The organism is Arthrobacter sp. NicSoilB4 (assembly GCF_019977335.1).
GTDB lineage: Bacteria > Actinomycetota > Actinomycetes > Actinomycetales > Micrococcaceae > Arthrobacter.
In genome coordinates this window covers 2,700,213-2,757,883 of sequence record NZ_AP024653.1, presented here as the reverse complement: position 1 = coordinate 2,757,883, position 57,671 = coordinate 2,700,213, and the positions used below count along the sequence as shown (strand labels likewise).

At 64.1% G+C, this 57,671-nt stretch carries 45 protein-coding genes, 1 other RNA gene and 1 riboswitch (1 of these 47 only partly in view); of the genes, 26 read left to right on the top strand and 20 right to left on the bottom strand.

Translation table 11 applies throughout. From position 1 onward, the window contains the following. The first annotated feature begins 17 nt into the window (after positions 1–17). Complete coding sequence (locus LDO13_RS12475; RefSeq protein WP_224047047.1) at positions 18–4,883, top strand: NAD-glutamate dehydrogenase; 4,866 nt, start codon at positions 18–20, stop codon at positions 4,881–4,883. 30 nt (positions 4,884–4,913) lie between these two features. Next, positions 4,914–6,383 carry a PAS domain-containing sensor histidine kinase gene (locus tag LDO13_RS12470; RefSeq protein WP_224047046.1) on the top strand — a complete coding sequence of 490 codons (1,470 nt, stop codon included), beginning with the start codon at positions 4,914–4,916 and terminating at the stop codon, positions 6,381–6,383. A 158-nt stretch (positions 6,384–6,541) separates the two neighbouring features. Here the strand turns inward: LDO13_RS12470 and LDO13_RS12465 are convergent, their stop codons facing one another. Next, positions 6,542–6,790, bottom strand: coding sequence for a WhiB family transcriptional regulator (locus LDO13_RS12465; protein WP_003804966.1), 249 nt, complete (start codon positions 6,788–6,790; stop codon positions 6,542–6,544). 339 nt (positions 6,791–7,129) lie between these two features. On the opposite strand from LDO13_RS12465, the gene LDO13_RS12460 reads away from it, so the two are divergent. After that, positions 7,130–7,510 (top strand): hypothetical protein, encoded by a 381-nt coding sequence (locus LDO13_RS12460; protein ID WP_224049775.1) that lies wholly within the window; start codon positions 7,130–7,132, stop codon positions 7,508–7,510. On the opposite strand, the gene LDO13_RS12455 is transcribed toward LDO13_RS12460, so the two are convergent. Next, the gene (locus LDO13_RS12455) at positions 7,464–11,492 is read right to left on the bottom strand and encodes an FtsK/SpoIIIE domain-containing protein (protein ID WP_224047045.1); all 4,029 of its coding nucleotides are present in this window, start codon (positions 11,490–11,492) and stop codon (positions 7,464–7,466) included. The two genes, LDO13_RS12460 and LDO13_RS12455, sit on opposite strands and share 47 nt — an antisense overlap. Before the next feature lie 243 nt (positions 11,493–11,735). Here LDO13_RS12455 and glf point away from each other — a divergent pair, with 243 nt between their 5' ends. From glf to wecB, 8 genes are all read left to right on the top strand, one after another. Next, positions 11,736–12,923, top strand: a complete 1,188-nt coding sequence (gene glf / locus LDO13_RS12450; protein WP_224047044.1) for a UDP-galactopyranose mutase — start codon at positions 11,736–11,738, stop codon at positions 12,921–12,923. 80 nt (positions 12,924–13,003) lie between these two features. Beyond that, on the top strand, positions 13,004–14,917 hold the full coding sequence (locus tag LDO13_RS12445) for a glycosyltransferase (RefSeq protein ID WP_224047043.1): 1,914 nt from the start codon (positions 13,004–13,006) through the stop codon (positions 14,915–14,917). Further along, positions 14,914–15,795 (top strand): ABC transporter permease, encoded by an 882-nt coding sequence (locus tag LDO13_RS12440; RefSeq protein WP_224047042.1) that lies wholly within the window; start codon positions 14,914–14,916, stop codon positions 15,793–15,795. The genes LDO13_RS12445 and LDO13_RS12440 overlap by 4 nt, the downstream gene beginning before the upstream one ends. Continuing rightward, complete coding sequence (locus LDO13_RS12435) at positions 15,796–16,521, top strand: ABC transporter ATP-binding protein (protein WP_224047041.1); 726 nt, start codon at positions 15,796–15,798, stop codon at positions 16,519–16,521. A gap of 185 nt (positions 16,522–16,706) precedes the next feature. Then, on the top strand, positions 16,707–18,755 hold the full coding sequence (locus tag LDO13_RS12430) for an acyltransferase family protein (RefSeq protein WP_224047040.1): 2,049 nt from the start codon (positions 16,707–16,709) through the stop codon (positions 18,753–18,755). Positions 18,756–18,801: 46 nt separating this feature from the next. Further along, the gene (locus tag LDO13_RS12425) at positions 18,802–20,850 is read left to right on the top strand and encodes a DUF6541 family protein (RefSeq protein WP_346347017.1); all 2,049 of its coding nucleotides are present in this window, start codon (positions 18,802–18,804) and stop codon (positions 20,848–20,850) included. Positions 20,851–20,877: 27 nt separating this feature from the next. Continuing rightward, positions 20,878–21,969, top strand: a complete 1,092-nt coding sequence (locus LDO13_RS12420; protein ID WP_224047038.1) for a capsular biosynthesis protein — start codon at positions 20,878–20,880, stop codon at positions 21,967–21,969. Further along, positions 21,966–23,117, top strand: coding sequence for a UDP-N-acetylglucosamine 2-epimerase (non-hydrolyzing) (gene wecB, locus LDO13_RS12415; protein WP_224047037.1), 1,152 nt, complete (start codon positions 21,966–21,968; stop codon positions 23,115–23,117). Before LDO13_RS12420 ends, wecB begins: the two co-directional genes overlap by 4 nt. A gap of 269 nt (positions 23,118–23,386) precedes the next feature. On the opposite strand, the gene LDO13_RS12410 is transcribed toward wecB, so the two are convergent. The 3 genes from LDO13_RS12410 to LDO13_RS12400 all read right to left on the bottom strand — a co-directional run bounded on the left by LDO13_RS12410 (position 23,387) and on the right by LDO13_RS12400 (position 26,724). Then, complete coding sequence (locus LDO13_RS12410; RefSeq protein WP_224047036.1) at positions 23,387–25,441, bottom strand: hypothetical protein; 2,055 nt, start codon at positions 25,439–25,441, stop codon at positions 23,387–23,389. Between the two features lie 123 nt (positions 25,442–25,564). Continuing rightward, on the bottom strand, positions 25,565–25,984 hold the full coding sequence (locus LDO13_RS12405) for a DUF2304 domain-containing protein (RefSeq protein WP_224047035.1): 420 nt from the start codon (positions 25,982–25,984) through the stop codon (positions 25,565–25,567). Further along, positions 25,984–26,724, bottom strand: coding sequence for a glycosyltransferase family 2 protein (locus LDO13_RS12400; RefSeq protein ID WP_224047034.1), 741 nt, complete (start codon positions 26,722–26,724; stop codon positions 25,984–25,986). Before LDO13_RS12400 ends, LDO13_RS12405 begins: the two co-directional genes overlap by 1 nt. Before the next feature lie 153 nt (positions 26,725–26,877). On the opposite strand from LDO13_RS12400, the gene LDO13_RS12395 reads away from it, so the two are divergent. Both LDO13_RS12395 and LDO13_RS12390 read left to right on the top strand, forming a co-directional pair. Continuing rightward, a complete protein-coding gene (locus LDO13_RS12395; RefSeq protein ID WP_224047033.1) occupies positions 26,878–27,903 on the top strand; it encodes a polysaccharide biosynthesis protein in 1,026 nt (341 codons plus the stop codon). Positions 27,904–27,905: 2 nt separating this feature from the next. Further along, a complete protein-coding gene (locus LDO13_RS12390) occupies positions 27,906–29,141 on the top strand; it encodes a glycosyltransferase family 4 protein (RefSeq protein WP_224047032.1) in 1,236 nt (411 codons plus the stop codon). Positions 29,142–29,170: 29 nt separating this feature from the next. Here LDO13_RS12390 and LDO13_RS12385 read toward each other — a convergent pair whose 3' ends face one another. The 6 genes from LDO13_RS12385 to LDO13_RS12360 all read right to left on the bottom strand — a co-directional run bounded on the left by LDO13_RS12385 (position 29,171) and on the right by LDO13_RS12360 (position 40,115). Continuing rightward, complete coding sequence (locus LDO13_RS12385; RefSeq protein WP_224047031.1) at positions 29,171–30,484, bottom strand: hypothetical protein; 1,314 nt, start codon at positions 30,482–30,484, stop codon at positions 29,171–29,173. Between the two features lie 74 nt (positions 30,485–30,558). Then, positions 30,559–31,584 carry a GDP-mannose 4,6-dehydratase gene (locus LDO13_RS12380; RefSeq protein ID WP_224047030.1) on the bottom strand — a complete coding sequence of 342 codons (1,026 nt, stop codon included), beginning with the start codon at positions 31,582–31,584 and terminating at the stop codon, positions 30,559–30,561. Next, positions 31,581–32,564, bottom strand: a complete 984-nt coding sequence (locus LDO13_RS12375; RefSeq protein WP_224047029.1) for a GDP-mannose 4,6-dehydratase — start codon at positions 32,562–32,564, stop codon at positions 31,581–31,583. The genes LDO13_RS12380 and LDO13_RS12375 overlap by 4 nt, the downstream gene beginning before the upstream one ends. Positions 32,565–32,640: 76 nt before the next feature. Further along, positions 32,641–33,777 (bottom strand): glycosyltransferase family 1 protein, encoded by a 1,137-nt coding sequence (locus tag LDO13_RS12370; RefSeq protein ID WP_224047028.1) that lies wholly within the window; start codon positions 33,775–33,777, stop codon positions 32,641–32,643. 116 nt (positions 33,778–33,893) lie between these two features. Then, positions 33,894–36,758 (bottom strand): M43 family zinc metalloprotease, encoded by a 2,865-nt coding sequence (locus LDO13_RS12365; RefSeq protein ID WP_224047027.1) that lies wholly within the window; start codon positions 36,756–36,758, stop codon positions 33,894–33,896. A 663-nt stretch (positions 36,759–37,421) separates the two neighbouring features. After that, positions 37,422–40,115 (bottom strand): GH25 family lysozyme, encoded by a 2,694-nt coding sequence (locus LDO13_RS12360; RefSeq protein ID WP_224047026.1) that lies wholly within the window; start codon positions 40,113–40,115, stop codon positions 37,422–37,424. A gap of 587 nt (positions 40,116–40,702) precedes the next feature. Here LDO13_RS12360 and LDO13_RS12355 point away from each other — a divergent pair. The 13 genes from LDO13_RS12355 to ssrA all read left to right on the top strand — a co-directional run bounded on the left by LDO13_RS12355 (position 40,703) and on the right by ssrA (position 51,021). Further along, positions 40,703–41,926, top strand: a complete 1,224-nt coding sequence (locus LDO13_RS12355) for an ATPase, T2SS/T4P/T4SS family (protein WP_224047025.1) — start codon at positions 40,703–40,705, stop codon at positions 41,924–41,926. Beyond that, positions 41,926–42,783, top strand: a complete 858-nt coding sequence (locus LDO13_RS12350) for a type II secretion system F family protein (protein ID WP_224047024.1) — start codon at positions 41,926–41,928, stop codon at positions 42,781–42,783. The genes LDO13_RS12355 and LDO13_RS12350 overlap by 1 nt, the downstream gene beginning before the upstream one ends. Next, positions 42,780–43,721, top strand: coding sequence for a type II secretion system F family protein (locus tag LDO13_RS12345; protein WP_224047023.1), 942 nt, complete (start codon positions 42,780–42,782; stop codon positions 43,719–43,721). The genes LDO13_RS12350 and LDO13_RS12345 overlap by 4 nt, the downstream gene beginning before the upstream one ends. 73 nt (positions 43,722–43,794) lie before the next feature. Beyond that, positions 43,795–44,052 (top strand): hypothetical protein, encoded by a 258-nt coding sequence (locus LDO13_RS12340; RefSeq protein WP_224047022.1) that lies wholly within the window; start codon positions 43,795–43,797, stop codon positions 44,050–44,052. A gap of 3 nt (positions 44,053–44,055) precedes the next feature. Continuing rightward, entirely contained in the window at positions 44,056–44,454 is a 399-nt protein-coding gene (locus tag LDO13_RS12335) for a TadE family protein (protein WP_224047021.1), read from the top strand. Beyond that, positions 44,435–44,878 carry a hypothetical protein gene (locus LDO13_RS12330; protein WP_224047020.1) on the top strand — a complete coding sequence of 148 codons (444 nt, stop codon included), beginning with the start codon at positions 44,435–44,437 and terminating at the stop codon, positions 44,876–44,878. Before LDO13_RS12335 ends, LDO13_RS12330 begins: the two co-directional genes overlap by 20 nt. A 92-nt stretch (positions 44,879–44,970) precedes the next feature. Next, a complete protein-coding gene (locus tag LDO13_RS12325) occupies positions 44,971–45,381 on the top strand; it encodes a pilus assembly protein TadG-related protein (protein WP_224047019.1) in 411 nt (136 codons plus the stop codon). A 76-nt stretch (positions 45,382–45,457) separates the two neighbouring features. Continuing rightward, a complete protein-coding gene (gene prfB / locus LDO13_RS12320) occupies positions 45,458–46,573 on the top strand; it encodes a peptide chain release factor 2 (RefSeq protein WP_224047018.1) in 1,116 nt (371 codons plus the stop codon). Positions 46,574–46,798: 225 nt separating this feature from the next. After that, complete coding sequence (gene ftsE, locus LDO13_RS12315; RefSeq protein ID WP_224047017.1) at positions 46,799–47,602, top strand: cell division ATP-binding protein FtsE; 804 nt, start codon at positions 46,799–46,801, stop codon at positions 47,600–47,602. Beyond that, on the top strand, positions 47,599–48,513 hold the full coding sequence (gene ftsX / locus LDO13_RS12310; RefSeq protein ID WP_224047016.1) for a permease-like cell division protein FtsX: 915 nt from the start codon (positions 47,599–47,601) through the stop codon (positions 48,511–48,513). The genes ftsE and ftsX overlap by 4 nt, the downstream gene beginning before the upstream one ends. Before the next feature lie 25 nt (positions 48,514–48,538). After that, a complete protein-coding gene (locus LDO13_RS12305) occupies positions 48,539–49,942 on the top strand; it encodes a M23 family metallopeptidase (RefSeq protein WP_224047015.1) in 1,404 nt (467 codons plus the stop codon). A 124-nt stretch (positions 49,943–50,066) separates the two neighbouring features. Beyond that, positions 50,067–50,537: an SsrA-binding protein SmpB gene (gene smpB / locus LDO13_RS12300; protein WP_224047014.1), complete on the top strand. Its 471-nt coding sequence runs from the start codon at positions 50,067–50,069 to the stop codon at positions 50,535–50,537. A 115-nt stretch (positions 50,538–50,652) separates the two neighbouring features. Continuing rightward, positions 50,653–51,021: a transfer-messenger RNA gene (ssrA, locus tag LDO13_RS12295) on the top strand. Between the two features lie 141 nt (positions 51,022–51,162). Here ssrA and LDO13_RS18600 read toward each other — a convergent pair. From LDO13_RS18600 to hisN, 9 genes are all read right to left on the bottom strand, one after another. Next, positions 51,163–51,297, bottom strand: coding sequence for a hypothetical protein (locus LDO13_RS18600; protein WP_263422131.1), 135 nt, complete (start codon positions 51,295–51,297; stop codon positions 51,163–51,165). Between the two features lie 49 nt (positions 51,298–51,346). Then, entirely contained in the window at positions 51,347–51,718 is a 372-nt protein-coding gene (locus LDO13_RS12290; protein WP_224047013.1) for a hypothetical protein, read from the bottom strand. 62 nt (positions 51,719–51,780) lie between these two features. Then, positions 51,781–52,155, bottom strand: coding sequence for a CrcB family protein (locus LDO13_RS12285; protein ID WP_224047012.1), 375 nt, complete (start codon positions 52,153–52,155; stop codon positions 51,781–51,783). Then, positions 52,152–52,568 (bottom strand): CrcB family protein, encoded by a 417-nt coding sequence (locus LDO13_RS12280; RefSeq protein ID WP_224047011.1) that lies wholly within the window; start codon positions 52,566–52,568, stop codon positions 52,152–52,154. The genes LDO13_RS12285 and LDO13_RS12280 overlap by 4 nt, the downstream gene beginning before the upstream one ends. Beyond that, positions 52,569–53,282: a metal-dependent transcriptional regulator gene (locus LDO13_RS12275; RefSeq protein ID WP_224047010.1), complete on the bottom strand. Its 714-nt coding sequence runs from the start codon at positions 53,280–53,282 to the stop codon at positions 52,569–52,571. A gap of 16 nt (positions 53,283–53,298) precedes the next feature. Further along, entirely contained in the window at positions 53,299–54,510 is a 1,212-nt protein-coding gene (locus tag LDO13_RS12270; RefSeq protein WP_263422171.1) for an Nramp family divalent metal transporter, read from the bottom strand. Positions 54,511–54,741: 231 nt separating this feature from the next. Continuing rightward, the gene (locus tag LDO13_RS12265) at positions 54,742–55,500 is read right to left on the bottom strand and encodes a class I SAM-dependent methyltransferase (protein WP_224047008.1); all 759 of its coding nucleotides are present in this window, start codon (positions 55,498–55,500) and stop codon (positions 54,742–54,744) included. 90 nt (positions 55,501–55,590) lie between these two features. Beyond that, complete coding sequence (locus LDO13_RS12260) at positions 55,591–57,057, bottom strand: aminotransferase class V-fold PLP-dependent enzyme (protein ID WP_224047007.1); 1,467 nt, start codon at positions 57,055–57,057, stop codon at positions 55,591–55,593. Between the two features lie 34 nt (positions 57,058–57,091). Continuing rightward, a riboswitch (SAM riboswitch) is annotated at positions 57,092–57,205 on the bottom strand. Between the two features lie 107 nt (positions 57,206–57,312). Continuing rightward, a protein-coding gene (hisN, locus tag LDO13_RS12255) for a histidinol-phosphatase (RefSeq protein ID WP_224047006.1) crosses the window boundary here: on the bottom strand, positions 57,313–57,671 show its 3' end. 454 nt of this gene lie beyond the right edge of the window; the window shows 359 of its 813 coding nt (coding positions 455–813); its start codon lies beyond the right edge, outside the window — the gene reads right to left on this strand; it ends in the stop codon at positions 57,313–57,315.

Below are 57,671 nucleotides of genomic sequence, written 5' to 3'. Positions count from 1 at the left end.
GATGGAGGCGTTTGTCGATGTCGTCTGGGTCCAGCGTGGAGGATCAGCCCGTTTCGATCGGTACCGGAGAAGGCTACCTGAAGGACTACTACGAGCACCTTGCCGAGGAAGACGCCCGCGCGTATCCCGGGGAACTGCTGGCGGCACGGGCCGAGACGCACCGCCTCACAGCGGCGCACCGATTCCCTGGCAGCGCCAACATCACCATCGCCGACGAGCCCGACCGCAGCGTCGTCTACATCGTCACCGACGACATGCCCTTCCTCGTGGACTCGGTCAACGCCGAGCTGGTCCGGCAGAATGCCCCCATCCGCCTTGTGATGCATCCGCTGTTCGTTGTGACCCGCAACCGGGAGAGCGGTGAACTGGTCAAGGTCGCGCGCGTCCCCTCGCACCTGGGCATTTCCAGCGGCGACACGGCAGCGATGCCCAACCTTTCGCACTTGATCGCCCAGGGGGACAACGCCTCCCATATGGAATCCTGGATCGCCGTCGAAATCGACCGCGTGGACGATGCGAAGCGCGCGGCGCTGATCGAGGGCATCGGCCGCGTGCTCGCCGACGTGCGGGCCGCCGTCGAGGACTGGCCGAAGATGAGGCGCCGGGCCATCCAGATTTCAGAGGACCTCGACAAGCTGGCCAATCCCGCGCAGATCGCCGAACTCCGCCAGGCCCAGGAACTGCTCCGCTGGCTGGATGACGGGAACTTCACCTTCCTCGGCTACCGCGAGTATGACCTCAAGAACGAATCCGGCGAGGATGTGCTGGAACCCCGCGAGGAGAGCGGCCTCGGGCTGCTGCGCGGAGGAGCGGACACCCCGCACCAGATCCAGCACCTCACGGAGGCCGGCCGGAAGAAGGCCCGCGAAAAGCGCGCGCTCGTCATCACCAAGGCAAATTCCCGCTCCACCGTGCACCGCTCCGCCTACCTTGACTACATCGGCGTCAAGAGCTTCGACGCGGCCGGCAATGTCAACGGCGAGCGCCGCTTCATCGGGCTGTTCGCCACCACCGCGTACGCGGGATCTGTGCGTGACATCCCGGTAGTGCGCGAGAAGGTCGCCGCGGTCTTGAGCGACGCCGGCTTCCCGCCGGACTCCCACTCCGGCAAGGACCTGCTGGGCATCCTCGAAACCTACCCCCGCGACGAACTCTTCCAGATCGAAATCCCGGATCTGGCCGCCATAGCGACCGGCATCCAGCGGCTGCAGGAGCGACGACGGACCCGGCTGTTCCTCCGGCCGGACATCTACGGCCGCTTCATGTCGGCCCTCGTTTACCTCCCGCGTGACCGGTACACCACAAACGTGCGCCTCCGCATCGAGGAGGAGCTGCGGGAGACCTTCGATGCCGTTTCCATCGACTATGAGGCGCGGATGACGGAATCCGCGCTTGCCCGGCTCTTCTTCCGGATCAGGCTTCCGAAGAACGCCGACGTCAGCAGCATCAACACCGACGATCTCGAGAAGCGGCTCGTCCGGGCCGCCCGCTCCTGGAGCGAGGGCATCGCTGAGGTCCTGCACGCCCGTGCCGACGCCTCCGGCGCCACCGAGGACGACGGGGCGAAGGAACGTGCCGCCGTTTGGGCCGAGGCCTTCCCCGCAAGCTACCGCGTCGACTACGAGGTGGAGGATGCCCTGGAGGACATCGCCCGCTTCGAGAAGTACGGTGCGGGCGCCGGGGAAGACGGAAAAGAGCAGCCCGGCGTCCACGTCTACCTCCCCGAAGGCGCCGGAGCGACGCTGGAAGAGGACGCCCGGGTCAAGCTGTACATGCTCGAGCCGAAGAGCCTCAGCCAGATCCTGCCGTACTTCCACAACCTGGGCCTGGAAGTCCTGGACGAACGCCCATTCGAGATCGAAACGGCGGACCAGCGTGACTTCTTCCTCTACGACCTGGGCTTGAAGTACCCGGCCGGGGTGGAGCCCCTCAAGACCGGGCAGCTGCTCGCGGAATCTTTCGGCGCCGCGGTTTCCGGCGGCGTGGAATCGGACAGCTTCGACCGGCTGGTGCTGCGCGAGGGCATGCACTGGCGCCAGGTCGTCGTGCTGCGCGCCTACGCGAAGTACATGCGGCAGATGGGCAACACCAACTCCTACGGATTCCTGGCTGACACCCTGCTGGCCAACCCTGATGTGAACCGCGGACTCATTGCGTTGTTCGAGGCCCGCTTCGATCCCGCGCTCAACGAGGACGAGCGCCGGCTCAGGCAAAAGGAGGTCCTCGGCGGACTGGACGCAGCGATTGAACAGGTCGCGACCCTCGACGCAGACCGCGTGCTTCGCACGTTCAAGAACCTGATCCAGGCGACGCTGCGGACCAACTACTACCAGAACAAGCCGCACCTCAGTTTCAAGCTGAACCCGTCGGCGATTGACGGACTGCCGTTCCCTAGGCCCATGTTCGAAATCTGGGTATACTCGCCCCGGGTCGAGGGTGTTCATCTGCGCTTCGGCAAGGTGGCCCGCGGCGGACTGCGCTGGTCTGACCGCCGCGAGGACTTCCGCACGGAAATCCTCGGCCTGGTCAAGGCCCAGACCGTCAAGAACGCCGTGATCGTGCCCACCGGTGCAAAGGGCGGGTTCTACGCCAAGCAGCTCCCGGACCCGGCGGCGGACCGCAGCGCCTGGATGGCGGAGGGCGTTGAAAGCTACAAAACGTTTATCCGCGGCCTCCTGGACGTCACCGACAACCTCATCACGACGCCGGAGGGCGAGCAGCTGGTGCCGCCGGCCGACGTCGTGCGGCACGACGACGACGATTCCTACCTCGTTGTCGCGGCCGACAAGGGCACGGCCTCGTTCTCCGACATCGCCAACGGACTGGCCGCGGAATACGGTTTCTGGCTCGGCGATGCCTTCGCCTCCGGCGGCTCGGTCGGTTACGACCACAAGGCCATGGGCATCACCGCCCGCGGTGCCTGGGAGTCGGTCAAGCGCCACTTCAGCGAGCTGGACCTGGACACCCAGGCCGAGCCGTTTACGGTGGTGGGCGTCGGCGACATGTCAGGCGACGTGTTCGGCAACGGCATGCTGCTCTCGAAGCACATCCGGCTGCTCGCGGCCTTTGACCACCGGCACATCTTCCTCGATCCCACCCCGGACGAGGCCGTCTCCTTCGCCGAGCGCCAGCGGCTCTTCGAGCTGCCCCGTTCCTCGTGGGACGACTACAACAAGGCATTGATCAGCGAAGGCGGCGGCGTGTTTGCCCGCCAGGCGAAATCCATCCCGGTTTCGGAGCAGGTACGGTCCGCGCTCGGGCTGCCCGAGGGGACCACCCGGCTCAGCCCGCCCGAACTGCTGCGGGCGATCCTGCTTGCCCCGGCGGACCTGCTGTACAACGGCGGAATCGGCACCTACGTCAAGGCCAGCACGGAAACGAATGCCGAGGTCGGGGACAAGGCCAACGACTCCATCCGCGTCGACGGCCGGGAGCTGCGCGTCAAGGTGGTCGGCGAAGGCGGCAACCTGGGCATGACGCAGCGCGGCCGCATCGAGGCCGCGCTCCAGGGCGTCATCTTGAACACGGATGCGATCGATAACTCCGCCGGGGTGGACTGCTCCGACCACGAGGTCAACATCAAGATCTTCGTGGACCGGATGGTGGCCGCGGGGAAGCTGGATCCTGCGGAGCGTTCGGAGTTCCTGGCCTCGATGACCGATGAAGTCGGCAGGCTCGTGCTGGAGGACAACATCGATCAGAACATTCTGCTGCTCAACGACCGGATGCGGGTTTCCGAATGGAGTCCCAGCTACGAACGCCTGATGGACTGGCTGGAGAAGCACGCGGAGCTGAAGCGTGACCTGGAGGCGCTGCCGACGACCGAGACGCTGCGTGAGCGGCTGGAACAGGGCCAGGGCCTGACCTCGCCCGAACTGTCCGTGCTGGCCGCCTACGCCAAGATCGAACTCGCCTCGGCGCTCAGGGACAGCGACCTGGCCGACGATCCGTGGTTCAAGGACACACTCCGGGCCTACTTCCCGCAACAGCTGCGGGACAGGTTCGACGCCGATCTCGACACCCACCCGCTGCGGCGCGAGATCATCGCGACCGTCGTGGCGAACGACATGATCAACATGGGCGGCATCACCTTCGCGTTCCGCGCCATGGAGGAGACTTCGGCCACCGAGGCCGCCGTCGCCAAGTCATTCGTGGCGCTCCGTGAAGTCTACGAACTGGACATCATGGTCGCGGAGCTCAACGAACTGCCCGCGTCCTTCCCGACGGAGCACTGGAGCACCGTCCACCTGGACATCCGCCGGCTCCTGGACCGGGCCGTGCGGTGGGTCCTGAGCCAGGGCAACGCATCCCGGCCCATCGCCGAGATCGTTGGCGAGTTCAAGCCGCTGATGGATCCGATGCGGGCCCGGCTGCTGGACTACCTGCGCGGCGACGACCGTGCGCGGGTGGCCGAGTGGCTCGAGAAGGCGAGGGGGTGGGAACTGCCTGAGGACCTGGCGCACCGTTGGGCGGAACTGTTCGAGAGCTTCGTGTTGCTCGACATCGCCAAGATTGTGCACGTCAGCCCGGAACCCGTCGAGAACATCGCCCACGTCTACTACACGGTGTTCAACCGTTTCCACGCCGACTCCCTGCTCGAACGCATCACCAAACTGCCCAGGAAGGACCGCTGGCAGGCCCTGGCCCGCGCGGCCCTCCGTGACGATCTCTACTCGACCGTTTCGGACATGACGACGGCGGTGCTGGAGGCTACCGCTCCGGGGATGCCTGCGGAGGAACGGCTTGCGGCGTGGGAAAGCCAGAATGTTGAGCAGCTGGACCGGGCGAAGAGCATGTTTGACGAGGTGAACGCCCTCGAAGCCGATGACATGGCCTCGCTGTCGGTAGCATTGAGGCTCTTGAGGTCAATCGTTCGACGCTAGGCAACTGCCGGCGTCGCAAATGGAGGTGCTGTGGCAATCTTTACGGACCCTATCAGGGAGCATGCTGATTTCGGGCCGGGGGATGCCGAGTGGTTGCACCTCCTTGTCGGCGACTGGCAGATGGTCGCGGACCTGGCGTTCGCGGACCTGGCATTGTGGTTTCCGCACCCTGAGTTCGGCTACGTGGCACTGGCCCACGTCCGCCCCTCCACCACGCACACGGTGTTCCATGCCGACTTCGTGGGGGAGGGGATCAGGTCGGACCTGAAACCCCTCGTGGACAAGGCGTGGGAGAGCCGCACGATCGAGCGCTCCAACGAGACCAACTGGAGCAGCGACATGGCCCTGCGGGTCGAGGCGGTGCCGATGGTCCGCAACGGCCGGACGCTCGCCATTGTCACGACCCACATGGACCTCTCCAGCTCCCGCATGCCGTCGCGGCTGGAGCTGACCTACCGGCAGTGCGCCTACGATCTGCTGCGGATGGGCACGCTTGGGCTGTGGCCGGACTTCGCCTCGCCCACCGGCTCCCGGCGCGGCGCACCCCGCGTCGGTGACGGACTCATCAGGCTCGACGCCGAGGGCATCGTCCAGTACGCGAGCCCCAACGGGGTCTCCGCGTTCCGCCGGCTCGGCGACGGCGAGTCGCTCGAGGGCCGGAGCCTGGCCGAGGTGACTGCGGGCCTGCTGAAGGACCGCCGGCTGGTGGACGAGACCCTGCCGCTGGTTGTCACGGGACGTATGCCGTGGCGCAGTGAAATCGAATCCCGCGGGGTCAGCCTGTCGCTGCGGGCGATCCCCCTGCGTGACGAACAACAGCGCTTCGGTGCCCTGGTGCTCTGCCGCGACGTCAGCGAGCTGCGGCGGCGGGAAATGGAACTCGTCACAAAGGACGCCACGATCCGCGAGATCCACCACCGGGTGAAGAACAATCTGCAGACCGTCGCGGCGCTGCTGCGGATGCAGTCGCGGCGCATGGTCAGCGATGAGGCCAAGCAGGGACTCGAGCAGGCGATGCGAAGGGTGGCCACGATTGCCCTCGTGCATGAGACGTTGTCGCAGGGCCTGACCCAGAGTGTCGACTTCGATGAACTCATCGGCCGCCAGTTCCGGCTCTCGGCGGAGGTGGCATCCCCGTCGCAGCAGGTGAAGACGGCGCGCTCCGGACTCTTCGGCGAGCTGCCGAGTGACTTTGCCACCCCGCTGGCCCTGGTGATCAACGAGTTGGTGACGAACGCCGTCGAGCATGGCCTGGAGGGCCGGACCGGCACTGTCTGGCTGATTGCGGACCGCTCGGAAAGCGAGGACGGCGATGAACTGCTCACCGTGACGGTCGCGGATGACGGCGTCGGCATCCCTGTCACACCATATGTGGAGGGACTCGGCCTGCAGATCGTGCGCACCCTGGTGACGAGCGAATTGGGCGGGAGTATTCAGTGGCAAGCCAGGGAGGGCGGCGGAACGGCTGTCCAGATTGTCCTGAGCCTGGCTAAACGGTAACCGCTGGCTGGCGGCGGGCCGGTTCCTTGAAACCGCCCGCCGGTCCGGCAGCGGCTTAACGGGCAATGGACGCAGACGGAGGTCTGCGTCCATTGCTGTCCTGCCGCTGAGGGCGGATCGCCGGCGTCAGGAACGGGGTCTTAGGAAGTGCTCGGCCGTTAGGAGGCGCGGCGGGCGCGGGCTGCGCGGCGCTTAAGGGCGCGGCGTTCGTCTTCGCTCATACCGCCCCAGACGCCTGCATCCTGGCCGGACTCCAGCGCCCACTGGAGGCAAGTGTCAACAACAGGGCATCGACGGCAAACACTTTTGGCTTCCTCGATCTGCAGGAGGGCTGGGCCGGTGTTTCCTACGGGGAAGAAAAGCTCCGGGTCCTTGTCGAGGCACGCTGCGCGGTTACGCCAATCCATGCTGATCAGTCACTCCATTTCCTGGGCACTCGTTAAATGCCTTTGTGAAACTATTCACTAGAGGCTTCATAAGAAAGGGGCCCTCTGGGGCCCCCTCGGTCATCTGGTTTAAGCGTGTCATGTTAACGCTGCGTAAACAAGGGATAACCCGCTTCAATATGCCTCGGGATCGTGAGCGATGCATCACATTCGCTGGCGGCGCCCTCACATCTAGACGACTATGTCCGGTACTGTGCCAGTGTGTCAAGAGCCTCTGAAAACTCCTCCGAACCTGCCGGGAACGGCGACGACCTTCCCGCAGGCTCCCCCGCCTCCGGCCATCCCGCCCGGCCCTCCGGCATCCTGGTGATTGGGATCGTCGTTGCGCTTGAGGCGACTGCGCTGCTGGTGGCGGCCTTCTGGTACGGAAGCCAACTGCTGACCGGCGCCCCGGTGCTCTCCTTCTGGGGCGCGGTGTTTACGTTGGGGCTGCTGCTGGCCTTCGCCGCCTGGCTCTTTGCGGTGGCCACTTTCCTGTTCCGCGGCTACCGCTGGCCGCGTGCCGGCGCGCTGGTGGCCCAGCTCTTCACTCTTACCATCGGCTTTCCGACCATGACGGGCGGGTACCCCTTGGCGGGACTGGCCATGCTCTTGCCGGCGGTTCTCGCCATTGTGCTGCTTTTTGACAAGCGCGTCATTGCGTTCGCTTCCCGTGCAGGCGGGGCTCCGCCGGCCCTGTAGCCAGTGCCTCACGGTCCTCTGGCGCTTTGCTGCCTGCTGCAGGACCGAACGCCAACTGCACCGCCTGCGGGCGGCCGTCCGAAACCACGACCGCACGTCCCGGGGGAGGATTGTGCTCGAGGTCGAAACGGACGCCGAACAGTTCTCCGTCGAGAAGGCTCTGCGGGGCGATCAGGACGCCGCGAACCTGGCCGGTCGCGTTCTGGACCAGCGGAACCCGTTGCCGGATGCCCGGGCTGAATCCTGCAGTGAGAACCACCCGCCAGCCGAGCCTGTTCAGCAGGAGCACCCGGCTGTTGGCTTCCGGCGACTGCAGATCGAGGTCGTCCGCCAACAGAATTGCCGCCGGGTCAAGGGAGCCGGAGCACGCGGCTTCGTGGACCCCCGACCAGTACGGCTCCGGATCTGTCTCCGCCGGGGCCCGAAGCCAGCGGGCCTCCGGATTGAGGCCCGGCAGGGCAGCTAGTAGCGAAGTCTTCCCGGACGCCTGGCCGCCCAGGACGGCGAGGACGTCGCCCTGTGACAGCTGGATGCCCGCCGGGCGGAGCTCGTCGCCTCCGACGCCAAGGCACACGTAGCCGGGCAGGGGAGCAGGGCCCGGCCTGCGGGAGTGGACCTGAGCGACCGTGACCAGCCTGGGCAATGGCTCGATGCGGAACGGCCGGGCTCTCAGGGTGGCGGCCCCGTCCCGGACAGGAGGGGGGAGAGGCGCGAACAGCTGTCCCGCATGACCCGCTGGAGAGGATGCTGCGGACATCGGCCCAAAAACCACCACCCGGCCGGGACCTGCGTCAAGGACTGGCAGCCGGGGCCAGCCGAGGCGCCCCTCTTCCGTCGACCCGGCGGGCAGGAAGATCCGGTTGGGAACGGCAGCGAAGAACCGCGCCGTGACAAGCTCGCGTTCGCCCGCAATGAGCAGGGTGATTCCAGCCCGGGCGCCGTCGCGGACGAGGTTATGGACGAGGTCTTCGGCCCAGGCCAGCGGGCCGGATCGAAACGCCGACACCCAGGATCCCCAGCCGCACACTGCGAGAACTAGAGAAGGTGCACTGGCCCTGTGCGCCGTGCTTAGTCGCCGGTTCATTTCTTCCGAGAGCCGCTCCAGCACCCGCACGGCCCTGCGGAGTTCGTGCAGCCCCGCGACTGCCCCGACCCGGGGAGACATGACCGCTCCGCTGAGGGACCCGGCGGCATCCAAAAGGTAGAGATGCCATTCATCGTCGCAGCTGAGGAGCTGATGCACGACAAGTTCCAGGACGGCGTCGGCACCGCCGTTGTGGCCCGAGATCAATCCCAGATGACCGTGTGCCACCGGAAGCCAGCCGAATTCGGCGACCCGCTGCTCTTCAGGAAGGTCCAACACACCCAGCCGGATCCGGGTGCGGCTCCCGTCGGCGGGAAACGGCAAATTCCTGGGGAGGGGCTCTGCGACGGGACGGCGTGGTGGGCAACTGCCGGTTGCCTCCCACAGTGCGGCTACCGTTTCCGTCAGTTGGGTTGCTGCCAGGGCAGGTTGCGGGGCGGTGCTGTCCGCCAGGCCGGGGGATGAGCCAGCCGGCCGGCGGTTGAGGAATTCCATCGCCTCCATCACGGTGGGGCGGCGGGCCTTCTCCTGGACGGGCGAAGTGACCGTGGCCGACTGGAATTCCTCCGGGGCCTCGTTTCCGCGGACCAGGAAGGCGCGGCCCGGACTCGTGATCGGGATGGCGGCGGCCAGCCGGGAATTGATGATGTCGATGGATTCCATCTCGGATTGGACCCTCAGTGCGATGCAGCTGGTCACGTTCGCACGGATGTCCGCGGTCACCGCGCCCTGTGGGCGCTGGGTTGCCATGATGAGGTGTATTCCGAGGGAACGGCCGATGGCGGCAATGCGCATGAGCTCGGCAAGTGCTTCGGGCGCCTCATCAACCAGCATGCGGAATTCGTCGATGATGATCGCCAGATGGGGCAGTGCCGGTCCCGCGGGATCAAGCGACTCATAGGCCGGAAGATCCGGGGCGTTGTACGCGGCGAGGAGCTCTTCCCGACGGCGTACTTCCGCCCCCAGGGAGACGAGGGCGCGGGCTACTTCGTTGCGGTCGAGATCCGTCAGGAGCCCGACGCAGTGAACCAGGCCGGCCAACGGCCGCAGACCGGAGCCGCCCTTGAAATCAATGAACAGCAGATTGATTCGCCCGGGCGGATGGGCGGCCGCCAACGCAGCGGCCAGGGTTCGGAGGAATTCTGATTTGCCCGAACCCGTGGTGCCCGCCACCAGGAAATGGGGGCCGTCCGCCTGGAGGTCCAGCCGCAGGGGACCGGAACCTCCGACGCCGACCACGACCGGAAGACCGCGCGCTGCGACGGACTCAGTCCAACGACGGGAGATGTTCCGCGCTGAAAACGGGACCAGCCCGCCAAGTGAACAAGCCTCGGGGATGCCCGCCCGGGGGCCTGCTGACGGCGCTCCGGCCCTCAACCGGCGGCAGTTGCGGTCGAATACGTCGGCTGGAACGAGGTCAGGAGTGAACTCTAGCGAGGAGCTGGCTAATGAGAGCCGTCCGGTGCGGGCATTGAGGACGATGGCTGACTCTGAATCTGCCCTCGCGCCCGCATCCGGATCGCCGGCGCAGTCGATCACTTGCCAGCCGCTACTGACGGCCGCAACGCGCAGCGTGGCGGTTTCAGCGGCTTTGAGTATGATCAGCACTCCGCGCTCGTAGTCTCCGCCCGGTCCGGCCGCCAGGGTTTCCCGAGTGAAAGCCTCTTCCGTGGAGAGAGTTGCGGCCGCCAGGAAGCGCGCGGCAAGGAGCGCCGGGGTTGGGCCATGAATGTGGATCCTGGTCCGCCGGGCAGCCGGGTAGCAGGCAAGCTGCAGCACAAAGGATCTGAGCAGCCCCGCCACCGCAGCTTCGGGACCACGAAGGCTCGTCACGATGGTCCTGGGATCCAGGGTCACGGGCATCATTCCGAGCGGCGGTGGCCGAAACCCGGAATCTGGCGGGTCGAGCCGGAGGTTCGCGCCTTGCCGCGCCAGCCCGAGCCGCAGCCAGACGGGTCCCGTGCTGGCAGAAACCTCTGACCTGGGTTCGGGGAATGAGCATCGCAGGGACAACGCGCTTGCAGACGGAGCGGCCCGCCGTCGTCGTTCCGTGTCCGCACGTGCGGTCGCGGCGACGGCTGCCCTCAATTCGCGGCGTTGTCTTCTGCCCGACACCAGGGGCACCAGGACCGAAACCGCTGACACGGCCGTGAAGGCCAGGAACATCCACATTCCAGTCACCACCACCAGACCGGCTCCGATGGCCAGCGGCAGAACAGCAGCCAGCATCATGGCCGACCTGCTGCTGTTCGCAGCGGGGTTGCTGACCACCAACGGTTCCGAGACATCGGATCCGGCAGAAGCCTGGCCGTCTGGGGCCAGTGCGCCGCAGAAAACCAGGGACATTGACGAGCCGCCGCACCGGATCATGGCGTCTGTCGAGAGCGCCGCAGCTTGTACCCTTTTTCCGTCGACGCTGATCCCGTTGGCACTTCCGAGATCGAGCACGGTGACGGCGGCGTCGGAGACGTCCAGCAGCGCATGTTCGCGGGACAATTCGGCATCCGGAACGACGATCTCGGTGCCGCTGCGTCCGATCCGGAACCGTCCGCGCCTTAGAGGGACGACCAGGCCGGCGCCCGGCCCGCTGTGCACGGCAAGTGCAAGGGGTGCCGCATACGGTGTGGCGGCCGGCCCTGATCCGTCCACCAGAACTGCGCTGTCGACCAGAACTGGGCGGTCCACCAGAACGGCGCCGTCGACGAGGGGCCCCTCGCCGACAGTGAACGCCGAGACCGGGAGCCGGTCAACGGTCAGTTCCCCGGTCCCGTAGCGCCGGGAGATCGCCAACTGGAGTTCCGCGCCGGGGCACGTGTCCGGCAGTTCGATGGCCAGCTCCAGGGGCCCCGACGGGAGCGCGGATCCCGGCGCCGGAACGAGCGTGCAGTGCAGCATCATCGGCTGGGGGTCCTTTCCCTCGGCGTGGTTTGAATCCCACGCTAGGCGCGGGAGCGGCGGCCCGCGCCAAGGAAATCCAGCTATGTGGAAAGTGGTGCTGACCTTGGAAAACGGACAAACGGAGGGGTTGGCGGCAAGCCCTGCCGCGGGCCTCGATTCGCCGGTTCCCTCATTGTCTCGGGTAGGCTAGAGCAGCAGACAACGCACAACGTTGCGCTGCCCATATTCGAACCAGGAGATTTTGTGACCGCTGACCTTGTCATCGTAGGGTCAGGCTTTTTCGGCCTGACAATCGCAGAACAGGCCGCCACTGAGCTGGGCTTGAAGGTTGTCGTCATCGACCGCCGCCACCACATCGGTGGTAACGCCTACAGCGAAAAAGAAGGACAAACCGGAATTGAGGTCCACCGTTACGGAGCGCACCTCTTCCACACCTCCAACGAGCGCGTCTGGGAGTACGTCAACCGTTTCACGACGTTCACCAACTACGTGCACAAGGTGTACGGCGTCCACAAGGGCGAGGTCTACTCCCTGCCCATCAACCTGGCCACGATCAACCAGTTCTTCCGGGCCAACCTCACGCCTGGCCAGGCGCAGGAACTGATCAAGGAACAGGCCGGCGAACTTGCCGGCACTGATCCGCAGAACCTGAATGACAAGGGAATCCAGCTCATCGGCCGGCCGCTTTACGAAGCGTTCATCAAGCACTACACGGGCAAACAGTGGCAGACGGACCCCAAGGACCTGCCGGCGGGAATCATTTCCCGCCTCCCCGTGCGCTACAACTACGACAACCGGTACTTCAATGACAAGTACGAGGGCCTGCCGACCAACGGCTACACCGCCTGGATCGAGAAGATGGCGGAACACCCGAACATCGAGGTCCGGCTGAACACCGACTTCTTCGACGAGTCGCACGAATACAGCAAGAACAAGGTCGTTGGCAACATTCCGGTCATCTACACCGGACCTGTCGACCGTTACTTCGATTACGCCGAAGGCGACCTCTCCTGGCGCACCATCGACTTCGAAGAAGAAGTCCTCGACGTCGGAGACTTCCAGGGAACGTCGGTGGTCAACTACAACGACGCCGATGTTGCCTACACACGCATCATCGAGCCGCGCCACTTCCACCCGGAGCGCGACTACCAGACGGAAAAGACCGTCATCATGCGCGAGTTCTCCCGGGCGGCGGAAAAGGGCGACGAGCCCTACTACCCGATCAACACCCCGGCCGACCGCGAACGCCTGCTCAAGTACCGTGACCTCGCGGCGGCCGAAAAGGACGTCCTGTTCGGCGGACGCCTCGGCACGTACAAGTACTTGGACATGCACATGGCCATAGGATCGGCGCTGACCATGTTCGACAACCAGATCCGCCCGCATTTTGAAGGTGGCGCGAAGATTGAAAGCGGGGGAGTGGACGCGTGACAGTCTCAAGTGAAGTAGAAGTTGAAACGAAACTGAGCTGGTCGACTCTGCAGAGGGTAATTCTGCCCAGCCAGAGCCAAATGGACACTGTCCCGCTCTACATGGACATGGGTGCCGCCACTGGGACGCAGCTGCCCACGGCGGGTGACCGCGAGGGAAAAACGGCCATTGCCCGCAGCTTCGCGGCCCCAACGAAAGAAGCTCATATAGAGGATTTCCTCTCCCGCAGGTCCACCTTGGTCCGTTCGGGTGAGCGTGTGTCTTTCGGAAGTTATTTCAACGCCTTCCCGGCAAGCTACTGGCGCCGATGGACAAACGTTGAGAATATTCGGCTGCAGGTACGCACCCAGGGGCCCGGCTCCGTCATTGTCTACAAATCCAATGCACGTGGGTCCCTCCAGCGGGTCGACACCCGGAGGGTTGAAGGAACAGCTGACAGCGTCTTCGAGTTGAGCTTGGCACCGTTTGGCGACGGCGGCTGGTATTGGTTCGATCTGGTCGCCGGCACGGAACCCCTTGTGATGCTCGAGGCAGAATGGCAGGGGCCGGCCGTTGAAAAGCCGTCGGGCTCCGTCACCCTGCAGATCACGACGCTGAACAAGAACGACTTCTGCCTGAACAACCTGCGTCTCATGGCGGAGAATCCTGAAGCCCTTGAGCACGTTCAGGAAGTGCTCCTTGTGGATCAGGGCTCACAAAAAGTCTCTGAGGCTGAGGGGTTTGCGGAAGTCAGGGATGCGCTCCAGGGGAAACTGAGGATCATCAACCAGTCGAACCTTGGAGGTTCCGGCGGGTTCGCCCGCGGAATGTTTGAGGCCGTTGAAAATGGCAGCGACTATGTGCTTCTTATGGATGACGACATAGTCGTCGAGCCGGAAAGCATCATTCGTCTTCTCACTTTCGCGGACCGGTGCAAGACGCCGACCATCGTCGGTGGGCACATGTTCGATCTTTACAACCGGACCGTCATGCACACGTTCGGTGAAGTTGTGAATCCGTACAGGTTCCAGCCCGCGCTGCCGAGCGAGGAAATGATTCTGGGGCACGACTTCATGTCCTCAAATCTTCGCCAAACGTCCTGGCTGCACCGTCGTGTTGACGTGGACTACAACGGCTGGTGGATGTGTCTGGTTCCTACGGCCGTTATCCGCGAGATTGGCTTGTCGCTTCCACTGTTCATCAAGTGGGATGACTCTGAGTACGGCCTGCGCGCCAAGAAGCACGGATTCCCGACCGTTTCCCTGCCGGGTTCAGCGGTTTGGCACGTTTCGTGGATCGACAAGGACGACCTGGTCGGCTGGCAGGCGTACTTCCACGCGCGCAACCGTGTGGTCGTGGCGCTGCTGCACAGCCCCTACGAGTATGGCGGGCGCGTCGTCCGCGAGTCTCACTACCATGACGTGAAACACCTCGTTTCGATGCAGTATGCAACTGTCCGGGGGCGCAACTGGGCAATGGAAGATGTCCTCAAGGGGCCGGCCGGTCTTCGGGAGCTTCTGCCGACGAAGTTGCCCGAGATCCGAAAAATGATGGCTGGTTACTCAGACTCGGTGTTCCGCCCTGACCAGGATGACTTCCCTGCACCAAAAATGGACAAGCCGCCGCGCCGGGGCCACGGCATCACACAGCCCTCGAAGGTCTCACTTCTGCCCTGGGCAGCCAAGACGGTCATTAGGCAGCTGCTTAACCCCGTGAGCGGATCAAGCATGGAGCGCCCCCAGGCGACCGTGCCGCACCAGGACAACCGTTGGTGGCGGATGGCCCAGTACGACAGCGCGGTGGTCTCCAATGCAGAGGGAACGGGTGCGTCCTGGTACAAGAGGGACCCGAAGCAGCTCCGCGAGATGCTCGCCCAGAGCGCACACCTGCACTCAGTCCTGCTCAAGGACTGGCGCGAACTGAGCGCCCAGTACCGGGCTGCCGTGGGGGATCTGACTTCGATGGAGTCATGGAGGAAGACTTTCGAGCAGCACACGCAGAACGAGATCAAGTGAGCGGCGTCAGCTTAGGCGAACTCACCACCCCCGGCGTCGGCGGCGGGATCCGCGACATCCGCCAGTCGGGGTTCTTGCTGAAGTTGTTGGTACGGAAAGAGCTCAAGGTCCGTTACAGGGGCTCCGTTCTGGGGCTGATGTGGTCCTACGTGAAGCCCGGCGTCCAATTCATTGTTTTTTACATCGCACTGGGCGTTTTTCTTGGACTGGAAAAAAGTCCCAAGAACCCTGACGGGCTCGCCAACTATGCCATCTACCTTTTCTCGGGAATTGTGCTCATCAATTTCTTTTCCGAGGCACTGGGCAATGCCGCTAGGTCGATAGTCCATAACGGCAACTTGATCAAGAAGATCTATCTTCCGCGGGAGCTGTTCCCTGTCGCCTCTGTGTGGGTTTCCGCGGTTCACTTTTTTCCGCAGCTGGTTGTGCTCGTTACAGCCTGTGTCTTTGCGGGGTGGCACCCCAATCTGCTCCAGCTCCTGGCTGCGGTCGGAGGCTTTGTCATCGTTGCACTCCTTGCCACGGGACTCGGCCTGTTGTTCGGCTCGGCAAACGTCTATTTCCGTGACTCCGAGAACATCGTCGACATGTTGCTGATGATTGCGACATGGGCTTCGCCGGTCATGTACTCGTGGACCATGGTTCGGGACAAGCTTGGGGACGTTGCTTTCGCCGTCTACCAGGCGAATCCGATCACCGTTGGAGTGGAGCTCTTCCACTACGCTTTCTGGTTGCCTACCACCGATGGTTCAGCGCCGATGCCGCCGAACTTGTTCACCCTGTGGTTGCCCGTGGGAATCGTTCTTTCGATCGCGGTCCTTGTCCTGGGCCAATTTACATTTCGTCGGCTTGAGGGCCGATTCGCGCAGGAGTTGTGAGTGGCAAACGCTATTGAAGTACGGGACGTCAGCAAGCAATTTGTGCTGCGTCACACCCGGTCGTTGAAGGAGGCCGTCGTATGGCTTGCCAAGGGTCGCCGAGGCGACCTGTCGGAGAAGTTCCACGCGCTCAAAGACGTCTCACTGACGGTAAGGACCGGAGAGTCGGTGGCGCTCCTGGGGCTGAACGGGTCCGGTAAGTCGACGCTCCTGAAGCACATATCCGGCGTCATGCTTCCCGACTCCGGCACTGTCCGTACCCGGGGACGGGTGGCCGGCCTCATTGAAGTTGGAGCGGGCTTCCACCCCGACTTGTCGGGCCGGGACAACGTCTACCTCAACGGAGCCATCCTGGGGATGACGGAGCAGCAAGTCAACGATCGCTTCGACGCCATCGTGGAGTTTGCAGAAATCGGGCAGTTTATTGACACGGAAGTGAAGTTCTACTCTTCCGGAATGTATCTGCGGTTGGCTTTTTCGGTGGCAGTCCATACGGACCCTGAGGTCTTCCTCATCGATGAAATTCTGGCGGTCGGAGACGAGCCGTTCCAGCGCAAGTGCATCTCCAAGATTCAGGAGCTTGCCCAGAACGGCAAGACGCTCGTTGTCGTCAGCCACGACCTTGACCTGGTGTCGCGCATCTGCGAGCGGGGTGTCCTCCTTGAGCACGGGAACCTGATGTTCGACGGCCCTATTGATCAGGCCGTGGCCCTTCTTCGGGCCTAGGGCCGGGCAGCGGCAGGGCTGCCCTTAAGGGGACTGAGCGTCTCAGTCCCCGAACGGGAGCACATCGACGACGACCGTTTCACTATAGGAAGAAAACTGTGACTAGTAGGCCGTCGGCGATGGTGCTTCAGGGGCGCCATATACGGGTAAGTTCTTCTCCTGACAAGGCGAATACGGGCCTAAGAATGGACATCCAGGGGCTGCGCACCCTGGCCGTGGGACTCGTGATTTTTTATCACATCTGGCCGGAACTGCTGCCTGGTGGCTTTGTCGGAGTCGACGTGTTCTTCGTCATCTCAGGCTTCCTCATTGTGGGATCCCTGGTCCGGGAACTCTCCGATACCGGACGGATTCGGCTGTCCGTCTTCTACGCCAAGCGCATCCGGCGCCTGCTGCCGGCTGCCAGCGTGGTCCTGATTGCGACCACGATCGCGACTGTGATTTTCCTGCCACAAAACAGGTGGCAGTCAATTTCCCTGGACGTGATCATGTCAGGGCTGCAGGTCCAGAACTGGAATCAGGCGTTCAGCGAAAACAGCTATGCGGGCGCGACAGCCGCCGTGTCGCCGGTGCAGCACTATTGGTCTCTTGCCGTCGAAGAACAATTCTATTTGGTAACCCCACTGATCCTCCTGGCGGGGGTGGCCGTCGCTGCGAAGCTGCGCCTAAGGATTGAAATCATTTGTCTCGCCGTGCTGGCGACAGTGTCCCTTGCGTCATTCGTCCACAGCATCATGTTTTCGTCCACGGAGCACGGCATCGCGTACTTCGCTACGAGCACCCGAATGTGGGAGCTCGGTATGGGGGGTATTGCCGCCGTCCTATTGCCGAAGATGCATCCGCGGGCGGTGTTCCTGCGTGCTGCCGGTTGGATCGGTCTCTGCGCAATCCTCTATTCCGCGTTGACGTTCTCTACCGCCATGGATTTCCCAGGATCCGTCGCACTCTTGCCGGTGCTGGCTACGGTTTTGGTAGTCGCTTCGGGTGCGTCGCACTTGCAGCCATCAGTCGACCGCGGTTATTCGGTTACCCGGCTCTTGAGCCTCCGGCCGGTGACCTATGTTGGTGATCTGTCCTACTCCCTCTACCTCTGGCATTGGCCCGTGGTGGTCTTCTACGTGTTTCTCCTGGGCCGAACGCCCGGCTACCTTCACGGTGCGGCCATTGTCGGGATCAGCTTGGGGTTGGCCGTTACGTCCTACTACTTCGTCGAGCAAAGGTTCCGTCACGCGGTCAGCCCTTTCCCGGGTCTTCCGCTGAAAGCAAGACGATGGAGGCCCCTGGCCGGAAACGCACTCGTTGTGGCCGCGGGATTGATCGCAGCCACAACTATTCCGGCCCTTGCGCCTTGGGTCGTCGTCGAAGTCAAATCCCAGCAGCTGAGCGGGGCGCTGAACCTGCGCGAATATCCGGGAGCGACGGCGTTTGACCCCAGTCGCCCTGCATCGGTTCCCGATACACTGCCCGTTCAGCCGGATCCCGCCGTGGCATTGAAGGACGTGCCCCTCACCGGCAAGGACGAATGCGGGACCTTTGATCCGGCGAACATCAGGATCGAGCAATGCTTGTACGGTCCGGTGGATGCCTCGAAAACGATGGTCGTTGTGGGGGACTCGCACGCCGCGCAATACGTGGATGCGCTTCTTATCGCCGGGACGCCTTCGGGATGGAACGTGCGGGCCATGGTTCGCAATGGGTGTCCCTTTTCTACATCGCCGCCAGCGGATGGCACGACGGTTTACCACAATTGTTCCGAGCAGAACAAGGTAACCCTGGAACGGATCCTGCTCCTCCGGCCGCAGTTGGTAGTGGTTTCCGGAATGACGCCAGCCGGCTATCAGCGTGCGCTCAAATGGGGGTGGGATAATCCTCAGGCGCTGGTCGACGGCTATGTCGAGGTCCTGAAGCCGCTTCGGGCAGCCGGTATCCGGGTAGCTGTTGTGGGCGACAACCCATATCCCGACGTCTCCACTCCTGAGTGCGTTTCGCTCAACGGAACCGATTCACCGATGTGCCAGACCAGGATGCGCGCAGTGGACGCCCGGACGGATCCTCTGCAGCTGGCCGGAGCACAGGTACCAGGAGTCGAGTTCCTCGACCTGTCCGCATATTTTTGCCGCCAGGGCGTCTGTCCGGCAGTTATCGGCAATGTGATGGTCTATCGGGACAACCACATGACCAATACATTCGCCAAGACGTTGGCGCCAGCGTTGGCGCAGCGACTCAACTTCTAGCACAAACCGCCGAACCCCAGTCGAGTAAGATTCGGGAGGGCGGCTCATGACAATGACCAATAGGTTTTTGCATTCGTTCAATCAAAGTTCTCGGAGGATTCCTTTGTCGTGGTGGTCTGTAGTCCCGCTTGTCGTTGTGGCGATCGGCTTGTTGTTCGTCCCGGGGGCACTCGTGGCCTGGGCAAGCCGGGCCCGCGGGATGGCGCTACTGGCCATGGCTCCCGCCATCACGGTCTCAATCGTGTCAGTCTCAGCTCTGGTGGCACCGCTCCTGAACATGAAGTGGTCACTTCTGCCGGTCTTCATCTTCACGGCCCTGATTAGTGTTGTTGCCCTGGCGACAACCACCTTGCTCACCAAAACTGCCCGTGCCGAGAAGCCCAGCGGACGCAGGGCGATTAACTGGTGGGCGGGGGCTGGCCACGGGCTCGCGCTTGTTGTTGCAGCATTTCTCATTGGCCGACGTCTCGTGGCCGCCTTCGGACGGCCTGAGGCTTTCTCGCAAACGTTCGACAACGTTTTTCACCTTAACGCCGTGCGTTACATACTCGACACGGGCTCGGCATCGTCCATCACAGTGAGCTCCATGACCGGTGGCGGATTCTACCCGGCGGCCTGGCACGATCTTGTCGCGCTGCTTGCCGCCACGACGGGTGCCGCCATCCCCGTGGCCGTCAATGTGGTGAATCTCGTGGTCGGATCCATCGTCTGGCCGCTGGGCTGCATCTTCCTGGCACACAAGATCCTTGGAAACCGGGTCGCCGTCAGCGTCGCGGCAGGGGTCCTGTCCGCGGCTTTCGGCGCGTTTCCACTGTTGCTGCTGGATTTTGGTGTCCTCTATCCGAACTTCCTGGGCAACGCGTTGCTGCCGGTGGCTCTCGCGCTGGGAATCCAAGCATTGGGATTGGGGTGGAAACCGTCAGAATCAAGAACCGTGTCGTGGTTGCTGTTCGTTCTAGTGCTTCCAGGCCTGACCCTGGCGCACCCGAGCAGCACAATGGCGCTTGTGGCGCTGATGGTGCCACCCCTGCTGATCCTGTGGGCGGGGCTCACTGTGAGGCTTGCGCGACGGTCGCAGCGAGTCGCACTGCCTGTGGCCGGAATGATCCTGATGCTCCTGCTGGGACTGGGCGCACTTGCTGTTCTTTGGAAGACGGTCCGGCCTCCCGAGATCGCGGCCTTCTGGCCCCCCATCGAAACGACAGGGCGGGCCATTGGCGAGGTACTCACCAGTTCCGCCATTGGACGCCCGGTCTCATGGGTCGTGATGGTGCTGGCGGTGGCAGGGCTGGTATCGCTGATCCTGCGCCGCAAGCAGCTTTGGCTTGTCGGAATGTACGCGGTCATCGCGAGCCTCTTCGTCATCGTGGCGGCCTTCCCGTTTGGGGATCTTCGGACGTTCTTCACAGGTGTCTGGTACAACGACCCACCCCGCCTGGCATCGCTTCTCCCCACGGTGATTCTGCCGCTGGCCGTCATTGGAGCGGTTCGTGGCTGGGACAAGTGGGTGGCTCCGCTGATGGCCAGATACCCTTCCGCCAAGGAGCCTCCGGCCGTGGACGGAGCGAGTCGGTCCCGGCGGTATGTAGGCGTAGCGGCGGCAGTGGTGGCTGCAAGCCTGCTTGCGGTCGGTACCCAGCAAGCCAACGTTCGGGCGGCGACCAACTCAGCCGCGGGCGGCTATCAATTGAACAACGACTCGCGGCTTGTGTCCGCAGACGAGATGGCGTTGTTGAAGCGACTGCCAGACGAAATCCCGCACGACGCGGTAATGGTGGGCAATCCGTGGAATGGGAGCGCCCTGGCGTACGCGTTTACCGGCAGGAAACTCATCCAGCTTCACATGCTTAGCGAACTCCCAGGAGGCTCGGACCAGCTGTTCACGCGTCTGAACCAGGCCGGCTCGGATCCGACCCTATGTCCGATCGTTGAGCGGCTTCACGTCGGGTATGTGCTTGATTTTGGCCATCAGGAAGTCCACGGCGGCGACAATGGTTTCCGCGGGCTGGACAACCTCGAAGCTTCCGGAGTAGCGACCCTCTTGGATTCCCAAGGCCAAGCGAAAATCTACAAACTGACTGTCTGCGGGCAGTGACTGTATCTACGTGAAAGGAATTCAAATATGACGATCGCCTTGACCGGAAGCAATGGCTTCCTTGGATGGCACACGCGCGTTCTGGCGCACAGCCTTGGCAAGCCGACTGAAGCGCTGGCTCTGGGGGACAAATTCGACGTCGACGCCGCGGTTGGCATCATGGAACGGGCAACGGTCCTGGTGCACGTGGCGGGCGTGAACCGAGGTGGCGACGATGCCGTCAGGCTCGGCAACATCCGTTTCGCTGAGCAACTCGCGTTGACCCTGGACCAGGCGACGACGAAACCCGCGACCGTGGTTTTTGCCAATTCCATTCAGGCGGGCAACGACAGTGCGTACGGTCGGGGGAAGCAGGAGGCCGGCCTGATCCTGAAGAAAGCCGCCGAAAACGCCGGAGCTCACTTTGTCAACGTCAGCCTTCCAAACCTGTTCGGTGAGCACGGGGTGCCTTTCTACAACTCCGTGGTGGCGACCTTCTGCCAGTTGGCCGCCGACGGAAAAGCTCTGCAAGTCCAGGACGACAAGGACTTGCTGCTTCTGCACGTGCAGACAGCAGCCGAAATCCTCCTCGGGCTGCACGATCCCGAGGACGCCCAGCGGCTCGCAACCAGCCGCCGCGTAAGTGAGGTGGCCGCGCTGATCCAAGAGATGTCCCAAATTTATTCCAACGGGACCATTCCGGACATTTCGAAACCGTTTGACCGCGACATGTTCAATACCTACCGCTCGTTCCTGGTCGGCGATCGTCTTCCCGTCACCTTGGACCGGAAAGAGGATGCCCGTGGCGCCTTTTTCGAAGTCATACGAAGCGCAGGGGGCGAGGGGCAGGCGTCATTCTCGACCACGGAGCCGGGCGTAACCAGGGGGCAGCACTACCACCGGCGAAAGATTGAACGGTTTACGGTGCTGTCGGGAACTGCCGAAATCTCCATGCGGAAGTTGTTTTCCGATGAAGTGCGTACCTACTCGGTCGACGGGCAGCAACCCGTCGCCATTGATATGCCGACAATGTGGTCTCACAAGATCACAAATACCGGATCAGATAAGCTTTACACCATGTTCTGGATCAACGAAATATTTGATCCAGCCTCTCCCGACACTTTCCCGGAGGAAGTATGACCGACGCTGGCCGCAGGCTAAAAGTACTGACCATTGTAGGAACACGGCCCGAGATTATCCGTTTGGCGGCCACCATTCGGCGGCTTGATCGCAGTACAGAGCACGTACTGGTCCACACCGGCCAGAACTACGATTACGAACTGAACGAGGTCTTTTTTGAAGACCTTGGCCTCAGGAAGCCGGATCACTTCCTGGAAGCGGACACGACATCCTTGGGTGCCGTCCTGGGCTCAATCCTTGCCAAGACGGAGCGGGTCCTGCTGGCAGAAAAGCCGGACGCAATGCTGGTGCTGGGGGATACCAATAGCTGCATTTCTGCCCTTATGGCAAAGCGCCTGCGGATCCCGGTCTACCACATGGAGGCCGGCAACCGTTGCTTCGACGAAAATGTCCCGGAGGAGACGAACCGCCGTTTGGTTGACCACGTGGCGGATTACAACCTCGTATACACGGAGCACGCTCGCAGGAATTTGCTTTCCGAGGGTCTGCACCCGTCCCGGATCCTGCTGACGGGATCCCCGATGAAGGAAGTTCTCGTCGGCAACGCCGACGCCATTGCAGCGAGTGACGTGCTCGAAAAGCAGGGGCTCACGTCCGGCGGCTACTTTATGGTCAGCGTCCACCGGGAGGAAAATGTCGACAGCCCAGACCGCCTGGCCGAGATCCTCAAGGCACTTCAGACAATCAGCGAACGGCACGGACTGCCTGTGCTCGTCTCGACTCATCCCCGGACCCGTAAACGGCTCGAGGACCAGCCTGAAGAGTTGAAGCGCGGCTTGCGCTTCCACCCGCCATTCGGCTTCAACGACTATGTAAAGCTTCAACAGGAAGCCAAGCTTGTGCTCTCGGACAGCGGCACCATTAGCGAAGAGTCTTCCCTGTTGGGCTTCCCGGCAGTCACTCTTAGGGACGCCATCGAACGTCCGGAGTCATTGGACACCGCGGCCATCATCACCACGGGTGTCAAGGCGGACGCGATTGTCGACGCCATCGACATTGTCCTCGACCAGTTCGAGACCGACGGTCCGCCCGTGATTCCGGCGGACTACCAGATTGGCGACACGTCTCGGCGGGCAGTGAACTTCATTCGTTCGACCGCCCACACACACCATCAAAGGTCAGGAATTTTCGTCAACATCGATCGGTGATGAAGCGAAGAACAGGCTGTTTTAGGGTTCGCCGCGCCAGCTAGGCTGCGGGACTGGATCACGTTGGCGCTCGGCTGGAATTTCCAGCCGAGCGTTTTGCGTGGCGGGGGTCTGGTTACTTAGGGACGGGTTTGACGCCCTAGGGACCGTAATAGACACGTGACTGCCTGCCGCAGCTTCGCTTCTCCGGACCTCCCCGCAATCCACGGGGCCCGACCGGGTCGCGGACCGCACGAGGCTCTCACACCGCCCCGAGCGGGCGGTAAGGGCTAGTAGGTGATGATCCTGGACGCGTACTGGGGGAGTGCGGCGCGCAACTCGGGGACCAGCACTGCATCGACCATGACGTCCAGATCGGGCATTGTTTCCAGGATCACCACAATGGAGTCGGGGACTTTGGAGGGTCCCTTATACAGAGGACTGACCATGGGAATGGCGGGCTCAATCTTGTTCGTCCATTTGCCTTGGAGGGTCAGTGACCACTGAGCGGCCAGGAGAGGGTCGAAGAAGTCGTTGAATCCCACGTAGATGAAGGGTCGGCGTTGCTCTACGCGTGACACGGCGAGCAGTTTGGGGATGAGCGGCGGCATAGGGTCGGCCAGCGCGGTGCTCTGCTGCAGCAGGGCTGTGGGTCCACTCGCCGTCGGTTTCATTCCCTGCTGGCTCAAACCCGTGAAGGGTAGTCCAAAGAACTGCGTGGCCCCCAGGGACGTCAGGAGCGACGCTGCCAGGAAGGCTTTTCTGTGACTCCGGGCCAGCAGAAGCGGGGACCAGAGCTCTGCTGCGCCAATGACCGTGCATACGATTGCCACGATCTCGACAGCCAGGAATGACTTATGGAAATAGTACGTAACCATGCCGGCCTGGACCAGCTGAAAGACGGCAAGGCAGACAAGCAGTGCCGCAGCATAGAGGGGAGTGGCAAGAACGTGAAGTGAAGTAAGGGTCCCGAGGCGAACCTCGTCGGTTCCGACTCTTCGGCGAGAGTAGAAGGCCAATGCCACAAAGGCATTGGCAATGATGCACAATACAGCCACTCCGGTATCGGCAAGAGCTATACCGCCATTAGTGGTGAGAACTTCCCCGGCAGACATGCCGTGCAGTTGCCAGACCGCGGCCACAAGGGCGGCGGCGCCGAGCAGTGCCAGGAGGCTATGAATGGCGATAAGCGGCCGGCCCAGCTGTGCACGATGCCGAAACAGGTGCCAGCCATAAACTACCGCGCTCGGGAGACAAAGGACGAGCAGGAGAATCCAGCCGTGAGCAACCCCAATCAGTGCAAGGATCAGGGCCGTAGATGCCAACGCCGGGTGAATGACACGCCGGAGCTGCACGATCGCAATACAGGCCACGCAAAGTGCCACTCCCAGTCCGAAATTTGGGAAGGCCCCGAACACTGGAATGGCGCCGGGACCCACCACCCAGGCCGTAGACACGATGGCAACGAGAGGAAGCGTCACAAAGAAGTTGTGGCGTAGCACGGGGAGCGACGTCAGCCCGGCGACGACCAGCAGGGTGCCGAGAACGCTGATAACACCGACCAGCCGACAAAACAGGAGGACTTCCTGCCCTGCATCACCTGCAGTGCTGCCGGCAACGACCTCGGCAAACGTGGCGGCCAGCGAGTGGAAACCTTGGGGATACGTCGCCGCGGACCATGGGCCGCCGTCGGGGGAAGCGGGCAGAACCGCGATAACTGAGCCATGATTTCGAATCATGTTGAACATGTTGAAGTGCGGCGCGAAATCCCAAGACCGCGTCAACAAGAGCAACGCCTGCTCCGGTGTCCGGACCGTGACGAAACTCTGCACCACCCACAGGGAAGCCAGCCCGGCGAGAACTGGCAGGCCATCTACGGCACGGAGATGGGGCAGGAATGTACGAAGTGGCTGACGCTTGACGCGCCAATAGCATGCTGACCCGGCGAGGGCCGCGGCTGCCACGGCCAAGACCACGGAACCGCGGTTAAGATCCGGGACCGGACCCGTGACCCACCACATGATCGGGGCTGTACCCGCCAGTCCGACGATCGAGAAAAGGATTCTCTGTGAAAACGTCCGCGAGGTCGGGATGAGAATCAGCACAAGGCCCAGCGCAATCCCGTACCGCCAGCCGGTCAGGCCCCCAGCGGCCCGGAGCATGAATACGGCCAGGACCACGAGACTCGCAACCAAGCCGATGCAGAGCCACTGGGGGGCTGTTGTGCCCGTACTGACGGGCGCGAGTCGTCGGCGCCGGGCGGGCACCTTGTGGTCCGAGGTTCCGGGATTGTCTTGCAGATCGGGGCTGAGCATGATTCCTTCGTGGTCGTTTTCAGCCGGCATTCCCCCGATGTCACGACCTTCATTGATCCACGGCCCACTGCCTGCGGGGCACCATGAAAGTTCAGAATGGACAGTAGAAGTCTACTTCGTGCCGGACTCCGCCCCTGACCTGTGCCGAATATGTCAGTCCTCGCAGGGGCCAGGCGCCGATTGCAGCTGCGGCTTTGCGGCCTGCGGTGTGGGTTGCGGGATGCGCCGGAAATCGCTTTCCAACTGCTCAACGGCAGTGCGCAGAATCGCGACTTCTTCAGCCAACGTGCGGTTCTCATCTTCGACGACGGAGAGTTCCCAAGAGAGATGGAGGCACACGCCAAGCAGCAAGACGATACACAGCGCAAAGAGCAGGTTCGACGCAACCTGAATGCCAAGGAGTTTGCTGACACCCGCAAGAAGGTCCGGCCAGCCGGCCAAGACCAGGGCGCTGGCGCCAATGACCAGCCAGAGGGCTGCATACTTCTCACGAAAAACCTTGCGGCGGACCAGCTCCAGTACGATCGCTACCATGACCAGGGCGAAGATGAAGGGGGCCAAAGTGTTTCCCATCAGGCAATGCCTTCCTGTACAGCGATTTTCGAGCGGCTCCGGGTCAGCGCGAACAGCAGCGCGAAGACGGACCGCAGCAGGTAGATTGCGGATTTCGCTGGATTGTGGCTCGGGGTTCCGCCCTGCCGGGGCCGCATGGCCACGGGGATCTGGGTGACCTTGCAGCCAGACTTGATGGCGACGACCAATGAATCGATAGTGTCGCCCAGATACTCGGCCGGATAGTGGTCGAGGTACTGCGCAATAGCCCGCTTGTTTCCCGCGCGGAACCCCGACGTCACGTCCGTAAGTTTTGTCCGTGCCAGCCTGGAGATCACCGCAGCAAGGAACACCATGGCCCAGTGGCGCGGACCGGAGACCTTGTAGTCACCCTTGGAGGCGAAGCGTGCCCCGATGGAAATGTCGGCGGTGGTCAAACCCTCCAAGACCGATGCGATCTCCCGAGGGTCGTGCTGGCCGTCGGCGTCTACTTGGATTACGGCGTCATAGTTGTAGCGGTCGGCGTACTTGAATCCAGCTCGCATGGCACCGCCGACTCCCATGTTGAACGGGAGCCGAAGGACCGTCGCGCCGGCGGCGGCCGCGACAGCCGCTGTCGCATCCTTTGAGCCGTCGTCGACGACCAGGACGTCGTATCCTTCGTTCAGGTTGATCACCTCGTCAACCGTGTCACCGACGGTTTCGCCTTCGTTCCAGGCAGGCATGATCACTAGAACTCGGCGGGTTTCTGGGCTAAGCATGCTTGAGATTCTACGCCGAATCACATGCAAGCCGAATTCACGGCCAGGGTCGCGCGGGGATTGTTCACCCGTCCCGATCCCGACTCGCTGATATCATCTAACGGTTGCAGCCCATGTTCGTTGCCGTAGCCACCTGCAAAACAAGGAGACAAGTTGTTCAAGGACAAGACACTTTTGATTACCGGAGGCACTGGCTCGTTCGGGAACACTGTACTGAAGCACTTCCTGCACACAGACATCGGCGAGATCCGCATCTTCTCCCGGGATGAGAAAAAACAGGACGACATGCGGAAGGCCTACAGCAACGACAAGCTGAAGTTCTACATAGGTGATGTGCGCAACATTGACAGCGTGCGCGAGGCTGTCCGGGGAGTGGATTTCATCTTCCACGCTGCCGCACTTAAGCAAGTACCGTCGTGCGAATTCTTCCCGATGGAAGCCGTCCGGACCAACGTCCTCGGAACCGACAACGTCCTGACCGCGGCTATTGACGCGGGTGTCAAGAAGGTCGTGTGCCTCTCCACCGACAAGGCTGCTTACCCGATCAACGCCATGGGCACCTCCAAGGCCATGATGGAAAAAGTTGTGATCGCCAAATCCCGCAACGTAGATCCGTCGGAAACGTTGATCTCCTGCACCAGGTACGGAAATGTAATGGCGTCCCGAGGATCGGTGATCCCCTTGTTCGCAGACCAGATTCGAGCTGGAAAGCCACTGACGGTGACAGATCCGCACATGACCCGTTTCCTGATGAACCTCGATGAAGCAGTCGAGCTCGTCCTCTTCGCGTTCGAGAATGCCAATCAGGGCGACTTGTTCGTCCAAAAAGCCGACGCTTCCTCGGTGGGGGACTTGGCAACAGCGATGAAGCGCCTCTTCAATTCCGACGTCGAAATCAATGTCATCGGGACCCGGCACGGCGAGAAGGCGCACGAAACGCTTCTCACCCGCGAAGAGCGTGCGAAGTCGGAGGACCTTGGCGGATACTTCCGGGTCCCCGCCGACACCAGAGACCTCAACTACGAAAAGTTCGTTGACTCAGGAGACATCGTCAGCGAGACGTTGGAGGAATACACATCCCACAACACGCAACAGCTGACCATTGACGAGATCATCGCGAAGATCAAGACCACGGACTACGTCCAGGACCTGCTTCCCTCGATCACGTCAGCGTCTTAGGAATGAACAGTAAGCCCAAAGTACTCGTCGTCGGCCAGCATTTCTGGCCGGAGGGCTTCCGGATAAACGATATCTGCGATTATTTTGTCGAAAACGGACTGGATGTGGAGGTTCTATGCGGCCTTCCCAACTATCCGCAGGGACAACTCTATCCGGGATACTCGCTGCGAGGTCCATTTAGGCAAGAACACAAGGGGATCAAGATTTACCGGGCCCCGGAGATCCCCCGGGGAGATAATTCGAGCCTTCGAATCTTCCTGAACTATGTGTCATTTCCTGTCGGGAGTCTGCTGCATTTGCCGAGATTGCTCTTCGGCAAGTACGACAAAGTTTTTCTATACCAGCTTTCGCCGGTAATGATGTCGATCACAGGGATTCTTATCTCGAAGATCCGGGGCATAGAATCCACGATGTATGTCCTCGATTTGTGGCCGGAAAATCTCTTTTCTGTTTTGCACGTGAAAAACAAGTTGTTCCGTCGTTTGGCAGAAAAGATATCTCATTGGCATTACCGCCAACCGGACAAAATTGTCGTGCTGTCCGAACAGATGCGTGCCAAAATCAAAGGCATAACCGGTCTCCCCGATGACCGGATTACTGTCGTGCCGCAGGCTTGCGAAAGTCTCTACGAAGAAGAAATCTATGAGCCTGAGCTGGCAAAGCGCCTGGGCGAGGGCTTCAAGGTCGTCTTCACCGGAAACATCAGCCCTGCGCAATCCTTCGAAACCATTGTTGATGCGGCCGAAGAGCTCCATCACGAGGGCCTGACAGACATTGTGTGGGTAATTGTGGGCGACGGTATGAGCCGGAGCGAACTGGAACAGGAAGTGGCGCGGCGGGGTCTTGAGGGCGTGTTCCGCTTTGAAGGACACCATCCGGTTTCCGACATCCCCAAGTACACGACGTTGGCGGATGTGCTGGTCGGCTGCCTCGTCAAGAGCGATCTGCTTGAAGCGACCATTCCGGCCAAGGTCATGTCTTACATCGCCTCGGGCCGCCCGCTTGCACTGGCCATGGATGGCGAAGTCCGGACGCTCGTCGAGGATGAAGCACAGTGTGGACTCGTGGGTCCGGCTGCCGATGCCGCCGCTTTGGCCGAAAACATCCGGACGCTGTACCGAATGTCTCCGCAGGAACGCAAGGGCCTTGGCGAGAGCGGCAAGGCTTACCACTTCGCCAACCTTGAACGAAGCATAGTTCTGGGCCGGCTGAAAGACTTCGTGTTAGGGGCGAGGTAGGCGGGCTGCCCCCGGGGCCTCTGGGTGGCCTAGGGATCTACGACCTGGTCGGCAGTTTCACGCTGGGGGCGAACAATGCGGGCAATCGCCAATGCATGGACGACGATCCCCGCGAGGGGGCCCAGCCCCAAACTCAGAATGCTGCGAACTTCGACACTGGCCGGGAGCAGGAGAAGCGCGACGGCTACCGCTGTTGCTGTCAGCCATCCGGCAGAGTATGCCCGATGATTGCCTAAGCCGATGACGATGGTGCCGAGCAAGGTGAGGACTGCCATCAACACGGCAGCAAGTGTCAGGGCGGCGAGAGCCCAACCGTCCACACGGTAGTCGGGGCCGAAAAAGAGCATCAGCCAGGGGCCGATCAGCCAAGCCGCGACGGCGCCGACGACGCCGATAGCGAGCAGTGCAGCAAGTGGCTTCTTCAACGCCTTCCAGCCGTCCCGGGGGTTCTTGACCACCTCGGTCAGCGCAACGCCCTGGAAGGCCTGAAGTGGAACCATGATCGGCGCACGGGTGAGCGATATGGCCAGGAGAATGGGCGCGGACAAAGCGTAGTCGGCTGGCGAGGTGGTGAGCTTCAGCAGGATCGGGAATGCGACGATCAGGGCAGCGGAAGATGCGGCTGAGAGCAGGGCGTGTCCGGTGTTCTGAAGAAGCCTGCCGAGGCCCACATCGGCGCGGGCCGCGAGCGAGGCCCTGGCGGTCGGGAAGATAAGCGTCACTATCAGCCAGGCGGCGAGGGCAGCGAGGCATGCCAGTTCCAGTCCCAGAAGCGGAGCGGCGAGCGCGGCTGCGACCGCAATGGCTCCAAGGCGGAGCAGGGCTTCCAGTGAAACCAGTCCGGCGAAGAGCGACCACTTGTCATGGCCTTGGGCGGCCCCGGCCAATGTGGCGTGGCATGAGAATAAAACTGCCGTGGCAACAAGGGCTCCAATAATGGCTCCGGAGTCACGGTGAAATATGTAGTTGCTCAAAATGGGGGACAGGGCGAGGATGACCAGTGCTGAGGCCAAACCAACAATCAGTCCGGATGCCAGTACGCGCGCGCCCCTGGGAGTGCCCGCAGGCCTTGGCCTGCGGGCCGCGCCCACAGCCCTGGTTGTCTCTGCCTGAATCCCGCCGAGAACGCCGCAGACGAAAAACAATGCGGCCCAGAACGATAGGAACTCTGCATTGTCGGCCGGCGACAGCGCGTGACTCGTGATGAAGAGAATGACGATGCCGGCTGCGGCCGCCACCACCGAAGCCCCACCGACGCCCGCGGCAGATTTGGCTGATATTGTCTCACCGCTGCTTGGAGGCGGTTCGGGGACAAACTCGGATGACTGGGTAATATCCGTCAATTCGGGAGCTTTCACGTTGTAATCAGCATCCAAACGTTGTCGTGATGCACTGGCTGTCGTGATGCGCTGTCCGTCTAATCCGCTGGTAGCGCCGCTAGTCCGCTGTTGCGGACGACTTCGATGTCGTGTTCGACCATGGTCTGTACGATGCCGTCAAAACTGGTGGTCGCCTTCCAGCCAAGAGTCGCTGAAATCTTGCCAGGGTCGCCACGCATCTCGGAGGCGTCGACCGGGCGGCGAAATCTGGGATCAGTGTCCACTCGCGACAGTCCGTCCGAGATTCCGGCTGCAGAGAAAGCAGCCTCTGCGAAGTCCCTCACGCTGTGCGAAACTCCGGTCGCGACCACGAAATCATCCGCCTGTTCGGCCGTCGCTATTCTCGCCAGGGCATCAACGTAGTCTGGCGCCCATCCGAAGTCCCGGACAGCGTCAAGGTTGCCCAAACTCAAACGGTCTTTGAGCCCCAGTGCAATTGCAGCTACGCCCAAGGTGATTCGACGCGTAACGAAACTCGCGGGCCGGCGGAGCGACTCATGGTTGTACAGGATTGCCGAGCAGGCGAAAAGCCCGCGTGCCCGGTAAGTGCCAACGGCATGGTGCGCGAATGCTTTGGCCGCACCATACGGTGTAATCGGACTGACTGGAGTGCGCTCATTCTGGGGCACCTGAGTGGCATTGCCGAAGATCTCGGCACTGGAGGCTTGCAGGAACCGGACTTCATTTCCGGTTCGTTCCTGAAGCAACCACGCGGCTTCGAGCAAGGCAATGGAGGCTGCGCCGGTGCTGACGGACGTTTCGTATGGTTTTTTCCACGACGCTGCTACCGAGCTGGTGCCCCCGAGGTTGAAGATCGTGTCGGGTTGGATTTCTTCCACGAGGCGGGACAGCCGCGGGGCATTCGAGAGGTCTCCGTCGTGGAGCGTCACCCCTGCATGAAGATCCTGCGGGGGTGACGCATCCTCTGCCCGGACCATCCCGTGGACGCGCCACCCGGCGCTGGCCAGCTGTTCGGCCAAGTAGGAACCGTCCTGGCCGGTAACGCCCGTAATGAAAGCCGTCCGGGTGCTGCGAACTCCATCGCGGGCTGGTGCGGTGGTCATTTGGCGAGCAGCCGCTGCTCCACCAGGTCGTTCTCGACCATCATGGTTACGAGCTCATTGAAGGAAACCTTGGGCTTCCATCCGAGGACAGTCTGTGCCTTCGCCGCGTCGCCGATGAGAAGGTCAACCTCTGCCGGACGCATGAACTTGGGGTCCTGGCGGACATAGCGGCGCCAATCGTCGAGTCCCGCTGCCGCGAAGGCTGCTGCCAGCAGTTCCTCGATGGAATGGGTTTCCCCGGTGGAGATGACGTAGTCATCTGCTTCGGGCTGCTGCAGCATGAGCCACATGGCCTCAACATAGTCCCCGGCGAAACCCCAGTCACGTTTGGCGTCCAGGTTTCCCAGCACGATCTCATCCTGCAAACCGAGCTTGATGCGGGCGACAGCCTGAGAGACCTTGCGCGTCACAAACTCCGGCCCGCGTCGGGGGGACTCGTGGTTGAACAGGATTCCGCTGGAGGCGTGCATTCCGTACGACTCGCGGTAGTTGATGGTCATGTAGTGACCGAAGACTTTCGCGACTCCATAAGGCGAGCGGGGCCACAGCAGTGTTTCCTCCCGCTGGGGGACTTGCTGGACCTTCCCGAACATCTCGGACGAAGACGCCTGGTAAAAGCGAACCTTGCCGATGTCGTCACCTGCGTACAGCCGGGTGGCCTCGAGGATGTTGAGCACGCCCTTGCCGGTGACATCCGACGTCATGGACGCGTTTTCCCACGAATAGGCTACGAAGGAGATCGCCCCAAGGTTGTAAATCTCGTCAGGCTGCGAAATTGCCAGTACGCGGACGAGCGAGGACACGTCCGTCAGGTCCCCCGTGAGGAGCTTCACATCGGGGACCGTCTTACGGACCAGATCGAATTTGGGATTGTTCTGACCCCTGATCAGGCCAAAAACTTCATAGCCCTTGGAAAGCAGCAGCTCTGCAAGGTAAAGACCGTCCTGACCAGTGATACCGGTAATGAGCGCACGAGGCATGGGGAAAATTGTCCTTTAAGTCGAAGAGTCAAGCACAGCCACTATATCGGGTTGGGTGCTGAACAGCGGATTGGAGCTAGCGAACGGACTGTGCGTGCTGCCTTGCGGCGTAGCGGTAGGCGGCTTCATGTGCCTCCGCACATTTATCCCAGGTGAACTTTTCAACTTGCTGGAACCCCTTGATTTGGAGCTCGGAGGTCCGGGCGATGGCTTCGATGATTCCGTCCGCGATCGCACGGGGCGAATGCGGATCAAACATGACTGCAGCGTCGCCGCAGACTTCGGGAAGAGAGCCGGCCGTCGACGAAGCCACTGGGCATCCCGAGGCCATCGCTTCCAGGGGAGGCAAGCCGAATCCTTCGTACAAACTGGGGAAGACCAGGCACTTTGCCTTGCGGTACAGCTCAATCAACTCCGGGAAGGGCACGAGGCCCTTGACCTCTACATTTTCCGGGACATCGATGAGATGGTCGAGGCCTCCACCAGTGAGAACCAATCGCAGTTCGGGCCGTTCGTCCTGCAAAAGACGCATGGCGTCGAAGAGGACGGCATGGTTCTTGTGGGCCCAGCCACGTGCCGGGTAGAAGACGAAGTTCTCCCGATCACCGAGATTGGGCGTGAATTGGTCTGCGTCGACAGCCAAGTGGGCGGTGAAGATCTTCTCGGGGGAGATCTTTAGGTGTTCTACGATCGTCCGCTTTGCAAAGTCGCTGATGGTGACGACGGCGTCCGCTTTCCGTGCCGTACGTTCGTAGAAGACTCGTCGGTAGAGCCGCTCCACGCGGCTGAAGAGGTGGGGAAGGTCACGATGTTGCACGTCGCACAGGGTCTGCACAGTCGCCACCGACCGAGAAGGCAGCGGAACGTTCACGGCGAAGGGAACGTGAAAAACATCGTTGCCTGCCATGCGGGCCACGAGCGACTTGCGCTTGAGCAGGCCGGCGACGAGCGTTGTTATCCGGTCCTTGGCGGACCCTCCGCCGGCTATCTCGGGGCAGACAACCTCCGGAATGGGGTCTGAAAAACCGGCTGCTGTGTTGCTGACAAATGCAGTCGCGGCAACACCCCGGATGGAGGTCAGGCCGCGGAGAAGCCCCCGGGCATAGGTTTCGCCACCGCCCATCCCGCCGGGTACCAGGGTGAGCATAGCAACGGCGACTCTGAGCGGCCGGGTCTCGGCCGAGGTTCCGTTGGTTACTGGTTTTTCTCGCATCTATCCAGCTTATCTTGCATGAGGCGGCGCCCCGTCCGCGGAACCTTACGCCTCAAAGAGGCGCGCTACTTCGACGGATGTGTCTTCGGGTCAAATGCTCGTGAAGGAGCTGTCAGTCATCGGGACAGGGTGGTCTTTACTCCCGCAGTTGATGACCAGTCGATTCGGCCGCCCTGGAAGTTCTGGGCAAGGTTGCCGTTCCCTGTCGAATACACGCCGGTGGTGGGGTAGCCGAGGGGGCCGGATTCCCAGCCTTGGGCGCCCCAGGCGTTGCGGATGGGTCCGTTGGGGCTGAGTTGGGCTCCGGTGGTTGTGGTCCAGTAGATCGCGCCGTTTTGGTAGCCCTGGGATTTGGCTCCGTTGGGGGCGGTTTTCACGTCGGTGGTGGGGTAGCCGAGGGGTCCGGTTTCCCAGCCCTGGGCGGCCCAGGCGTCGCGGATTGCGCCGGATGAGACGTGTGCTCCGGTGGCGGCGGTCCAGTAGATCGCGCCGTTTTCGTAGCCCTGGGATTTGGCTCCGTTGGGGGCGGTGCGTATGTCGGTGGTGGGGTAGCCGAGGGGGCCGGATTCCCAGCCCTGCGCGGCCCAGGCGTCGCGGATGACGCCGGATGAGATGCGGGCCCCGTTGGCGGCGGTCCAGTAGATCGCGCCGTTTTGGTAGCCCTGGGATTTGGCCCCGTTGGGGGCGGTCCGGACGTCGGTGGTGGGGTAGCCGAGGGGGCCGGCTTCCCAGCCCTGGGCGGCCCAGGCATCCCGGATCGCTCCGGATGAGATGTGGGCGCCGGTCGCGGCGGTCCAGTAGATCGCGCCGTTTTCGTAGCCCTGGGATTTGGCTCCGTTCGGGGCGGTCCGCACGTCGGTGGTGGGGTAGCCGAGGGGGCCGGATTCGGCGCCCTGGGCGGCCCAGGCGTCGCGGATGACGCCGGATGTGCTTCGGGCGCCGGTCGCGGCGGTCCAGTAGATCGCACCGTTTTCGTAGCCCTGGGACAGCCCGCTGTTCGGGCCGGTCTTCACGTCGGTCGTGGGGTAGCCGAGGGGGCCGGATTCCCAGCCCTGGGCGGCCCAGGCGTCGCGGATGACACCGGATGAGATGCGGGCGCCGGTCGCGGCGGTCCAGTAGATCGCACCGTTTTCGTAGCCCTGGGACTTGGCCCCGTTGGGGGCGGTCCGCACGTCGGTGGTGGGGTAGCCGAGGGGGCCGGCTTCCCAGCCCTGGGCGGCCCAGGCGTCGCGGATGACGCCGGATGTCGTGCGGGCCCCGGTCGCGGCGGTCCAGTAGATCGCACCGTTTTCGTAGCCCTGGGACAGTCCGTTCTTCGGGCCGGTCCGTATGTCGGTGGTGGGGTAGCCGAGGGGCCCGGATTCCCAGCCCTGGGCAGCCCAGGCGTCCCGGATCGCCCCGGTAGAGATGCGGGCCCCGGTCGCGGCGGTCCAGTAGATCGCACCGTTTTCGTAGCCCTGGGACTTGGCCCCGTTGGGGGCAGTGCGGACGTCGGTGGTGGGGTAGCCGAGGGGGCCGGCTTCCCAGCCCTGGGCGCCCCAGGCGTCGCGGATGACACCGGATGAAATGCGGGCCCCGTTGGCGGCGGTCCAGTAGATCGCACCGTTTTCGTAGCCCTGGGACTTGGCCCCGTTGGGGGCGGTCTTCACGTCGGTGGTGGGGTAGCCGAGGGGCCCGGCTTCCCAGCCCTGGGCGCCCCAGGCATCCCGGATCGCACCGGTAGAGATGCGGGCCCCGGTCGCTGCGGTCCAGTAGATCGCACCGTTTTGGTAGCCCTGGGATTGGGCGCCGTTGGCGGCGGTCCGCACGTCGGTGGTGGGGTAGCCGAGGACTCCGGCTTCCCAGCCCTGGGCGCCCCAGGCATCCCGGATGACACCGGATGAGATGTGGGCTCCGTTGGCGGCGGTCCAGTAGATCGCACCATTCTCGTAGCCCTGGGACACCCCACCGTTCAGACCGGTCTTCAAACCGGTCACGGCCCGGCCCAGCCCCGGAGAAACAGCCGCCAGATCAGCAATCGCCCTAACAGCGGCGGCAGCGGTCGACTCAATAGTGATGCCGGCGGCCGTGTCGGAGATCCAGTTGACCGACACCCGGGAGCCTGCATGCGTTGTGAAGGTTTCACCCGCCTGCCAGGCATGGCGGGAGCTGTAATAGCCTGCGAAGCGGCGGGAATCTGGCATGAGGATCAGGGAGCCCGCTCCGAACCGTTGAACGATCTTCACGCCGCGGTTGCCGTTGGTGGCGGTAGTAGCGTCGTAGCCGACCGGCAGGCGCAACTCCAGATAGTAGACCTCCCCGCTCACCGGATCGGTGAATTTCACGGCTCGGCCGTCGGCTCCTCCGGCCCACGCTGTGAGTGTGTAACTGCTCGTGTTGCCGGCCTTGCCGACATCCCGGATCTCGCGTCCGGTGCCGAAGCCGCCAAATTCCCACAGCGTTGAGCTGATTGTCGGTTGGGACGTCTGGGAGACTCCCATGAGGTCCATGCTGTCGCCGTATTCCCGGACGCTGCATGATGCATCTGCAAACGTGCCATCGCTGTTGGTCGCAACGTCCTGGGCACCGCTGCCACACTCGAGGCTGTTGGCGTGCATGAGGCCGAGTACGTGGCCGAATTCGTGCGTGAGGACACTTCGAGTCAGGGATGCCGGAAGCGGCATGATTACGCGCCCGCTGGTCCCGTTGTAGCTCCAGCCCGCACCGTAGGCCCCGTCGGAGAGCGTCGGCGTCGAAACGAAGACCACGAGAGCCGTGTAGGGGTTTGCAACCCAGCCAAGTTCATTGGTGATCGTGTTCATCATGTCTGAATATCGTTGGCCTGAGGAGGCGCTGCGGCTGTTAAGCGTCTCGGTGCTGGCGACGCTCATGCTGAGCCTGCCATTGGACATGGTTTGCCAGTAGTTGCTGGTCGCCTGGACAGCGGAAACTGCGGTGTCCATGGAGATGTTGGCCTTGTAATCGGTTAGCTGCACGGTCACAAGCCGCACTTTGATGACTCCGGTCCGTGCGAGCGAGTAGGACTCCGTACCGAGTGCCCGCGGCGCCGCTCCCTTGCTTCCCTCCAAGGGGGGCGTCTGGAAGGTGTGGACAGAGGTTGGCGCACCGCCGGTCTGTTCAACGACCGGAGGAATAGCGGTTGTCTCCGCAACTGCGGGGGAAGAAGGAGTCGTCCCCTCCGAGGCGACTGCCGCGTCCGTCGACGTCGCCGTTGCGGTCGGCTGAACAGTCGGCTCCGGCTCCGAAGGTGCGGCCGGAGCCGCAGGGGCCGCTGTCGAAGTAGCCGACGGCAGCGGCTCTGTTGCCTGAGCTGCAGCAGCCGAGACTGCGGTCAGCGACGCCGCCGCGACAACCACAGCTGTGACAAGGGCTGCCATCATCCGTTTGGGATTCATTTTTTCCTTCGAAGAACATGGTGCCTACAGCCGGCGCTTGGGGCGTTCACGGCGAGACAGGGAAGTCAGAGTAGTTTATGGACCGGTTTTACAGCGATCCGGACGGTAGGGCGAATACTTCGCATTTCCTATGCGTGCAGGAGGCTGATTGCGCTCACGGTGGTGGCTTCCTGCGGCAAACAAGCGGGAGCGCGGCAGCTCGGGAGCCGGGCGGCGCGGACGGCACCGCCCTCGTATTGCCCGGTGAAGCTAGCCGATGAAAGCGCCGCGTGAAAGTGTCCATGTGATTCTTCCGCCGGTGAATGGTTGGTTGCAGCTATCTGCGGCTGCGGTGCAGGTTTGGGGACCCGTGGGGTAGCCGAGGGGGCCGGATTCCCAGCCTTGGGCGCCCCAGGCGTTGCGGATGGGTCCGTTGGGGCTGAGTTGGGCTCCGGTGGTTGTGGTCCAGTAGATCGCGCCGTTTTGGTAGCCCTGGGATTTGGCTCCGTTGGGGGCGGTTTTCACGTCGGTGGTGGGGTAGCCGAGGGGTCCGGTTTCCCAGCCCTGGGCGGCCCAGGCGTCGCGGATTGCGCCGGATGAGACGTGTGCTCCGGTGGCGGCGGTCCAGTAGATCGCGCCGTTTTCGTAGCCCTGGGATTTGGCTCCGTTGGGGGCGGTGCGTATGTCGGTGGTGGGGTAGCCGAGGGGACCGGATTCCCAGCCCTGGGCGGCCCAGGCGTCGCGGATGACGCCGGATGAGATGCGGGCCCCGTTGGCGGCGGTCCAGTAGATCGCGCCGTTTTGGTAGCCCTGGGATTTGGCCCCGTTGGGGGCGGTCCGGACGTCGGTGGTGGGGTAGCCGAGGGGGCCGGCTTCCCAGCCCTGGGCGGCCCAGGCATCCCGGATCGCTCCGGATGAGATGTGGGCGCCGGTCGCGGCGGTCCAGTAGATCGCGCCGTTTTCGTAGCCCTGGGATTTGGCTCCGTTCGGGGCGGTCCGCACGTCGGTGGTGGGGTAGCCGAGGGGGCCGGATTCGGCGCCCTGGGCGGCCCAGGCGTCGCGGATGACGCCGGATGTGCTTCGGGCGCCGGTCGCGGCGGTCCAGTAGATCGCACCGTTTTCGTAGCCCTGGGACAGCCCGCTGTTCGGGCCGGTCTTCACGTCGGTCGTGGGGTAGCCGAGGGGGCCGGATTCCCAGCCCTGGGCGGCCCAGGCGTCGCGGATGACACCGGATGAGATGCGGGCGCCGGTCGCGGCGGTCCAGTAGATCGCACCGTTTTCGTAGCCCTGGGACTTGGCCCCGTTGGGGGCGGTCCGCACGTCGGTGGTGGGGTAGCCGAGGGGGCCGGCTTCCCAGCCCTGGGCGGCCCAGGCGTCGCGGATGACGCCGGATGTCGTGCGGGCGCCGGTCGCGGCGGTCCAGTAGATCGCACCGTTTTCGTAGCCCTGGGACAGTCCGTTCTTCGGGCCGGTCCGTATGTCGGTGGTGGGGTAGCCGAGGGGCCCGGATTCCCAGCCCTGGGCAGCCCAGGCGTCCCGGATCGCCCCGGTAGAGATGCGGGCCCCGGTCGCGGCGGTCCAGTAGATCGCACCGTTTTCGTAGCCCTGGGACTTGGCCCCGTTGGGGGCAGTGCGGACGTCGGTGGTGGGGTAGCCGAGGGGGCCGGCTTCCCAGCCCTGGGCGCCCCAGGCGTCGCGGATGACACCGGATGAAATGCGGGCCCCGTTGGCGGCGGTCCAGTAGATCGCACCGTTTTCGTAGCCCTGGGACTTGGCCCCGTTGGGGGCGGTCTTCACGTCGGTGGTGGGGTAGCCGAGGGGCCCGGCTTCCCAGCCCTGGGCGCCCCAGGCATCCCGGATCGCACCGGTAGAGATGCGGGCCCCGGTCGCTGCGGTCCAGTAGATCGCACCGTTTTGGTAGCCCTGGGATTGGGCGCCGTTGGCGGCGGTCCGCACGTCGGTGGTGGGGTAGCCGAGGACTCCGGCTTCCCAGCCCTGGGCGCCCCAGGCATCCCGGATGACACCGGATGAGATGTGGGCTCCGTTGGCGGCGGTCCAGTAGATCGCACCATTCTCGTAGCCCTGGGACACCCCACCGTTCAGACCGGTCTTCAAACCGGTCACGGCCCGGCCCAGCCCCGGAGAAACAGCCGCCAGATCAGCAATCGCCCTAACAGCGGCTTGCGGAATTCCGGCGTTGGCGAAGGCACTTAACTCTGCGTAGCTGCCGTTCCAGACATTGGAGTCTCCGGCGAAGGGGCCGGACTCGCTGTACTGCCAGAAGTTGTAGCTCGACCAGCTCGATGGCAGGGGGCCGGCGTAGTTGCTGGCTGAACTCGGCCAATAGGCGGTCCACAGCGGGAAGTCGCCAAATCCGGCTGCATCACCGACGCACTGTCGCCACCAGGACGTGTTGGTATAGATGACCGGCATCCGGCCCGTCAGCGACAGCATCGTATTGCCGAAGTCGCGCGCCCAGCCTGCCAACTGGCTGGCCGACATGTCGTAGCAGGTGTTTCCCTGATAGAAGCCGTTGATTGTCCGTCCCGCATATGGGTTCGTCTCGAAGTCGAGGACCGGCGGCAGCGTATAACCGTCAGCGGACCAGCGGCCACCGCCCTGAACGAAGATTCTGGCTTGGTCCGCTCCCGAGGACGCCATCGGGTTGGCAAAATGATAGGCGCCCCGGATCATGCCCACGTTCCGGGCACCTTGGTACTGGGCAGCGAAAGACGGACTTGAATAGTAATTGCCTTCAGTGGCCTTGATATAGGCGAAGCGGGCGCCCATGTTCCACTGCTCCTGCCAATTGACGCCTGCCTGGTAATAACTCACGTCCAGGCCCTGGACACCAAACGTTGGGGTCCAGGTCCCTTCGGTGGCCAGTGACTCCGTTTTTGCGCTTGTCCCGCCGGTGGCGCCATGGCCCATCTCGGCACCGCCCGGACCTGCGGCTGCCGCCATTACGGACCTGTAGTCGGCTGGCGCCGGCTCCGTCGTTGCTGCGGAAGTGCCCTGCTGGATTTCGGGGGCAATAGTTGGGGGTGGGGTGGTCGCGGTGGGTGACGGGTTGGCAGGGGCGGACGGCGAAAATGACGAAGTGCTTGTGGGAGTCGCAGAGGCGCTCGGTGAGGGCTCAACGGCACCCGCCGGAGCAGCCAGACCGGCGCCGGCCAGGAGAGCGGTGGCCAGAAGCGCGGCTCCGGCCCGGCTGTGGAGGTGACTGTTGGGGGGAAGTAGGGTCCGCTTCATTTGCCGCTCCGGAACAATGACACGATGGTGGCCGCGTCATGATGGTCTCGCACCCGGGGGCTGAGCAATGCAAAGCTGTCCGGGATGTGAGAATGTCTGACTTGTCGCGCCCACCCTAACATCGCCTAATAGGGTGAACCAGAGTTTCTGGTGTGACTAGTGTGATAATTGTTATGAATGCGGATGGCGGTTTTCCACATGCAGCCCGGCTAGGCCTTGTTCTGGGACTCGGCCGCCTCTAGCTTTAACCCAATTGCAGCGCCCCGGGGACAGGGCAAGCAGTCATATTGGGGGCCATTGTGGAGGCTGTACGCATCGTCGAAGGCGAAGTCCGCGAGTTGATTCGCCGGCGCGGCCTCGACCCCACAACGCAGGCCGGCGAAGTCCGCCGTCTCGTCGAGGCAGCAGTCATGGATTACGACGAGCGCACCCTGCTTGGTCCCCTCCCGCCAATCGGCCCGCTGGAGACGGCCCGGAGATTCGTCTTCGACGCCGTGGCCGGGTTCGGAGCCCTGCAGCCCCTTCTCGACGACCCCGCCATCGAAGAAATCTGGCTCAACGCCCCGAACGAGATCTACGTGGCCCGGAACGGCGAATCGGAGCTGACCTCCGTCTCGCTCACAGACCAGCAGGTCCGGGACCTCGTGGAACGGATGCTCAAGAGTTCCGGGCGCCGGCTCGACATGTCGTCACCCTTTGTGGATGCCGCCCTTCCCGATGGTTCCCGCCTGCACGTTGTGATTCCCGACGTGACGAGGCGTCACTGGGCCATCAATATCCGTAAGTTCGTAGTGAAAGCGAGCCGCCTGGAGCATCTGGTGGAACTGGGCACGCTGACACCGCAGGCCGCCCGGTTCCTCGGCGCGGCCGTGGCCAGCGGCCTGAACATCCTGGTCTCCGGCGCAACGCAGGCGGGCAAGACCACAATGCTCAACTGCCTCGCCGCGAGCATTGGAACCCGCGAGCGCGTCATCACCGTGGAGGAGATCTTCGAACTGCAGTTTCCGCTGCGGGACGTCGTGGGGCTGCAGTGCCGGCAGCCCAACCTGGAAGGTGAAGGCGAAATCCCTATGCGCCGGCTGGTCAAGGAGGCCCTGCGCATGCGCCCCGACCGGCTGGTGGTGGGCGAGGTCCGCGAGGCCGAGAGCCTGGACATGCTGATCGCTTTGAACTCTGGTTTGCCAGGCATGTGCACGGTCCACGCAAATTCGTCGCACGACGCGGTCACCAAGATCTGCACCCTCCCGTTGCTGGCAGGCGAGAACATCTCAAGCGCCTTCGTGGTTCCGACCGTCGCTTCGTGCATCGACCTCGTGGTGCACTGTGCCCGGCATGCCAGCGGACGCAGAGAGGTGACAGAGATCCTGTCGTTGGGCCGGAGAGTGGAAAACGGCATCATCGAGTCCTCGATGGTCTTCGCGCTGGCGGACGGACAATTGCAGCCCAGGGCCAACTCGATGCCCGCAGCCGAGAAATTCGCCCGATCCGGCTACGACGTCGCGGCTCTGCTGGAACCGCGCTGATGGCAGCGCTTCTCGGCATGCTCGCCGGTGCCGGACTCCTGCTGATCTGGTGGTCTGCCTGGGAACAACCCAAAGTTGCAGGCGCCGGTCCTCGCAAGGCCAAGCGTCTGGAGGATCTGCTGCGGACCGCAGGAATAGAAAAAGTCAGCGGCTCCGGACTGCTGGCAAGCTGCCTCGGCGTCGGAGCCTTCACAACGCTCGTCTTCTTTGCAGTGACCAGGTCCTGGCCGATCGCGGGCTGCTTTGGCCTGTTTGGCGGCTGGCTGCCCATGGCTATCGTGAAATGGCGCGCGCGGAAGCGCGCCGCCGTGCTGCGCCAACTCTGGCCCGACGTCGTCGACCACTTGCGGTCGGCGATCCGTGCCGGCCTGTCGCTGCCGGAAGCCCTCATCCAACTGGGCGACAAGGGCCCGGAGGAACTCCGTCAGGTGTTCCGGGAATTTGGCTCTGACTATCGTGCGGGCGGGCAGTTTGATCCTTCCCTGACCAGGCTCAAGGACCGGCTGGCGGATCCCGTGGCCGACCGGATCGTCGAGGCCCTCCGGTTGACGAGGGAGGTGGGCGGCTCCGATCTCGGCCGCTTGTTGGGCACTCTGGCGGAGTTTCTGCGGGAGAGCGCGCGCACCAGAAACGAACTGGAGGCCCGTCAGTCCTGGACCGTCAACGCCGCCCGGCTTGCGGTGGCAGCGCCCTGGATCGTCCTGGTGCTGCTGGCAAGCAGGCCCGAAGCGGTGGCCGCCTACAACACTCCCGTCGGGGCCGCCGTCCTGCTTGGCGGGCTGGCGGTCTCCCTGGTCTCCTATGCCGTCATGCTGCGCATTGGTGCGCTCCCGGCAGATGAGAGGGTGCTCAGGTGACCGGGCTGACCGCGGCGGCAGTGGCCTGCGGAGTTGTCCTTGGCAGCGGTTTCTGGTTGTTGATGGTCAGGCTGCCGTTCATGCGCCCGGCGACGTTTGCGGAACGCATTGCCCCTCAGCTCAAGTCCCACAATCTGGAATCACGGCTCCTGCGGACGGTGCCGGGAAACAGCACCCCGTTCGGACCCCTGGAACGGATTCTGCGTCCGGCTCTCGGCGACGCTGTGACGTGGCTGGGGAGGCTCAACCGCGGTTCCTCGGCGTTGGACCGACGTCTGGCCAGGGCAGGAAGTGCCAAATCGCCGGCCGATTTCCGGGCCGGGCAGCTTCTCTGGGGCGCGGCTGGATTTGTCGCTGCTGCCGGAGCAGTCGTTCTATTCGGCGTGGCCGGGCGGTTCAGCCCCCTCCTGGCCGTCGTGCTGGTGCTTGGCGGCGCGGCCGGCGGTTTTATGTTGCGGGATTACCTGCTGGGCGCCCAGATCAGGAAGCGCGAAGCGCGCATAATGGCGGAGTTCCCCAGCATTGCCGAGCTCATGGCGCTCGCGGTCAGTGCGGGTGAGAGCGCCACGGGCGCACTGGACAGAGTGTGCCGCAGCGCCCGGGGAGAGTTGTCGAAGGACTTCACCCGCGTCCTGGCCGAGACCCGGGCAGGGAAGCCGCTCGTGGAAGCGCTGCAGGAGTTCTCGTCACGGACTGAGCTCGGCCCATTGCTCCGCTTCGTGGACGGGCTGATCGTCGCGGTCGAACGGGGAACGCCTCTCGCGGAGGTGCTGAGGGCACAGGCCCAGGACGTCCGGGACACGGCAAAGCGGGACTTGATGGAGTCCGCCGGAAAGAAGGAAATCGCAATGATGATTCCCGTGGTCTTCGGCGTCCTGCCGCTGACGGTCTTGTTCGCCGTCTACCCCGGCCTGGCAGCGATCAGCATCGGTCTGTAGACCCGTTGGGCATTCACGGGCCACCGCCCCAGAGCAGGAAAAGACAACCGAACCACCGACAAAGGGGAGAACGTTGAAACAGATCCCAAACCGCATGGCGCTGTGGCTGTGCAGCATCAACCTCGTGCCCGGACTGGCCAGATTTCCCAGGGCGCACGAATCCACGGGACCGCGAGCTGAACAGCCCGGCGATCACCGCGAGCGGGGCGATGTGCCGGGCTGGGTGATGATCACCTTGATGTCGGCCGTCCTCGTTGCCGCGCTCCTGGCGCTCGCCGGCCCGGCCCTGGAAGGACTGTTTAACCAGGCCATGGACAAGGTGGGGCAGTAGCACGTGCGACTGCCCGGCAGCGGCTGGGGCAGAACCGACGAACGGGGCTCGGCGGTCGTGGACTTCGTTCTCGTGGGCGGGCTGCTGACGCTGTTCTTCCTCGCCATCGTCCAGCTCACCCTGATCCTCCATGTCCGGAACACGCTGATTGACGCAGCGGCCTCCGGCGCCCGGTACGGGACCCTCGCGGACCGCGGCGCCGAAGATGCCAAGGACCGGACCGCGCAGCTGATCGGGGTTGCGCTTAACCAGGAGTTCGCCACGGACGTGACCGCGGGCGAAGCCGCATACCACGGCGTCCGGACCCTGGAGGTCACCGTCCGCGCGCCGCTGCCCGTGATCGGGCTGATCGGACCCCGCGCGGTCCTGGAGGTGAAGGGGCATGCGGCCATCCAGCCCTAGCGGCGGCGGCTGTGCCGAACGGGGAAGCGCCGTCGTCGAATTCACGTTCCTGTCACTGCTGCTGATGGTGCCGCTGGTCTACTTCATCATCACCATGAGCCAGCTCCAGGGCGGCTCCTTCGCGGTGGTCGGCGCCGCTGACCAGGCCGCCAAGGTCTTCGTCGCCCAGCCCGACGCCGCGGGCGGCCGGGCCGCCGCCGAGCAGGCCGTTCTGCTGGCGCTCGCCGACCATGGGCACTCTGCGGCGGAGGCCCGCGTCGAGACGAGTTGTGCCCCGGCAGACTGCATGGCCGCGGGCTCGGCCGTGACGGTCACGGTGCACCTCACGGTGCCGTTGCCGTTCGTCCCATTCAGCGAGGCACTGGATCTGAACGCGGGACAGCTCAGCGCCTCCGCCACACAACTGGTGGGCCGCTTCCGATGAGCCGGCCCCGACAGCAGCGCTTATGCCGGCGTCCGCGGCAAGGACCGAACGGGGATCCCCTCGGGGCCCGGAACAACGACGACGGGCAACTGATGGTGCTGATCATCGGTTTCGTGCTGCTCGCCCTGCTGCTGGCCACCGTCGTCACCGCCGCCTCGAGCGTTTATATCGAGCACAAGAAGCTCCTTTCGCTGGCTGACGGAGCATCAGTGGCAGCGGCGGACAGTTTCACACTCGGACAGCTTGAGACCGCGGGCGGCACCCCCACCGCCGTCCTGACCGGCGCCCGCGTGCGCGGCGCTGCGGTCGACTTCCTCGACCGCAGCAGCGCCTTCACCCGGTTCAGCAGCCTCAGCATCGGGGCAAGAACAGGCAGCCCGGACGGCTCCACCGCCGTCGTGGTGCTCAGCGCCGCCGTCCACCCGCCGGTGGTCAATTTCCTGGTCCCCGATGGCATCAGGATCGAAGCGAGTTCGACGGCGCGCTCCCGGCTTTCGCGCTGACACCGCGCTCGCGTCCCGCGGGGCCGTACCGACCAAGTCCGGGCGGCTCGCATGGATAGCGTAGGCTTAAAAAACCATGGCAAACATTGATTTTCCCGCAGAAATCCGCGCCCTGCGCGCCACCTACGCCTCCATCGAGAACGTTTCGAATGTCGAGGCGCTGAAGGAAGACATCGCCGAGCTCAGCGAACGGGCCGGCGAACCCAATCTGTGGGACGATCCCGCGGCTGCCCAGGTGATTACGTCGCGGCTCTCGCACCGACAGTCCGAACTGGCCCGCCTGAACTCCCTCACCGCGCGCATCGACGACCTGGAAGTCCTGGTGGAGCTGGGCCAGGACGAGGACGACGCCGACTCCATGGGGGAGGCTGCCGCGGAGCTGGAATCGATCCGGAAAGCCCTGAAGGACCTCGAGGTCGTAACCTTGCTGTCCGGCGAGTTCGACGAGCGCGAAGCGGTCGTCACCATCCGGGCCGGCGCCGGGGGAGTGGACGCCGCGGACTTCGCCGAAATGCTGATGCGGATGTACCTGCGCTGGGCCGAACGCCACGGCTACCCGACCACCATCATGGACACCTCCTATGCAGAGGAAGCCGGGCTGAAGTCCGCTACCTTCGAGGTCAAGGCCCCTTACGCCTACGGCACGCTCAGCGTCGAGGCCGGCACACACCGCCTAGTCCGGATCAGCCCGTTCGACAACCAGGGCCGCCGCCAGACCTCGTTCGCCGCCGTCGAAGTCATCCCGCTGATCGAGCAGACGGACTCCATCGACATCCCGGACAACGAGATCCGCGTCGACGTCTTCCGTTCCTCGGGCCCGGGCGGCCAGTCCGTCAACACCACGGACTCCGCCGTGCGCCTGACCCACATCCCCACCGGCACCGTCGTGTCCATGCAGAACGAGAAGTCCCAGCTGCAGAACCGTGCGGCCGCCCTCCGCGTGCTGCAGTCCCGGCTGCTGCTATTGAAGAAGGAAGAGGAGAACGCCGAGAAGAAGGCGTTCGCCGGCGACGTCAAGGCCTCGTGGGGCGACCAGATGCGCTCCTACGTCCTGAACCCCTACCAGATGGTCAAAGACCTCCGCACCGAACACGAAGTCGGCAACACGTCGGCCGTGTTCGACGGCGAGATCGACGACTTCATCGACGCCGGCATCCGCTGGCGGACGGACAACCGCAACGCGGACAAATAAGCGCGGACAAGTAACGGCACGCAGGCAGCCCCATCCGCCTCTTGTGTCACACCCGCCCCTCGGGGCTAATCCTGCGACACGCCCCCGCACTCAGCCGGATCCGCGGGGGCCCGTGCGTATAGTCGAGAAGCCGGAGCTCTACTTCCCCCAATAGAAAGCCCGCGCGCCGGCAGCAGAACTGGTCCGTACCCGTACCCGTCCACGTCCTGCAGGGTTCTTAGGGCCATGATCCGTTTCGAAAATGTCACCAAGGTCTATGACCAGAAGGCGCGACCCGCGCTGGATTCGATCAACCTTGAGATCGACCGGGGCGAATTCGCCTTCCTCGTCGGAGCCTCGGGTTCCGGCAAGTCGACGTTCCTGCGCCTCGTCCTCAAAGAGGACCGCGCCTCCTCTGGAGCCGTCTACGTGGCCGGCCAGAACGTCGCGAACATCTCCAGCTGGCGCGTGCCCAGGCTCCGCCGCGGGATCGGCGTCGTGTTCCAGGACTTCCGCCTGCTGCCGCAGAAAACCGTGTTCGCCAACGTCGCTTTCGCCATGCAGGTCATCGGCAAAAGCCGCAGCGTCATCCGCGACACCGTGCCGGAGGTCCTCAAAACCGTCGGCCTTGAAGGCAAGGAAAACCGCCTCCCGCACGAGCTCTCCGGCGGTGAGCAGCAGCGCGTGGCGATCGCCCGCGCCGTCGTCAACCGCCCCGGCATCCTGCTCGCGGATGAGCCCACCGGCAACCTGGACCCCACCACCTCCATGGGCATCATGGGCGTCCTCGACAAGATCAACCAGAACGGCACCACCGTGGTCATGGCCACGCACGACGACGACATCGTCAACGAGATGCGCAAACGCGTCGTCGAACTCCGCAACGGCGTCATCATCCGGGACGAGGCCAAGGCCCTCTACACGTCCATGATTCCGGTCGTGGGCCAGTCGCGCAGGCTGCGGGATGCCAGCGGCAGGGATCCCCAGTCCGCCGCCCCGGCAGCCACCACCCGCGCTGAAGCCCGCGCCGCAGGGGAGGGCCAGCTGTGAGGCTCCAATTCGTTCTCGCCGAGATCGGCAGCGGCCTGCGCCGCAACCTGTCCATGGTGGTCTCGGTCATCCTGGTGACGTTCGTGTCACTGACTTTCGTCGGCGCCGCCGGCATGTTGCAGCTGCAGATCAACCAGATGAAGGGCTACTGGTACGACAAAGTCCAGGTGGCCATCTTCCTCTGCAGTGACGGTTCGACGGCGGCCGGCTGCGCCACCGGCCCTGCCACCCCGGAGCAGCAGGAGAACCTGCGCAAAGTCCTGGAGTCGCCCGCGGTGGCCCAGTACGTCAACGACTTCCAGTTTGAGTCCAAGGACGACGCCTACAAGCACTTCAAGGAACAGTTCTCCAATTCCCCGATCGTCGACTCCGTGACGCCGGACCAGCTTCCGGCCTCCTTCCGGATCAACATGAAGGACCCGGAAAAGTACCAGATCATCAGCGAGACCTTTTCCTCGCAGGCCGGTGTTGAAACCGTGATCGACCAGCGCCAGCTGCTGGAGCGGCTCTTCTCCGTTATGAACGCGGCCTCCCTTGTGGCCGTGAGCGTCGCCGGCGTGATGATCATCTGCGCCATCCTGCTCATCGCCACCACCATCCGGCTTTCGGCCTTCAGCCGGCGCCGGGAAACGGGGATCATGCGCCTGGTCGGAGCGTCGAAGATGGTGATCCAGCTGCCGTTCATCCTCGAGGGCGTGATTGCCGCCGTGATTGGCGCTGCGCTGGCGTCGGGAACGCTGTGGGCCGTGGCGCACTTCTTCCTCGGCGGCTATCTGTCCAGGCAGTACCCCGACACTGCCTTCATCTCCGCAGGTCAGACGCTGATTCTGGCGCCGGCGCTGATCGGTCTCGGGATTTTGCTCGCAGGGGTATCATCACTCCTGACTCTCCGTCGATACTTGAGGGTCTAGGGTGCGTAACGAAAAGGGAATGTCCATGACACCGATGCACCGAGCCCCCGCGAAGCCGGGGCCGGCCCGGCTCCGCATGGCCGGTCGCCGCAGCCGCTTCATCAGCGCCGCCCTGGCTCTGGTCCTGGCGGCCAGCATGGGCGCGTCGACCCCAGTGGCATTCGCTGACAACCTTGAGGACCAGCAGGCTGCCCTCCGCGAGGAAGCTGCGCGGGTGCAGCATTCCCTGGAATTCGTGGACTCCCGGATCGCCCAGGCCGCCTCGGACCTCGTCCTGTACCAGGGACAGCTCCCCGGTGCCCAGCAGGCGCTGCTGGAAGCCCAAGGCCGCGTCGCGAGCGCGGTCAAGGAAGCCGAGGCCCTCGCCGCCCGCGTGGACCTGGCGCAGCAGAACAAGGCCAAGATCACCCAGCAGCTCGAGACGGACCAGCAGAAAATAGCCGACACGAAGAAGCTGATCGGCCAGATCGCCACCCAGGCCTACAAGTCCGGCGGTGTGCCCTCCAACCTCTCGTTATTCTTCGGCTCCAACAACGGCGGCAGCCTCACGGACACGATCGACCTCGCCGACCAGGCGATGCGCAGCCAGAACTCCGCGATGGACAAACTCACCCAGCAGAACGCGACCAACGTCAACTCCCAGGCCCGGCTCGAGGCAGTGGAGGCCGAGATCAAGGACCTCAAGGCCAAGGCCGACGCCGCACTGGCCCGCGAGCAGGCAGCCCGTGACGAGGCGGAGGCCCAGAAGGCCCAGGTCGATAAACTCATCGCCGACACCACGCGGCTCGACGCCGAACTCCAGGCCGCCAAGCCGGGAATCCAGACCCAACTCGCCCAGGTCAAGGCCCAGCAGGACGCTGTAGCGGCTGAAATCGCCGAACGCGACCGCAAGCTGCGCGAAGCCTGGGAAGCCGAGCAGCGCCGCATCGCGGAGGCAGCCGCAGCTGCGGCCCGCGCCCAGGGCCAGGCCAAGCCCCCGTACGTGCCCGCCCCGCCAGGAAACCCGTCCGCCTTCGGGCTGCGGAGCCCCTTTAACGGCGTCCCCATCAGCTCGGGCTTCGGGTGGCGGGCGACGCCGCCGGGCACGATCGATTTCTATGGCCAGGGCGGCTACATGCACACCGGCATCGACTTTGCCGCGGCGTGCGGCACCCCCGTCTACGCAGCAGCGGCAGGCACCGTGTTTTCGGCCGGATGGGCCAACGACGGCGGCGGCAACAACGTGAAGATCTCCCACGGTGTGGTGCAGGGCAACTCCCTGACAACGATTTACTACCACAACGTCAGCGTGGCAGTATCGCCTGGGCAGCAGGTCAGCCAGGGACAGCTGATCGCCTACTCGGGAACCACGGGCAACTCGACCGGCTGCCACTCGCACTTCGAGACCTGGCTCAACAGCCGGGCCGTTGACCCGATGAACCTGCTCTGATCCGCCCGGAGCGGAAGCACCCCGGGCGGACTGCGGCTCTGCCGTAAACTGGAGGAAGCCCGCTCTGTCCCGGTCCCACACCGATCCGGTGTGGGGCCCATCCATCGATCCAAGGAGTTCTACCGTGCCGAAAGAAAGTGGCCGTAAGGTAGTGGCCACCAACCGCAAGGCCCGGCACGACTACCTCATCCTCGACACCTACGAGGCCGGAATCGCCCTCATGGGCACTGAAGTGAAGTCCCTCCGTGAAGGACACGCCTCCATGGTGGACGGCTTCTGCACGTTCTACAACGACGAGCTCTGGATGGAGGGCATCCACATCCCCGAATACCACCAGGGGAGCTGGACCAACCACGCCGCACGCCGCCGTCGGAAGCTGCTGCTGCACCGGGACGAACTCACCAAGATCTCGCACAAAATCCGCGAATCGGGCTTCACGATCGTCCCGCTTCAGCTGTACTTCGTGGACGGCAGGGCAAAGGTTGAGATCGGCGTCGCCCGCGGTAAGAAGGAATACGACAAGCGCCAGACGCTGCGCGAGCAGCAGGACAAGCGTGAGGCCCTGCGTGTCATGCGCGAGCGGAACCGGCGCTGACGAACCGCCGGGGCGGACGGGAATGAAACCGGTGGGCCTTGCGTTATGATTGGTAGTCCGGGAAGGATCCGCAGGATCCGGAACGGGTTAACAAAGTTAGTTGATAACAAAATACGGGGATGATCGGTTTCGACGATGTTAGTCGCGACAGGTGAAGCGGGCCGAGGATGCAGAATTATCTCGTAAACGCTGTCTGCAAACCAATAAGTGCCGAATCAAAACGCACTGACTTCGCTCTCGCTGCCTAAGCAGTAAGACAGTCCGTCAGCCCGAGGTTGCTATTGCCCCGGATCCTGGCGTCATTTAGATAGCCACTGCTGTTTACCTCCGTCATCGGGGTGAACGGGACTCTTAGATGACTGGGCCCGGATCGGCCAGCTGTTTGCAGCATGGCCGGGGCCGAGAAAATCCGACGCAAACTGCGCCCGGAGAAGCCCTGACAACACGACATCGGACGGGGGTTCAATTCCCCCCATCTCCACCATCGGAGCCCCGGAAACGGTGTTCCACCCCGTAGAGTCCCACACAAAAGGCCGGAAGCTTCAGCTTCCGGCCTTTTGCATTGCCCGGTTGTCGTTGGCAGAAGCGGCGGCCCGGCAGGCGGGCGGCGCTCATTCGAGTGCGTTCAGCGCTTCTTGATGTGGGCAACGGGGTCCGAGTGCGTCTCTGCGACGTTCTTGGACTTCTTCTCGGCCCGTTTTTCCTTGATGGTTTTCACGGGCTTCTTGACCGCGCTCCGGTGCGGCGTTTTGTCAGGCATGTGGGCGCTCCCTAACAGCAGGGGGCCGGGATGGCCCCGTGGTACTAAGTTACGCCTCAGGTACCGTAACGTCCACGATGCCGACGAACCGGCTGCCCACACCCTCATACTCGCTGCGGACCAGCCCGGCGGCGACGCCGGGGACCTCATAGGGAGCGTGGTGCGCGCAGCACACATAGGTGAAATCCGGCCACCACTTCTTCGGCCGGGCTGCCTCGGAGAATCCGCAGACCGCGCACGTCAGCTGGACCCAGACCGGGCGTTTGCCGGTCCGGTTGGCTTTGGACTGCACCAGCCACGCCGGCGGGTTGTCCAGGAGTTCGCCGAGCTCGGCGTCGCTGAGCCGGGGCGGGATACCGTGACGGTGGGCCATTTCCAGCGGAATGTCGAGGATCTGGGCTGCAACACGAAGGGTAACCATCCTTCAACGATACGGGATGGGGGAGCCCCCGAATCGCCCCCGAAGGGCCGGCGTTACGCCCGTCACAGGCCGTTGACGCCCAGCCCGAGCGCTGCTGCGGCAAGGCCGGCGATCAGGTTGGCGGCAATGTTGGCGGCGGCTGCGCGGTATCTCGTCTCGCTCACCAGCCGCACCGTGGCGGTGGTCCAGGAACTGAAGGTGGTCAGGCCGCCCGCGAGTCCGGTCGCGAGACCGGACTGCCACTCGGGCGACAGCGCCAGCTGGCCGGTCAGCCCCATGGCCGCGCCGATGATGAAGGAGCCCACCACATTGACCGCGAATGTCGCCCACGGCCAGTGCGGATGGCGCCCCGGGTGGTGCGCAAACCAGGAATCGACGGCGAAACGCAGCAAGGCGCCCGCGACGCCGAAAACCCCCACCAGCGCAGCCGTCATCATGATGCCCCGCCGCTGAGGTCGGCCAGGGCCTTGCCGGTCTTCCATCCGGCGGCTGCGGCACCGAGTCCCAGGACGAGGGAGAGCCCCAGGTAGGCCAGCCAGCTGGCATGGAAGCCGCCGCGGAACAGCTGGTCAATGGAGAACACCACCGCTGAAAAAGTCGTGAACGAACCCAGCAGCCCGGGGCCGAGGCCCGCCCGCAGCCAGAAGGCGGTTTTCGGCCGTGCGATCCAGACCGTGGTGAGGGCCGCGAGGACAAAACTTCCAACGACGTTGATCACCAGGGTGGTCCACGGGACACTCCCCGCCGCCTCCGGGAACACCACGCCGGCCCCGTAGCGCAGCTCCGTTCCGACCAGGCCGCCGACGGCGACGGCGAACCACGCGCGCCAGTCCGGCAGAGCAGTCCGCATTCAGCGCCGTTCGAGGCTGCAGCCGGGATGGGCCGCGTCGCTGTGGACCCAGAGCGCGGCGGCGACTTCCTCGGCGAGGTCGAACTCGCGCCGGTCCCCGCCGGTGCCGATGCGCACCACGAGCGCGCCGCCGAACGGCTTCCGGCCCAGAACCTCGACGTCGGCGTCCAGCGTGATCTCCTCGGCGGACAGGTAGCGCAGCAGCTCGGGGTTTTCGTCGCTGATGCGCGTGATCAGGCCGGTGTGACCGTCGTCGAGTTCGCTCATCCGGTGGGCCGCGGGCATCTGCACGGAGCCGTCCGCGGCGGGGATCGGATCGCCGTGGGGATCCCGCACCGGGTTCCCGAGCTTCGCTGCCATCCGGTCGATGAAAGTGTCGGAGACGGCGTGTTCCAGGAGTTCGGCTTCGTCGTGGACCTCGTCCCAGCGGTAGCCGAGCTCCCTGACGAGGAAAGTCTCGATGAGGCGGTGACGCCGGACCATCGACAGCGCCAGCCGGACGCCGTCGGCCGTGAGTGTGATGGCGCTGTAGGGCTGGTGGTCCACCAGGCCCTGGTCCTTGAGCTTGCGGACCATCTCGGAGACCGAGGAGTTCGCGACGCCAAGGCGCTGGGCCAGCTGAGTGGAGGTGATGGGTTTGTCCTGCCACTCCGTAAAGGAGTAGATGACCTTGACGTAGTCCTCGATCGAGGAGGATGGCAGGCTGGTCTTCACACCGTCCAGCCTACCGTCAGGCGGCGCCGGAGAAGGTGAGCCACAGCAGGACGAGGTTGAGTGCGACCACCAGGATCACGGCGGTGACGGCGGCAATGCGGAGTGCCATTCCGTCCGCGAAGCGGCCCATCAAGGCCTTGTTGCTGGTCAGGACAACCAGCGGGACGAGGACGAAGGGGATGCCGAAGCTCAGGACGACCTGGCTGAGGACCAGGCCCCAGGTGGGATCGACGCCGATGCTCAGCAGCACTACGGCGGGAATGAGGGTGACGACGCGGCGCGTCATCAGCGGGATCCGGATCTTGAGCAGGCCCTGCATGATGGATCCGCCGGCGTAGCAGCCCACGGAGGTTGATGCCAGGCCGGAGGCGAGCAGGCCGACGGCGAAGATGACGCCGACGATGGGACCCAGGTTGGCGGTGATCGCCGCATGGGCGCCCTCGATGGTGTCCGTTCCCTCTTCGCCGCCCAGCGTGGAGGCGGCCAGCAGCAGCATCCCGATGTTCACGATCCCGGCAATGGCCAGGGCCGCCACGACGTCCCAGCGGGTCGCCTTGACGAGGCGCGCAAGCGCCGGTGCGGGGACGTGGAGATGCGGGTCCGGGCGGTGCCGGTCCCTGGACAGGGCCGAATGGACGTAGATGGCGTGCGGCATCACCGTGGCGCCCAGCATGCTGGCGGCCAGCAGCACGGTGTCCGGACCCTGGAAGCCCGGTATCAGTCCGGCCGCGACCCCCGCAGGGTCCGGCGGGCTGATGAAAAGGCCCGCCAGGAATCCGATCGTGATGATGCCCAGCAGGAAGATGATGATGAACTCGAAGGGCCGCTGCCGGTTCCGGGCCTGGACTGCCAGCAGGACCATGGAGACACCGCCGACGATCACGGCACCAAGCGGGAGCGGCAGCCCGAAAAGGAGGTAGAGCGCTATCGCCCCGCCGACCACTTCGGCCAGGTCGGTGGCGGCGGCCACGATCTCGGCCTGGACCCAGAATGCGCGGCGCCAGAAGGGCTTGAGCCGCTCGCCGAGGATCTCGGGCAGGCTTTTCCCGGTGACGATCCCGAGCTTGGCGGACTGGTACTGGACCAGCACGGCCATGATGTTGGCGGCCACCAGGACCCAGACCAGAAGGTAGCCGTACTGTGCGCCGGCCGTGAGGTTTGCCGCAACGTTGCCGGGGTCCACGTAGGCGATCGCGGCGACGAACGCCGGGCCCAAAAGGCCGATCATGGCGCGGCGGCCGCCCGGTTTCCGCCGCGCGGGCGCTTCGTGTCCTGTAACTTCCAGCACGGCGGGCTCCCCTGGGTAAGTGCGTCTCAACGACGCTGCCGGTGGCGGCGGGCTCGGGCCCGCCCCATAGTTTGCAGTTGCCTATAAACAATTATTAGGCATGCCGAAACCATAGGCCAGCGTGCGGGGCCGGGGCAATGCAGCCCGGCCAAACCACGGGCCCTGCCCCGGTCACGCCCGGACGGCCCGCCAGCTCTGTGTCAGATAGGGAAGCGGCAGCACCTCTAGGGGGTCGTGGCCCAGATGCTCGTGCAGGTACCAGTCGAGGTTGCCCAGCACCTTGGCCCGGACCGCTTCGCTGGCCGCCAGGTAGTAGCTGCGGGACTTCGTCAGCTCCATGATGTCGGCGGTGCGCACCGGATCCTCCCAGCGGGTCAGGTGACTCTCCAGTCCCGTGAATTCCGGCCCTAGCGGCGGCTTGAAGTGGGGTTTGTGGACGTCGCCGGCATGCATGATGCGCGAGAGCCGGTGCACCCAGGGAACGGAGGTGTCCAGCTGGTTCCAGACCAGCCCCAGGACACCATGGGGGCGGAGGATCCTGGCGATCTCCGTGCTGGCCAGGACGGGATCGCACCAGTGCCACGCCTGGGCGACAGTCACGAGGTCGAACGCCTCCGAGGGCAGGCCCGTGTGCTCTGCGGTGCCCTCGACGGCGGTTACGCCCGGGAGTGTTCTGCGCAGCTGCTCCAGCATGTCGGCGGACGGGTCCACAGCCACAGTGTGCAGGCCGCGCACGGCCAGCAGCGCCGTAAATTTCCCGGTTCCTGCGCCCAGGTCCGCGGCGTCCATCGCCCCGGCGGGAATCAGCCAGTCGGCCGAATCGTCGGGGTAGCCGGGGCGCACGCGTTCGTAGTGCTCCCCGCCGTGCTGGAAGCTCTGACCGAGCTCCTGGCGCCGTTCCCGGTGCAGTTTGGGGCCACCGCGTGCCACGTGCGATCTCCTTCGGCAGGTCCGGATGGGTACCTTCCGAATTTACCGCACGCGGCAGGGGCCGCGGTGCCTCGTCGTTTTCCCGCCCAGTCAGTCCTGGGTGCAGGGGGCCGCGCCGGCAGTGCCGGGTGTGTTCGGCGCCCAGTGCGGGTAGCTGCGCGTGTCGTTGGACGGAACCCAACGTCCGGCGTCCACCACATAGTCCCAGCCGAGGCCGGTCCGGCGCAGCTCCTGGATTCCGGCGAGCAGCCGCTGGGCGTCCTCCAGCCGGGAACCCACGCCGAAGCTTGCCCGCAACGAGCCGGACGGCAGCCCGAGCCGCCGGAGCAGGGGGTGCGCGCAGAACCGTCCGTCACGCAGCCCGAGGCCGTGTTCGGCCGACAGGTACGCAGCGACCAGGCCCGCGTCGTACCCTTCGAGGGAGAAATTGACGACGCCGATCGTGCCCGTGCCCGCCCCGTTCCCCGGTTCACTGCCCGCCGGCACACCGAAGGAAGCGCTGTCCGAGAAGATCTGGTGGACCGTCACTCCGTCGATCCGGGCGAGGCCCTCGACGAGGAAAGACCGGATGGCGTTTTCGTGTGCGTGCCACTGGTCCACGTCCAGGTCGGCGATCACCTGGGTGGCCCGGGCCAGGGTGGCGGCCCCAAGGACATTGGGCGAGCCGCCTTCATGCCGGGCGGGACCGGTGGTCCAGCTCACCGTGTCGATCCGGGCGTCCTGCACGGCTCCGCCGCCGGCCAGGTGCGGTGTGCCGGCGTCGAGCCAGTCGGGACGGCCCACCAGCACGCCGGCGCCGAAGGGCGCGTAGAGCTTGTGCCCCGAGAAGGCGAGGTAGTCGACGTCGTCCGCGGTGATGTCGATCCGCCGGTGCGGGGCGAGCTGGGCTGCGTCGACGACGATCCGGGCCCCGTATTCGTGGGCAAGCGCGGCCAGGGCACGGATCGGCAGGATCTCACCGGTGACGTTGGAGGCGCCGGTGACGGCGAGCAGGCTGACGCCGCCGTGGGCGAGTTCCCCGCGGAGCAGTTCCAGGGTGGCGGCGAGCGTCGGGGCGGCGATGACGTTCCGGTGCGGCACCCGCTGCCAGGGCAGGAGGTTTGCGTGGTGTTCGATGTCGAGATAGAGCACCTCGCCGGTGTGCACGCCGTCGACGGCCGGCAGGCAGCCGGCCAGCAGGTTCAGGGAATCGGTGGTGTTCCGGGTGAAGATCACCGCATCGTCCGGGCGGCCGCCCACGAAATCGCGGACAATGGTGCGGGAGTTCTCGTAAACCGAGGTGCTGATCTGGGAGGCGTAGCCGGCGCCGCGGTGGACGCTGGCGTAGAACGGCAGGATTTCGTTGAGATAGGCCGAGACCACGGACAGTGCGGGCGCCGAGGCACCGTAGTCCAGGTTGGCGTAGCGGACGTGGCCGCCCTGGATGAGCGGCGCCTGGATCTCGGCGCCGGTCACCGCGGCCAGCGGGCGGCGGCCGGCGGCGAACCGCGCATCGGGACGGCCCTGGCCGGCGTCGGCGTGGAGTTCGGGGGTGGCAGGGAATGTGGCAGTCGTCATGGGACCTCGATCGAAAAGGACCCCACATGCCGGGGATCCGCGCTTGCCGGGTCCGTTCCGGACCGGCCAGGTCGTCACCCGGGGCACCCCGCCGCGAATGGAGGGTTGCCGGCCAGCAAACCGGGGTTTCGCGCTGGCACTCGTGACCTGGTTCGAGCGTAGGCCATGCCTGCTGCCGCAGAAAAGGCAGGGAAGGAATATGAAGAGCTTTGTTACGCGGCGTCGTCCGGACCGGCCGGACGACGCCGGATGTTGCTAGAGCAGGTCGTCCAGGCCCGGGTTGAGCCGCTTCAGGACCTCGGAGTGCAGGATGGAGTTGGTGGCGAGGGCGTTGCCGCCGAAGGGGCCGTCTTCGCCTTCGAGGGACGTGAAGCGCCCGCCTGCCTCGGTGACGATGGGTACCAGCGCGGCCATGTCGTAGAGATTCAGTTCGGGCTCGCAGGCGATGTCGACGGCGCCTTCGGCCACGAGGCAGTAGGACCAGAAGTCACCGTAGGCGCGGGTGCGCCAGACTTCCTCGGTGAGGCCGAGGAACTCGTCGAGGTTGCCGCGCTGCTTCCAGCCGCCCAGGCTGGAGTAGGACAGGGAGGCGTCCGAGAGTTCCGAGACGTTGG

Bases quoted from the DNA above. Each gene is read 5' to 3' on its own strand.
- LDO13_RS12475 (WP_224047047.1), top strand. From the start codon at position 18: ATGTCGTCTGGGTCCAGCGTGGAGGATCAGCCCGTTTCGATCGGTACC.
- LDO13_RS12465 (WP_003804966.1), bottom strand. From the start codon at position 6,790: ATGGATTGGCGTAACCGCGCAGCGTGCCTCGACAAGGACCCGGAGCTT.
- LDO13_RS12455 (WP_224047045.1), bottom strand. From the start codon at position 11,492: ATGATGCTGCACTGCACGCTCGTTCCGGCGCCGGGATCCGCGCTCCCG.
- LDO13_RS12445 (WP_224047043.1), top strand. From the start codon at position 13,004: ATGGACACTGTCCCGCTCTACATGGACATGGGTGCCGCCACTGGGACG.
- LDO13_RS12430 (WP_224047040.1), top strand. From the start codon at position 16,707: ATGGACATCCAGGGGCTGCGCACCCTGGCCGTGGGACTCGTGATTTTT.
- LDO13_RS12425 (WP_346347017.1), top strand. From the start codon at position 18,802: ATGACAATGACCAATAGGTTTTTGCATTCGTTCAATCAAAGTTCTCGG.
- LDO13_RS12420 (WP_224047038.1), top strand. From the start codon at position 20,878: ATGACGATCGCCTTGACCGGAAGCAATGGCTTCCTTGGATGGCACACG.
- wecB (WP_224047037.1), top strand. From the start codon at position 21,966: ATGACCGACGCTGGCCGCAGGCTAAAAGTACTGACCATTGTAGGAACA.
- LDO13_RS12410 (WP_224047036.1), bottom strand. From the start codon at position 25,441: ATGCCGGCTGAAAACGACCACGAAGGAATCATGCTCAGCCCCGATCTG.
- LDO13_RS12405 (WP_224047035.1), bottom strand. From the start codon at position 25,984: ATGGGAAACACTTTGGCCCCCTTCATCTTCGCCCTGGTCATGGTAGCG.
- LDO13_RS12400 (WP_224047034.1), bottom strand. From the start codon at position 26,724: ATGCTTAGCCCAGAAACCCGCCGAGTTCTAGTGATCATGCCTGCCTGG.
- LDO13_RS12390 (WP_224047032.1), top strand. From the start codon at position 27,906: ATGAACAGTAAGCCCAAAGTACTCGTCGTCGGCCAGCATTTCTGGCCG.
- LDO13_RS12380 (WP_224047030.1), bottom strand. From the start codon at position 31,584: ATGACCACCGCACCAGCCCGCGATGGAGTTCGCAGCACCCGGACGGCT.
- LDO13_RS12375 (WP_224047029.1), bottom strand. From the start codon at position 32,564: ATGCCTCGTGCGCTCATTACCGGTATCACTGGTCAGGACGGTCTTTAC.
- LDO13_RS12370 (WP_224047028.1), bottom strand. From the start codon at position 33,777: ATGCGAGAAAAACCAGTAACCAACGGAACCTCGGCCGAGACCCGGCCG.
- LDO13_RS12360 (WP_224047026.1), bottom strand. From the start codon at position 40,115: ATGGCGGCAGCCGCAGGTCCGGGCGGTGCCGAGATGGGCCATGGCGCC.
- LDO13_RS12350 (WP_224047024.1), top strand. From the start codon at position 41,926: ATGGCAGCGCTTCTCGGCATGCTCGCCGGTGCCGGACTCCTGCTGATC.
- LDO13_RS12330 (WP_224047020.1), top strand. From the start codon at position 44,435: ATGCGGCCATCCAGCCCTAGCGGCGGCGGCTGTGCCGAACGGGGAAGC.
- LDO13_RS12325 (WP_224047019.1), top strand. From the start codon at position 44,971: ATGGTGCTGATCATCGGTTTCGTGCTGCTCGCCCTGCTGCTGGCCACC.
- prfB (WP_224047018.1), top strand. From the start codon at position 45,458: ATGGCAAACATTGATTTTCCCGCAGAAATCCGCGCCCTGCGCGCCACC.
- ftsE (WP_224047017.1), top strand. From the start codon at position 46,799: ATGATCCGTTTCGAAAATGTCACCAAGGTCTATGACCAGAAGGCGCGA.
- LDO13_RS12305 (WP_224047015.1), top strand. From the start codon at position 48,539: ATGACACCGATGCACCGAGCCCCCGCGAAGCCGGGGCCGGCCCGGCTC.
- LDO13_RS18600 (WP_263422131.1), bottom strand. From the start codon at position 51,297: ATGCCTGACAAAACGCCGCACCGGAGCGCGGTCAAGAAGCCCGTGAAA.
- LDO13_RS12290 (WP_224047013.1), bottom strand. From the start codon at position 51,718: ATGGTTACCCTTCGTGTTGCAGCCCAGATCCTCGACATTCCGCTGGAA.
- LDO13_RS12285 (WP_224047012.1), bottom strand. From the start codon at position 52,155: ATGATGACGGCTGCGCTGGTGGGGGTTTTCGGCGTCGCGGGCGCCTTG.
- LDO13_RS12280 (WP_224047011.1), bottom strand. From the start codon at position 52,568: ATGCGGACTGCTCTGCCGGACTGGCGCGCGTGGTTCGCCGTCGCCGTC.
- LDO13_RS12270 (WP_263422171.1), bottom strand. From the start codon at position 54,510: ATGATCGGCCTTTTGGGCCCGGCGTTCGTCGCCGCGATCGCCTACGTG.
- LDO13_RS12260 (WP_224047007.1), bottom strand. From the start codon at position 57,057: ATGACGACTGCCACATTCCCTGCCACCCCCGAACTCCACGCCGACGCC.